Source organism: Pseudomonas sp. NPDC089534, assembly GCF_044749305.1.
GTDB lineage: Bacteria > Pseudomonadota > Gammaproteobacteria > Pseudomonadales > Pseudomonadaceae > Aquipseudomonas > Aquipseudomonas ekonensis.
Genome location: NZ_JBIVHR010000004.1, coordinates 54,682 through 112,352, shown reverse-complemented (window position 1 = coordinate 112,352; position 57,671 = coordinate 54,682). Strand labels below are relative to the sequence as shown.

The 57,671-nt window shown below is 65.5% G+C and carries 49 protein-coding genes (2 of these 49 only partly in view); 28 read left to right on the top strand and 21 right to left on the bottom strand.

Annotated features, from left to right (window positions below; all coding sequences use genetic code 11):
* From ACIP0B_RS02415 to ACIP0B_RS02400, 4 genes are all read right to left on the bottom strand, one after another.
* Positions 1–762: the 5' portion of an amino acid ABC transporter ATP-binding protein gene (locus tag ACIP0B_RS02415; RefSeq protein ID WP_085578814.1), read on the bottom strand. 3 nt of this gene lie to the left of the window's left edge; only the first 762 of its 765 coding nucleotides appear in the window; it begins with the start codon at positions 760–762; its stop codon lies off the left edge, out of view.
* Between the two features lie 13 nt (positions 763–775).
* Positions 776–1,873 (bottom strand): amino acid ABC transporter permease, encoded by a 1,098-nt coding sequence (locus ACIP0B_RS02410; RefSeq protein WP_400829538.1) that lies wholly within the window; start codon positions 1,871–1,873, stop codon positions 776–778.
* Between the two features lie 10 nt (positions 1,874–1,883).
* Positions 1,884–3,065 carry an amino acid ABC transporter permease gene (locus tag ACIP0B_RS02405; RefSeq protein ID WP_400829536.1) on the bottom strand — a complete coding sequence of 394 codons (1,182 nt, stop codon included), beginning with the start codon at positions 3,063–3,065 and terminating at the stop codon, positions 1,884–1,886.
* A gap of 66 nt (positions 3,066–3,131) precedes the next feature.
* On the bottom strand, positions 3,132–4,163 hold the full coding sequence (locus tag ACIP0B_RS02400) for an amino acid ABC transporter substrate-binding protein (RefSeq protein ID WP_400829534.1): 1,032 nt from the start codon (positions 4,161–4,163) through the stop codon (positions 3,132–3,134).
* Positions 4,164–4,631: 468 nt separating this feature from the next.
* On the opposite strand from ACIP0B_RS02400, the gene ACIP0B_RS02395 reads away from it, so the two are divergent.
* From ACIP0B_RS02395 to ACIP0B_RS02375, 5 genes are all read left to right on the top strand, one after another.
* Positions 4,632–5,288: an alpha/beta hydrolase gene (locus tag ACIP0B_RS02395; protein WP_400829532.1), complete on the top strand. Its 657-nt coding sequence runs from the start codon at positions 4,632–4,634 to the stop codon at positions 5,286–5,288.
* 110 nt (positions 5,289–5,398) lie between these two features.
* Entirely contained in the window at positions 5,399–6,877 is a 1,479-nt protein-coding gene (rhlB, locus tag ACIP0B_RS02390) for an ATP-dependent RNA helicase RhlB (RefSeq protein WP_400829530.1), read from the top strand.
* A 123-nt stretch (positions 6,878–7,000) separates the two neighbouring features.
* Positions 7,001–7,945 carry an ornithine cyclodeaminase family protein gene (locus ACIP0B_RS02385; RefSeq protein ID WP_400829528.1) on the top strand — a complete coding sequence of 315 codons (945 nt, stop codon included), beginning with the start codon at positions 7,001–7,003 and terminating at the stop codon, positions 7,943–7,945.
* Positions 7,946–8,054: 109 nt separating this feature from the next.
* Positions 8,055–9,182: an NAD(P)/FAD-dependent oxidoreductase gene (locus ACIP0B_RS02380; RefSeq protein WP_400829526.1), complete on the top strand. Its 1,128-nt coding sequence runs from the start codon at positions 8,055–8,057 to the stop codon at positions 9,180–9,182.
* A 93-nt stretch (positions 9,183–9,275) separates the two neighbouring features.
* Positions 9,276–9,917 (top strand): transcriptional regulator, encoded by a 642-nt coding sequence (locus ACIP0B_RS02375; RefSeq protein WP_085578800.1) that lies wholly within the window; start codon positions 9,276–9,278, stop codon positions 9,915–9,917.
* Between the two features lie 344 nt (positions 9,918–10,261).
* On the opposite strand, the gene ACIP0B_RS02370 is transcribed toward ACIP0B_RS02375, so the two are convergent.
* The 6 genes from ACIP0B_RS02370 to ACIP0B_RS02345 form a co-directional block, all read right to left on the bottom strand.
* Positions 10,262–11,038, bottom strand: coding sequence for an ABC transporter substrate-binding protein (locus ACIP0B_RS02370; protein ID WP_085578798.1), 777 nt, complete (start codon positions 11,036–11,038; stop codon positions 10,262–10,264).
* 395 nt (positions 11,039–11,433) lie between these two features.
* The gene (gene moaE / locus ACIP0B_RS02365) at positions 11,434–11,886 is read right to left on the bottom strand and encodes a molybdopterin synthase catalytic subunit MoaE (protein ID WP_400829523.1); all 453 of its coding nucleotides are present in this window, start codon (positions 11,884–11,886) and stop codon (positions 11,434–11,436) included.
* A gap of 3 nt (positions 11,887–11,889) precedes the next feature.
* Positions 11,890–12,132 (bottom strand): MoaD/ThiS family protein, encoded by a 243-nt coding sequence (locus ACIP0B_RS02360; RefSeq protein WP_400829521.1) that lies wholly within the window; start codon positions 12,130–12,132, stop codon positions 11,890–11,892.
* Positions 12,129–12,602, bottom strand: coding sequence for a cyclic pyranopterin monophosphate synthase MoaC (gene moaC, locus ACIP0B_RS02355; protein WP_217893565.1), 474 nt, complete (start codon positions 12,600–12,602; stop codon positions 12,129–12,131). The genes ACIP0B_RS02360 and moaC overlap by 4 nt, the downstream gene beginning before the upstream one ends.
* 271 nt (positions 12,603–12,873) lie before the next feature.
* Positions 12,874–14,268, bottom strand: a complete 1,395-nt coding sequence (locus tag ACIP0B_RS02350; protein ID WP_400829519.1) for a PhoH family protein — start codon at positions 14,266–14,268, stop codon at positions 12,874–12,876.
* 349 nt (positions 14,269–14,617) lie between these two features.
* Positions 14,618–15,742, bottom strand: coding sequence for a polysaccharide deacetylase family protein (locus ACIP0B_RS02345; RefSeq protein ID WP_400829517.1), 1,125 nt, complete (start codon positions 15,740–15,742; stop codon positions 14,618–14,620).
* A 262-nt stretch (positions 15,743–16,004) separates the two neighbouring features.
* Here ACIP0B_RS02345 and yaaA point away from each other — a divergent pair, with 262 nt between their 5' ends.
* From yaaA to ACIP0B_RS02270, 15 genes are all read left to right on the top strand, one after another.
* Entirely contained in the window at positions 16,005–16,784 is a 780-nt protein-coding gene (yaaA, locus tag ACIP0B_RS02340; RefSeq protein ID WP_400829515.1) for a peroxide stress protein YaaA, read from the top strand.
* Between the two features lie 810 nt (positions 16,785–17,594).
* Positions 17,595–18,911 carry a nucleotide sugar dehydrogenase gene (locus ACIP0B_RS02335; RefSeq protein ID WP_400829513.1) on the top strand — a complete coding sequence of 439 codons (1,317 nt, stop codon included), beginning with the start codon at positions 17,595–17,597 and terminating at the stop codon, positions 18,909–18,911.
* Between the two features lie 88 nt (positions 18,912–18,999).
* Entirely contained in the window at positions 19,000–20,481 is a 1,482-nt protein-coding gene (alg8, locus tag ACIP0B_RS02330) for a mannuronan synthase (protein ID WP_400829512.1), read from the top strand.
* Between the two features lie 35 nt (positions 20,482–20,516).
* Positions 20,517–21,686, top strand: coding sequence for a PilZ domain-containing protein (locus tag ACIP0B_RS02325; RefSeq protein ID WP_400829510.1), 1,170 nt, complete (start codon positions 20,517–20,519; stop codon positions 21,684–21,686).
* 15 nt (positions 21,687–21,701) lie between these two features.
* Positions 21,702–23,207, top strand: a complete 1,506-nt coding sequence (gene algK / locus ACIP0B_RS02320) for an alginate biosynthesis TPR repeat lipoprotein AlgK (RefSeq protein ID WP_400829508.1) — start codon at positions 21,702–21,704, stop codon at positions 23,205–23,207.
* Positions 23,204–24,685: an alginate export family protein gene (locus ACIP0B_RS02315; RefSeq protein WP_400829506.1), complete on the top strand. Its 1,482-nt coding sequence runs from the start codon at positions 23,204–23,206 to the stop codon at positions 24,683–24,685. Before algK ends, ACIP0B_RS02315 begins: the two co-directional genes overlap by 4 nt.
* A gap of 26 nt (positions 24,686–24,711) precedes the next feature.
* Positions 24,712–26,283 carry a mannuronan 5-epimerase AlgG gene (algG, locus tag ACIP0B_RS02310; RefSeq protein WP_400829504.1) on the top strand — a complete coding sequence of 524 codons (1,572 nt, stop codon included), beginning with the start codon at positions 24,712–24,714 and terminating at the stop codon, positions 26,281–26,283.
* A gap of 10 nt (positions 26,284–26,293) precedes the next feature.
* The gene (locus ACIP0B_RS02305; RefSeq protein ID WP_400829502.1) at positions 26,294–27,742 is read left to right on the top strand and encodes an alginate O-acetyltransferase; all 1,449 of its coding nucleotides are present in this window, start codon (positions 26,294–26,296) and stop codon (positions 27,740–27,742) included.
* Between the two features lie 8 nt (positions 27,743–27,750).
* Complete coding sequence (locus tag ACIP0B_RS02300) at positions 27,751–28,875, top strand: mannuronate-specific alginate lyase (RefSeq protein ID WP_400829500.1); 1,125 nt, start codon at positions 27,751–27,753, stop codon at positions 28,873–28,875.
* 210 nt (positions 28,876–29,085) lie between these two features.
* Complete coding sequence (locus tag ACIP0B_RS02295; protein WP_400829498.1) at positions 29,086–30,651, top strand: MBOAT family O-acyltransferase; 1,566 nt, start codon at positions 29,086–29,088, stop codon at positions 30,649–30,651.
* A 10-nt stretch (positions 30,652–30,661) separates the two neighbouring features.
* Complete coding sequence (locus ACIP0B_RS02290) at positions 30,662–31,837, top strand: alginate O-acetyltransferase (protein WP_400829496.1); 1,176 nt, start codon at positions 30,662–30,664, stop codon at positions 31,835–31,837.
* A 14-nt stretch (positions 31,838–31,851) separates the two neighbouring features.
* Positions 31,852–32,508, top strand: coding sequence for an alginate O-acetyltransferase AlgF (locus ACIP0B_RS02285; protein ID WP_400829494.1), 657 nt, complete (start codon positions 31,852–31,854; stop codon positions 32,506–32,508).
* A 133-nt stretch (positions 32,509–32,641) separates the two neighbouring features.
* The gene (locus tag ACIP0B_RS02280) at positions 32,642–34,093 is read left to right on the top strand and encodes a mannose-1-phosphate guanylyltransferase/mannose-6-phosphate isomerase (protein ID WP_400829492.1); all 1,452 of its coding nucleotides are present in this window, start codon (positions 32,642–32,644) and stop codon (positions 34,091–34,093) included.
* Between the two features lie 197 nt (positions 34,094–34,290).
* Positions 34,291–34,755, top strand: a complete 465-nt coding sequence (locus ACIP0B_RS02275) for a multidrug transporter (protein WP_400829490.1) — start codon at positions 34,291–34,293, stop codon at positions 34,753–34,755.
* Between the two features lie 45 nt (positions 34,756–34,800).
* Positions 34,801–35,625 carry an SDR family oxidoreductase gene (locus ACIP0B_RS02270; protein ID WP_400829488.1) on the top strand — a complete coding sequence of 275 codons (825 nt, stop codon included), beginning with the start codon at positions 34,801–34,803 and terminating at the stop codon, positions 35,623–35,625.
* 179 nt (positions 35,626–35,804) lie between these two features.
* Here the strand turns inward: ACIP0B_RS02270 and ACIP0B_RS02265 are convergent, their stop codons facing one another.
* The 4 genes from ACIP0B_RS02265 to ACIP0B_RS02250 all read right to left on the bottom strand — a co-directional run bounded on the left by ACIP0B_RS02265 (position 35,805) and on the right by ACIP0B_RS02250 (position 40,783).
* Positions 35,805–36,668, bottom strand: coding sequence for an efflux RND transporter periplasmic adaptor subunit (locus ACIP0B_RS02265; RefSeq protein ID WP_400829486.1), 864 nt, complete (start codon positions 36,666–36,668; stop codon positions 35,805–35,807).
* A gap of 25 nt (positions 36,669–36,693) precedes the next feature.
* A complete protein-coding gene (locus ACIP0B_RS02260; protein ID WP_015096751.1) occupies positions 36,694–36,894 on the bottom strand; it encodes a DUF1656 domain-containing protein in 201 nt (66 codons plus the stop codon).
* Positions 36,884–39,076, bottom strand: coding sequence for an FUSC family protein (locus ACIP0B_RS02255; protein ID WP_400829483.1), 2,193 nt, complete (start codon positions 39,074–39,076; stop codon positions 36,884–36,886). Before ACIP0B_RS02255 ends, ACIP0B_RS02260 begins: the two co-directional genes overlap by 11 nt.
* Positions 39,077–39,283: 207 nt before the next feature.
* A complete protein-coding gene (locus ACIP0B_RS02250) occupies positions 39,284–40,783 on the bottom strand; it encodes an efflux transporter outer membrane subunit (protein ID WP_400829481.1) in 1,500 nt (499 codons plus the stop codon).
* 284 nt (positions 40,784–41,067) lie between these two features.
* On the opposite strand from ACIP0B_RS02250, the gene ACIP0B_RS02245 reads away from it, so the two are divergent.
* The 4 genes from ACIP0B_RS02245 to ACIP0B_RS02230 all read left to right on the top strand — a co-directional run bounded on the left by ACIP0B_RS02245 (position 41,068) and on the right by ACIP0B_RS02230 (position 45,090).
* Positions 41,068–42,036, top strand: coding sequence for a LysR family transcriptional regulator (locus ACIP0B_RS02245; RefSeq protein WP_085578749.1), 969 nt, complete (start codon positions 41,068–41,070; stop codon positions 42,034–42,036).
* Positions 42,037–42,352: 316 nt separating this feature from the next.
* Positions 42,353–42,715, top strand: a complete 363-nt coding sequence (locus ACIP0B_RS02240) for a DUF6124 family protein (RefSeq protein WP_400829479.1) — start codon at positions 42,353–42,355, stop codon at positions 42,713–42,715.
* Between the two features lie 701 nt (positions 42,716–43,416).
* Entirely contained in the window at positions 43,417–44,391 is a 975-nt protein-coding gene (locus ACIP0B_RS02235) for a 2-hydroxyacid dehydrogenase (RefSeq protein WP_400829477.1), read from the top strand.
* Between the two features lie 195 nt (positions 44,392–44,586).
* Positions 44,587–45,090, top strand: coding sequence for a DUF2165 family protein (locus ACIP0B_RS02230; RefSeq protein WP_400829475.1), 504 nt, complete (start codon positions 44,587–44,589; stop codon positions 45,088–45,090).
* A gap of 10 nt (positions 45,091–45,100) precedes the next feature.
* On the opposite strand, the gene ACIP0B_RS02225 is transcribed toward ACIP0B_RS02230, so the two are convergent.
* Positions 45,101–46,003 carry a DMT family transporter gene (locus ACIP0B_RS02225; RefSeq protein WP_400829473.1) on the bottom strand — a complete coding sequence of 301 codons (903 nt, stop codon included), beginning with the start codon at positions 46,001–46,003 and terminating at the stop codon, positions 45,101–45,103.
* Between the two features lie 214 nt (positions 46,004–46,217).
* Here ACIP0B_RS02225 and ACIP0B_RS02220 point away from each other — a divergent pair, with 214 nt between their 5' ends.
* Complete coding sequence (locus ACIP0B_RS02220) at positions 46,218–47,093, top strand: AraC family transcriptional regulator (RefSeq protein WP_085578739.1); 876 nt, start codon at positions 46,218–46,220, stop codon at positions 47,091–47,093.
* A gap of 172 nt (positions 47,094–47,265) precedes the next feature.
* On the opposite strand, the gene ACIP0B_RS02215 is transcribed toward ACIP0B_RS02220, so the two are convergent.
* The 6 genes from ACIP0B_RS02215 to ACIP0B_RS02190 form a co-directional block, all read right to left on the bottom strand.
* The gene (locus ACIP0B_RS02215; RefSeq protein ID WP_400829471.1) at positions 47,266–49,695 is read right to left on the bottom strand and encodes a TonB-dependent siderophore receptor; all 2,430 of its coding nucleotides are present in this window, start codon (positions 49,693–49,695) and stop codon (positions 47,266–47,268) included.
* A gap of 238 nt (positions 49,696–49,933) precedes the next feature.
* Complete coding sequence (locus ACIP0B_RS02210; RefSeq protein WP_400829469.1) at positions 49,934–50,923, bottom strand: FecR family protein; 990 nt, start codon at positions 50,921–50,923, stop codon at positions 49,934–49,936.
* On the bottom strand, positions 50,920–51,486 hold the full coding sequence (locus ACIP0B_RS02205; RefSeq protein WP_400829467.1) for an RNA polymerase sigma factor: 567 nt from the start codon (positions 51,484–51,486) through the stop codon (positions 50,920–50,922). Before ACIP0B_RS02205 ends, ACIP0B_RS02210 begins: the two co-directional genes overlap by 4 nt.
* Position 51,487: 1 nt before the next feature.
* On the bottom strand, positions 51,488–51,814 hold the full coding sequence (locus ACIP0B_RS02200; protein WP_400829465.1) for a DUF3325 domain-containing protein: 327 nt from the start codon (positions 51,812–51,814) through the stop codon (positions 51,488–51,490).
* The gene (locus tag ACIP0B_RS02195) at positions 51,815–53,404 is read right to left on the bottom strand and encodes a PepSY-associated TM helix domain-containing protein (protein WP_400829463.1); all 1,590 of its coding nucleotides are present in this window, start codon (positions 53,402–53,404) and stop codon (positions 51,815–51,817) included. It abuts the gene before it with no gap.
* Entirely contained in the window at positions 53,401–53,706 is a 306-nt protein-coding gene (locus tag ACIP0B_RS02190; RefSeq protein WP_400829461.1) for a DUF3649 domain-containing protein, read from the bottom strand. The genes ACIP0B_RS02195 and ACIP0B_RS02190 overlap by 4 nt, the downstream gene beginning before the upstream one ends.
* Positions 53,707–53,883: 177 nt before the next feature.
* On the opposite strand from ACIP0B_RS02190, the gene ACIP0B_RS02185 reads away from it, so the two are divergent.
* The 3 genes from ACIP0B_RS02185 to fecA form a co-directional block, all read left to right on the top strand.
* Complete coding sequence (locus tag ACIP0B_RS02185) at positions 53,884–54,372, top strand: sigma-70 family RNA polymerase sigma factor (RefSeq protein WP_400829544.1); 489 nt, start codon at positions 53,884–53,886, stop codon at positions 54,370–54,372.
* Positions 54,369–55,307, top strand: a complete 939-nt coding sequence (locus ACIP0B_RS02180) for a FecR domain-containing protein (protein ID WP_400829459.1) — start codon at positions 54,369–54,371, stop codon at positions 55,305–55,307. The genes ACIP0B_RS02185 and ACIP0B_RS02180 overlap by 4 nt, the downstream gene beginning before the upstream one ends.
* A gap of 113 nt (positions 55,308–55,420) precedes the next feature.
* A protein-coding gene (gene fecA / locus ACIP0B_RS02175; RefSeq protein WP_400829457.1) for a TonB-dependent Fe(3+) dicitrate receptor FecA crosses the window boundary here: on the top strand, positions 55,421–57,671 show its 5' portion. It continues 83 nt past the right edge of the window; 2,251 of the gene's 2,334 nt are visible here — the first part of the coding sequence; it begins with the start codon at positions 55,421–55,423; its stop codon lies beyond the right edge, outside the window.

Sequence of the window (57,671 nt, the reverse complement as noted above, 5' to 3'; positions counted from 1 at the left end):
GTGCAGGATCTGGCTGAGGAACAGCTTGGTGCGGTCGTTCTGCGGGTTGTCGAAGAAGTCGTTCGGCGCGGCCTGTTCGACGATTTCGCCCTTGTCCATGAAGATCACGCGGTTGGCCACGGTGCGGGCGAAGCCCATTTCGTGGGTCACGCAGAGCATGGTCATGCCGTCTTCGGCCAGGCCGATCATGGTGTCGAGCACTTCCTTCACCATTTCCGGGTCGAGGGCCGAGGTCGGCTCGTCGAACAGCATGATCTTCGGTTTCATGCACAGCGCGCGGGCGATCGCCACACGCTGCTGCTGGCCGCCGGACAGCTGCCCCGGGTACTTGTTCGCCTGCTCCGGAATGCGCACGCGCTCCAGGTAGTGCATGGCGATTTCCTCGGCCTTGCGCTTGGGCATCTTGCGCACCCACATCGGCGCCAGCGTGCAGTTCTGCAGGATGGTCAGGTGCGGGAACAGATTGAAGTGCTGGAACACCATGCCGACTTCGCGGCGGATCGCTTCGATCTGCTTGAGGTCGTTGGTCAGCTCCGTGCCGTCGACCACGATGCGGCCCTGCTGGTGCTCTTCCAGTCGGTTGAGGCAGCGGATGGTGGTGGACTTGCCCGAACCGGACGGGCCGCACAGCACGATGCGCTCGCCCTGCCGCACGTTGAGGTTGATGTCCTTGAGCACGTGGAACTGGCCGTACCACTTGTTCACGCCCTGCATCTGGATGATGCCTTCGGCGCCCGCAGGCTTCTTGATTGCTTCGCTCATTTACAGAGAACTCCTAACGCTTGTGGCCGGTGTCGAGCTTGCGTTCCAAATGCATGGAATAGCGCGACATGCCAAAACAGAAAATCCAGAACACCAGGGCGGCGAACACGTAGCCTTCGGTGGCCATGCCCAGCCATTTCGGATCGGCGGCGGCCTGCTTGACGCTGTTGAGCAGGTCAAAGAGGCCGATGATGATCACAAGGCTGGTGTCCTTGAACAAAGCGATGAAGGTGTTGACGATGCCGGGGATCACCAGCTTCAGGGCCTGCGGCAGGATCACCAGGCCCATCGCGCGCCAGTAGCCCAGGCCCATCGCGGCCGCGGCTTCGTACTGGCCCTTGGGGATCGCCTGCAGGCCGCCGCGCACCACCTCGGCCACGTAGGCCGACTGGAACAGGATCACGCCGATCAGCGCCCGCAGCAGCTTGTCGAAGTTCATGCCTTCGGGCAGGAACAGCGGCAGCATCACCGAGGACATGAACAGCACCGTGATCAGCGGCACGCCGCGCCAGAACTCGATGAAGGTCACGCAGACCACGCGGATCGCCGGCAGGTTGGAACGCCGGCCCAGCGCCAGGAGGATCCCCAGCGGCAGCGCGCCGGCGATGCCGACGGTGGCGATCACCAGGGTCAGCATCAGGCCGCCCCACTGGCTGGTGGCGACGGTGGCCAGGCCGAACACGCCGCCGTGCAGCAGGCACCAGGCGATGATCGGGTAGACGACCAGGAAGCTCAGGCCGTAGATCGCCTTGTGCGGGAAGCGCGAGATGAACAGCGGCGCCACGCCGATGACCGCCAGCCACACGGTCAGATCCACGCGCCAGCGCAGTTCGGCCGGGTAGTAGCCGTACATGAACTGGCCGAAGCGCTGCTGGATGAACACCCAGCAGGCGCCTTCCTTGGTGCAGTCGGCGCGGGTGGTGCCGACCCAGTTGGCGTCCAGGATCGCCCAGTTGATCAGCGGCGGCACCACGAGGTAGATCAGGTAGAACGCGAACAGGGTCAGCAGGGTGTTGAGCCAGCTGGAGAACATGTTGGCGCGCATCCACGCCACCACGCCGATGCTGCTGCTCGGCGGGGGCATGTCGGGTTTGAAGGTATGAGTGCTCATGCGCTTTTCCTTACCGCTCGATCAGCGCAATGCGCTTGTTGTACCAGTTCATCAGCAGGGAAATGCTGATGCTGATCGCCAGGTACACGCTCATGGTGATGGCGATCACCTCGATGGCCTGGCCGGTCTGGTTGAGGACGGTGCCGGCGAACAGCGAAACCATTTCCGGGTAGCCGATGCCGGCCGCCAGGGACGAGTTCTTCGCCAGGTTCAGGTATTGGCTGGTCAGCGGCGGGATGATCACCCGCAGCGCCTGGGGAATGATCACCTTGCGCAGGGTCGGGCCGTTGCGCAGGCCCAGCGAACGGGCCGCTTCGGTCTGGCCGTGGCTGACCGACTTGATCCCCGAACGCACGATCTCGGCGATGAACGCCGCGGTGTACACGGTCAGGGCCAGGGTCAGCGCCAGCAGTTCAGGGATGAGCACCCAGCCGCCGACGAAGTTGAAGCCCTTGAGCTGCGGCATCTCCCAGTGCAGCGGCGAGCCGAAGATCAGCGCGCACACGGCCGGGATCACCAGGAACAGGGCCAGGCCGACCCAGAACTTGTGGAACGGCTCGCCGGTCTCCTCGAAGCGCTTGGTGGCCCAGCGGCTCATGAACACGATGGCGACGATGGCCACCACGATGCTGACCGCGAACGGCCAGAAGCCGTCGGCGATCTGCGCCGCCGGCATGTTCAGGCCCCGGCTGCTGATGAAGAAGGTGTCGCCGAAGTTGTGGCTGTTGCGCGGCCCCGGCATGGTCAGGAACACCGCGAAGTACCAGAACAGGATCTGCAGCAGCGGCGGGATGTTGCGGAAGGTTTCCACATACACGGTCGCCAGTTTGCTGATGATCCAGTTCGGCGACAGCCGCGCCACACCGATGATGAAGCCCAGCAGGGTTGCCAGGATCACGCCGATGAAGGTCACCAGCAGGGTGTTGAGCAGGCCGATCACGAACACCCGTGCGTAACTGTCCGCTTCGGTGTAGGAGATCAGGTGCTGAGCGATGCCGAAACCGGCGCTGCGCTCGAGAAAGTCGAAACCGGACGTGATGCCCCGGTGTTGAAGGTTGGTCTGGGTGTTGTCGAACAGGTACCAGCCCATCGAGACCACCGCCACCACGGTGATGATCTGAAACAGCCACGCACGCACTCGTGGATCGCTGAGGCTGAGCCTCTGCTTTGGTGCGCCGATTGAATTTTGCATGAAGTGCCCCGGAAAAAACTGGAACAGAACGTCACCCGGCGGTTGGCCCGCCGGGTGACAGAACCATTAGCGCACCGGTGGTGCGTACTGAATGCCGCCGGCGTTCCACAGCGCATTCAGGCCACGGTCGATTTCCAGCGGGGTGCTCTTGCCGAGGTTTTTCTCGAAGATCTCACCGTAGTTGCCGACCTGGGAAACGATCTTGACGACCCAATCCTTAGGCAGCTTCAGGTCCTTGCCGTACTCGCCGTCGGCGCCCAGCAGGCGGGCGACGTCCGGGTTCTTGGTGGACTTGGCTTCTTCCAGCACGTTTTTCGAGGTGACGCCGGCCTCTTCGGTGTTGAGCAGCGCGTAGCCGACCCAACGCACGATCGCCAGCCACTCGTCGTCGCCGTTGCGCACGACCGGGCCCAGAGGCTCCTTGGAGATGGTTTCCGGCAGCACCACGTAGTCCTTCGGCGAAGCCAGCTTGCTGCGCTGGGCGAACAGCTGGGACTTGTCGGAGGTCAGCACGTCGCAACGGCCGGACTCCAGCGACTTGGCGCTTTCGTCGGAGGTGTCGAAGGTGATCGGGGTGTACTTCAGGCCGTTGGCGCGGAAGTAGTCGGAGACGTTCAGCTCGGTGGTGGTGCCGGCCTGGATGCAGATGGTGGCGCCGTCCAGTTCCTTGGCGCTCTTCACGCCCAGCTTGTTGTTGGCCAGGAAGCCCACGCCGTCGTAGTAGGTGATGAAGCCCGGGAATTTCAGGCCCATGCCCGCGTCACGGGAGCTGGTCATGGTGGTGTTGCGCGACAGGATGTCGATTTCGCCCGACTGCAGCGCAGTGAAGCGTTCCTTGGCGTTCAACTGGCTGAACTTGACCTTGTTCGCATCGCCGAACACGGCAGCGGCCACCGCGCGGCAGACGTCGGCGTCGATGCCGATGATCTTGCCGGTGGAGTCCGGTACGGAGAAGCCCGGCAGGCCGTCGCTCACGCCGCACTGCACGAAGCCCTTCTTCTGCACCGCATCCAGGGTTGCACCCGCCTGAGCGAACCCGCTGACGCCGAGGACTGCCGCAGCAGTCACGACCGCCAGAGTGGTTTTCAACATCTTCATTCAAACCTCCAGTTTTGCTCTTGTTGTGTCGGAGCTTGAGTCTTGTCGCACCCTTTTGAGGCGTTGTTGACCCGTGTTGGCTTTTTATGGGGTCAACCGACGTAGGACCTTAGCTATGAGTCTAGTAGGAGAAAATCCACATAATGGACAACCTCACTTCTCACCAGTCGGCCGAACGGGCTGTAGCCCTTTCACGTTCGCTAAGCCCGTAGCGGCCTCTGGCGAACATCCATCACCGGATTCTTTACTGTCCCGTCCCCGTGCGTTCACTGATAGTGTTACCGCCGGGCGCGAGAACGATTGCACGCCTAGCTCATAGCAAAGCCCGTACCACACCGCCCCTCGAGGCGATGGAGCGACAGGTCAATAGCAAAACTTGTAACCTTGCGACATCTTCTTAACGGATAACCCTGGCGCGCACACGGATCACGCACCCGATGAGCGCGCCCGCACCCAATTGGAGCAGCCATGACCGAGCCCTTGATTCTTCAGCCCGAAAAGACCGCGGACGCCTGCGTGATCTGGCTGCATGGCCTTGGCGCCGACCGCTACGACTTCCTGCCGGTGGCCGAGGCGCTGCAGGAAACCCTGCTGACCACCCGTTTCGTCCTGCCCCAGGCGCCGACCCGCGCCGTGACGATCAATGGCGGATATGCCATGCCCAGCTGGTACGACATCAAGGCGATGACCCCGGCCCGGGCCATCGACCGCGATCAGCTGGAAGCGTCCGCCGAGCATGTCATCGAACTGATCGAATCGCAGAAAGCCTCCGGGATAGACGCCTCGCGGATTTTCCTCGCCGGGTTTTCCCAAGGGGGCGCAGTGGTCTATCACACCGCATTCCTGAAATGGCAGGGGCCGTTGGGCGGCGTGCTGGCGCTTTCGACGTACGCACCGACCTTCAGCGACGAACTGGAGCTGTCCGCCAGCCAGCAGCGCGTTCCCGTGCTGGCACTGCACGGCCAGTTCGACAACGTGGTGCAGAACTCGATGGGACGTACGGCGTACGAGTACCTGAAGGCCCATGGTGTCACCGTGACATGGCAGGAATACCCAATGGAGCACGAAGTGTTACCCGAGGAAATCCGCGACATCGCCGTGTGGCTGGGCGAACGCCTGCGCTGATCGATTCCGCGACTGCCGCCGCACGCCGCCGGCCCTTTGATCGTCCCACTACGCCGCGCCCGATTCTTGCATTACACTGGCCGGCGTACATTCCTTAACCAATTGATGAGATGACCGTGCTCAAAGCACTCAAGAAAATGTTCGGCAAAAGCGAGGCTGAGCAGCTCGCGCCCGCCGCCGGCGCACCGGCGCCCGCTTCCGGCCCCCGCGGCGACGTCCGCCAGGCCGACCGCCCCGCTCCCGCCGCGGCCGCCACCCCCGAACCGACGCCGGCTCCCGCAGCCGCCAAGGCCAGCGAGCCGGCCCGCAGCGAAACCCCGAAACCGGCCCGGCCCCGCCGCGAACCCAAGCCCAAGGCCCCGGTGATCCCCTGGAAACTCGAGGACTTCGTCGTCGAACCCCAGGAAGGCAAGACCCGCTTCCACGACTTCCGGCTCGCCCCGGAACTGATGCACGCCATCCAGGACCTGGGCTTCCCTTATTGCACGCCGATCCAGGCCCAGGTGCTGGGTTACACCCTCGCCGGCAAGGACGCCATCGGCCGTGCCCAGACCGGCACCGGCAAGACCGCCGCATTCCTGATCTCGACCATCACCCAACTGCTCCAGACCCCGCCGCCGAAAGAGCGCTACATGGGCGAGCCGCGGGCGCTGATCATCGCCCCGACCCGCGAACTGGTGGTGCAGATCGCCAAGGACGCGCAGGACCTGACCAAGTACACCGGCCTGAACGTGATGAGCTTCGTCGGCGGCATGGACTTCGACAAGCAGCTCAAGCAGCTCGAAGCCCGCCACTGCGACATCCTGGTCGCCACGCCGGGCCGCCTGCTGGACTTCAACCAGCGCGGCGACGTGCACCTGGACATGGTCGAGGTGCTGGTGCTGGACGAGGCCGACCGCATGCTAGACATGGGCTTCATCCCGCAGGTGCGGCAGATCATCCGCCAGACCCCGCCCAAGAGCGAACGCCAGACCCTGCTGTTCTCCGCCACCTTCACCGACGACGTGATGAACCTGGCCAAGCAGTGGACCACCGATCCGGCCATCGTCGAGATCGAGGCCGAGAACGTGGCCAACGCCAACGTCGAACAGCACATCTATGCGGTCGCCAGCGCCGACAAGTACAAGCTGCTGTACAACCTGGTCAACGACAACGGCTGGGAGCGGGTGATGGTGTTCGCCAACCGCAAGGACGAAGTGCGGCGCATCGAGGAACGCCTGGTGCGCGACGGCGTCAACGCCGCGCAGCTGTCCGGCGACGTGCCGCAGCACAAGCGCATCAAGACCCTGGAAGGCTTTCGCGAAGGCAAGATCCGCGTGCTGGTGGCCACCGACGTGGCCGGTCGCGGCATCCACATCGACGGCATCAGCCACGTGATCAACTTCACCCTGCCGGAAGTGCCGGACGACTACGTGCACCGCATCGGCCGCACCGGCCGGGCCGGCGCCGACGGCGTGTCGATCAGCTTCGCCGGCGAGGACGACTCCTACCAGCTACCGTCCATCGAGGCGCTGCTGGGCCGCAAGATCAGCTGCGAAATGCCGCCGACCCACCTGCTGCGGGCGGTCGAGCGCAAGCGGCCGCACTGAGCGACCCCATGAGAAAGGCGCAGCCGGCGACGGACTGCGCCTTTTTTTTCGCCCGGAGATTGCCGACAAGATATAAAAGTCCATAATAGACAAATTAGTTTAACAACAATCCCGGAGCCCGACATGACCTGCACGCCCCATGTGATCGACCAAACCCAGGCCCGCGCGCTGCTGGCCCGGCTCGACGTGCCGCAGATCATGCGCAAGCTGTTCCGTGACCTCGCCGCCGGGCAGGCGGTGCAACCGGCGCAGCAACTGGTGGAGTTTCCCCAGGGCGCCGGGGATTTCATCAACTACCTGGGCGTGCTGGCCGAGGACGGCGTGTACGGGGTCAAGACCTCGCCGTACATCGTCCGCGAACAGGGCCCGCTGGTGACCGCCTGGACGCTGCTGATGTCGATGCAGACCGGCCAGCCGCTGCTGCTGTGCGACGCCGGCGAACTGACCACCGCCCGCACCGCCGCCACCACCGCCGTGGCGGTCGATGCCCTGGCCCCGGCGCACGTCCGGCGCCTGGCGATCATCGGCAGCGGCAAGGTCGCCCAGGCCCATCTGGAATACGTCAAGGCGCTGCGCGACTGGCAGCACATCAGCCTGTACGCGCCGAGCCTCGCCGATGAGCCGGCGACCGTCGCCCGCTTCAAGGCCCTCGACCCGCGCCTGACCGTGGCCGACAGCCGCGAAGCCGCCGTCGCCGGGGCGGACGTGATCCTGCTCTGCACTTCATCTGCGGGACCTGTGATCGATCCGGCCAGCCTGGGCAAGCCGGCGCTGATCACCTCGATCAGCACCAACGCGCCCCGCGCCCATGAGGTGCCGCCGCACAGCCTCAACGACATGCAGGTGTTCTGCGACTATCGCCAGACCACTCCGGGCTCGGCGGGCGAAATGCTGATCGCCGCCGAACGGCACGGCTGGGACCGCACCGAGATCGTCGGCGACCTGGCCGACCTGCTCAGCGGCCAGGTGCAGCGTCCCGACTACGGGCGCCATGTGTTCTTCCGTTCCATCGGCCTGGGGCTGGAGGACATCGCCCTGGCCAATGCGGTCTATCGCCTGCAACCCTGACACCGCAATCCCTGTGCTTCGGTGCGGCGGTTGCGCCGTCATCGCCAGCAGGCTGGCTCCCACAGGGTTCTCGGCATCCTTCAAAATTGCGTCAACACTGGAGACCTTCATGAGCCAGGCAGATTTCATCATCATCGGCGGCGGCATCGCCGGCGCGTCCACCGGTTTCTGGCTGTCGCCCCACGGCAAGGTGGTCGTGCTGGAGCGCGAGTCGCACCCGGCCTACCACTCCACCGGCCGCTCCGCCGCCCTGTTCACCGCCGCCTACGGCACCCCGCAGGTGCGGGCGCTGACCCAGGCCAGCCGTGACTTCTTCGATGCCCCGCCGAGCGGCTTCTGCGAGCACCCGCTGCTGACCCCGCGCGGCGAAATGACCGTGGACTTCACCGGCGACCCCGCCGAACTGAACAACCAATACCTCGGCGCCAAGGCCACGGTGCCGCAGATGCAACTGCTCAGCGCCGACGAGGCCTGCACGCGGCTGCCGATCCTGCGCCGGGAGAAAGTCCACGGCGCGATCTACGACCCCACCGCCAGCGACATCGACACCGACGCCCTGCACCAGGGCTACCTGCGCGGCATCCGCCGCAACAACGGCCAGGTGCACACCGACTGCGAAGTGCTGGGCCTGACCCGCGACGCCGACGGCCTGTGGCAGGTGCAGACCAACGGCCAGACCTTCAGCGCCCCCGTGGTGATCAACGCCGCCGGGGCCTGGGCCGACAAGGTCGGCACGCTCGCCGGCGCCGCGCCGCTGGGCCTGCAGCCCAAACGCCGGGCCGCGTTCATCTTCGCCGGCCCCGAAGGCGTGGACATCCATCACTGGCCGATGCTGGTCAGCCTCGACGAGTCGTTCTACATGAAGCCCGACGCCGGCATGTTCCTCGGTTCGCCGGCCAACGCCGACCCCGTCGAACCCCACGACGTGCAGCCCGAAGAGCTGGACATCGCCATGGGCATCTACCAGATCGAGGAAGCCACCACCCTGACCATCCGCCGCCCGACCCGCACCTGGGCCGGCCTGCGCAGCTTCGTGGCCGACGGCGACCTGCTGGCCGGCTTCGACCCGCAGGTGCCGGGGCTGTTCTGGGTCGCGGCCCAGGGCGGCTACGGCATCCAGACCTCGCCGGCCATGGGCCAGGCCAGCGCGGCGCTGGTGCGCGGCCTGCCGTTGCCCGAACAGCTGGGCCGGTTCGGCCTGACCGCCGCCATGCTGTCCCCCGCCCGCCTCGCCTGAGCGGCCGTGCGGATGACGCGCCCGACGGATTGCGGCACACTCGCAGCGCCCCCTGCCCACGGGGGCGTTGACGTTGCCTGGAGCTCCACTGACATGACCGCCCCCGAACCTTCACCTGTGCCGAACGACGCCGCGATGGACAACTACCGCGCCATCGCCGACGCCATCGCCACGCTGTTCTTCCCCCACGCCGAAGTGGTGCTGCACGACCTGCGCACGCAGAAGGTCGACTACATCGCCAACAACCTGTCGAAACGGGACATCGGCGACGACTCGGCGCTGGAGGACATGCTCGGCGACGACGCCGGCGAGCGGAACATCGGCCCGTACGAGAAGCTCAACTGGGACGGCCAGAAGATCCGCAGCCTGAGCACGGTGCTGCGCGACGGCCAGGGACAGCCGCTGGCGGTGCTGTGCATCAACCTGAACATTTCCCTGTTCGAGAACGCCAAGGCGGCGCTGGATCTGTTCCTGTCGCCGAGCAAACTGATCCCGCAGCCGGACTCGCTGTTCCGCGACGACTGGCAAGAGCGGATCAACACCTTCCTGCACAGCTGGCTGCGCGAGCGGCAACTGAGCCTGAACGTGCTGACCCGCGACCACAAGCGCGAGCTGGTGCTGGCCCTGCACGCCGAGGGCGCCTTCAAGGGCAAGAGCGCCTCGAACTACGTGGCCAATGTGCTGAACATGGGGCGGGCGACGGTGTACAAGCACCTGAAGGAACTGAAGGGCTGAAGATTGGCGCAGGCTGCTCCGGCCTCATCGCTGGCAGGCCAGCTCCCACAGAGTCCGCGCCGTACACAAAACAGGTGATCGCCGCTGAACCTGTGGGAGACCGGCGCAGGCTGCTCCGGCCTCATCGCTGGCAAGCCAGCTCCCACAGGTTCAGCGGCGATCACATAGTCTGTGTACGGCGCGGACACTGTGGGAGCCAGCCTGCTGGCGATGACGTCAGTAAGGCCGCCGTAGATGTCAGACTTGAAAAAATCTCGGAAATATCCCACAGGTTCAGCGGCGGTCACATGGTTTGTGTACGGCGCGAACACTGTGGGAGCCAGCCTGCTGGCGATGGCGGACGGTCAGTCGCCGTAGATGTCGGACTTGAAGTACTTCTCGGAGATCTTCTGGTACTCGCCGCTGGCGCGGATCCCGTCGATGGCGCTGTTCAGCTGGCTGACCAGCTCGGCGTTGCCCTTGCGCACCGCGATCCCCGCGCCCTCGCCCACGTACTTCGGATCCTTGAGCTCCGGCCCGACGAACGCATAGCCCTTGCCGCGCGGCATCGACAGGAAGTCGGTCAGCGGGATGGTGTCGGCGAAGATCGCATCGAGGCGTCCGGCCGCCAGGTCCATGTAGATCTCTTCGTTGTTGCCGTAGCGCTTGACAGTGATGCCCTTTGGCTCGAACACCTCGGTGGCGTAGCGGTCGGTGGTGGTCGCGCGCTGCACGCCGACGGTCTTGCCCTTGAGGCTGGCGTACTGGTCATCGACGACCGCGCCTTCCTTCATCACCAGCCGCGAGGAGGTGAAGTAGTACTTGTGGGTGAAGTCCACCGACTTCTTGCGGTCTTCATTGATGGTCATGGACGACAGCGCCATGTCGATCTTCTTCACTTTCAGCGAAGGGATCAGGCCGTCGAATTCACCCTCGACCCACACGCACTTGACCTGCATCTGCGCGCACAGGGCATTGCCGATGTCGTAGTCGAAACCGACGATCTCGCCCTTGTCGGTCTTGGAGGCGAACGGCGGGTAGGCCGCCTCGATGCCGATGCGCAAGGTCTTCTCGGCGGCGAAGGCGCTGGTGCACGCCAACAGGCTCAGCGCCAGACCGGTGATGAGGGGGAGTTTCTTCATGTTCGTTCTCTCGCGGTTGTTGTTGGTTTGGCAAGACAGGAGAAAGAGCTGAAACGGGGGGAACGCCTTTTTTGTACTTATGAATCCATACTGGACTTTTATGTACACAGCGTCAATCGGGCAGAAGGGGTCGCATCCGGCCGGTGGTCGGGTGGTGAATCAGGGGTGATGGCGGTGCTGCAGAGGGCGCCATCGCCAGCAGGCTGGCTCTCGCAAACAACTTACGACTGCTTCGCAGCCGAGCGCGAGCAAGCTCGCTCGCCACAATGCACATCACTTCCGTGGCGAGGGAGCTTGCTCCCGCTGGGCTGCGCAGCGGCCCCAAAACACCTGCCGCGATCCTCTACGACTGCTTCGCAGCCGAGCGCGAGCAAGCTCGCTCGCCACAACCGGAGCTACTTTTTCCAGCGCTCGGCCGCCGCATGGTCGCTGGCGCGCCCTTCGACCCAGCGCGGGCCTTCGGCGGTGTTTTCTTTTTTCCAGAACGGGGCGCGGGTCTTGAGGTAGTCCATGACGAAGGCGCAGGCGTCGAACGCGGCCTGGCGATGGGCGCTGGCGGCGCCGACGAACACGATCGGCTCGCCCGGCTCCAGCGCGCCGATACGGTGCAGCACCTCAAGCTTGAGCAGCGGCCAGCGCTGCGCGGCCTCGTCGGCGATCTTGGCCAGGGCCTTTTCGGTCATGCCCGGATAGTGCTCCAGGAACATCCCGGCCACGTCGAGCCCGTCGTTGAAGTCGCGCACGTAGCCGACGAAGCTCACCACCGCGCCGACGCCGACGTTGGCCGCGTGCATCGCGTTGACTTCGGCGCCCGGGTCGAACGGTTCGGGCTGAACACGGATGCCCATGGCTCAGCCTCCGGTCACGGTGGGGAAGAACGCCACTTCGTCGCCCTCGGCCACGGGCTCGTCGAGCTGGCAGAGGTCTTCGTTGCGCGCGCACATCAGGTTCTGTTCGCCCAGCACCTCGAAGCCGTCGCGTTGGGCGAGCAATGCGCGCACGTCATCGACGGTGCCGAAGTCGCCCTCGACCTTGATCGAGTCCTCGCCGACCGCTTCGCGGTAGCGGGCAAAAAACTTCACGGTCAGGTTCATGGCTGCTCCGCCTGGTAGTGCCCGCTCTTGCCGCCGAGCTTTTCCAGCAGGCGCACGCTTTCGATGGTCATGCCGCGGTCCACGGCCTTGCACATGTCGTAGATGGTCAGGGCGGCGACGCTGGCGGCGGTCAGCGCCTCCATCTCGACGCCGGTCTGGCCCGACAGCTTGCAGCGGGCTTCGATGCGCACCGTGTCGTCGCCTTCCGCGCTGAGCTCGACCTTCACGCCGGTCAGCATCAGCGGGTGGCACAGCGGGATCAGATCGCTGGTCTTCTTTGCCGCCTGAATGCCGGCGATGCGCGCCACGGCGAACACGTCGCCCTTGGGATGGCCGCCGCTGACGATCATCCGCAGCGTGTCGGGCAGCATGCGCACCAGCGCTTGGGCCGTCGCCTCGCGGAACGTCACGGCCTTGTCGGTGACGTCGACCATGTTGGCGCGGCCTTGGGAATCGAGATGGGTCAGCACGGGAATACTCCTGATCAGGAGCGTCGATTGTAAACCTGAGGGTCAATTTTCCGCGAGCGCGATGACAGCCCCCGCACAAATCCCTGCGGGGCTCTGAGCCTCTGTCCTGCGGTGCCTTGAATGGCGCCTTCGCGGGCAAGCCCGCTCCCACAGGGTTCTGCGGTGGTCAACGAGACTGCATTCCACCGGGAAAACACTGTGGGAGCCAGCCTGCTGGCGATGGCGTCCGCAAAGACGCGGGCGGCCCGGAGGCCGCCCGCTGCGGGGAAGGTTACAGGTGCGATTCGGCGTATTCGGCCAGAATCGAGCGAGGCACCCCTTGCAGGGTGATGTGCACGCCGTTGGGGAAGTCCTTGAAGCGTTCGGTCAGGTAGGTCAGCCCGGAGCTGGTCGCGGACAGGTAAGGGGTGTCGATCTGCGCCAGGTTGCCCAGGCACACCACTTTGGAGCCGGCGCCGGCCCGGGTGATGATGGTCTTCATCTGGTGCGGCGTGAGGTTCTGGCATTCGTCGATCAGGATCAGGCTCTGCTGGAAGCTGCGGCCGCGGATGTAGTTGAGCGACTTGAACTGCAGCGGCACCTTGCTGAGGATGTAGTCGACGCTGCCATGGGTGCTTTCGTCATCCATGTGCAAGGCTTCGAGGTTGTCGGTGATGGCGCCCAGCCAAGGCTCCATCTTTTCCGCTTCGGTGCCCGGCAGGAAGCCGATCTCCTGGTCCAGCCCCTGCACGCTGCGGGTGGCGATGATGCGCCGGTAGCGCTTGCTGACCATGGTCTGCTCGATGGCGGCCGCCAGCGCCAGGATGGTCTTGCCGGAACCGGCGGCGCCGGACAGGTTGACCAGGTGGATGTCCGGATCGAGCAACGCGTACAGCGCCAGGCTCTGGTAGATGTCCCGTGGCTTGAGGCCCCAGGCTTCCTGGTGCAGCAGCGGCTCCTGGTGCAGGTCGAGGATCAGCAGCTTGTCCTCGTCGATCTCCTTGATCCAGCCGACGAACCCCTGCTCGTCGATGATGAACTCGTTGACGTGCACCGCCGGCAGGTTGTCGATCAACTGCACCTGATGCCAGGTGCGGCCGTGGTCCTGGCGGGTCTCGACCTTGCTCACCCGGTCCCAGAAGGAGCCGGTCATGTTGTGGTAGCCGTTGGGCAGCAGCGACACGTCATCGACCAGCTGGTCGGTGCTGTAGTCTTCGGCCGCGATCCCGCAGGCCCGCGCCTTGAGGCGCATGTTGATGTCCTTGGTGACCAGCACGACCGGTTTCTTCGGGTCGCGGGTGTGCAGGTCGATCAACTGGTTGATGATTTTGTTGTCGTTCAGGTGCTCCGGCAGAATCAGGTTCGGCTCGGCGTGCCTGCTCATCAGAATCGACAGCAAGCCCTTGGGTCCGCTCTTGCCGCGCTGGATCGGCACTCCCTGTTCAACGTCCTCCGGTGAAGCGTCCCCCAGGGTCTTGTCGATCAGCCGGATGGCCTGACGGCATTCGGCGGCCACGCTGTGATGCCCGCTCTTGAGCTTGTCCAGCTCTTCAAGCACGGTCATCGGGATCGCGACGTGGTGTTCTTCGAAATTCAGGAGGGCGTTTGGATCGTGAATCAATACGTTGGTATCGAGTACATAAAGGATTGGCTGGTTGGAAGAAGGGCTACGTCCGTGATCATCCATACTCGGTCACCTTTGTGGGAGCCATTCGACGCAATACCTGGGCGGTGCTGCGCCTCGAAGTGACTGCCGAACCCGTCCGCGCGCCCCTTGATCGGAAGGCCGGACGAACTGCACACAAATGGGTCTTGGGAGACGCCACCTGTGTCGCAGGTTTCGGCGGTCTGAGTTCGTAATACTCCAAAACCTGTGACAGAAAAAAGCACTTTGACGCTTTTTTGAAGTTTATTTTGCAAAGTGACGAAAAGCCCTTGGCGGACCGCCCTGCCCCCGTTAGAGTCGGAAGTCCGCCTGCTTCAAAATTCCCTCGATTTTTTCCCCGCGCCCAATGTTTCCGGGCTCCTTGCGCTCGTCAGCGAAACGCGTCCTGACAGTCTTCCCAGCCGATGCCGCTTTGCGCGGTCTGGGTGATCAGCCAAGGCAACGCCGTCTTCACCGCCTCCTGCTTCATGTTGAAATTGATCACCCCGTGACGCCACAGCAGCATCAGGGTCAGCACCCGCTGCGCGCTCTGGCTGCCCTTGAGCTTGCCGGCGCCGTCCTGGGCGTCGATGTCCCACAGCGCCACTTGCAGGCCCTGGGCGTTGAAGAACGCCTGCGCGTCGCTGCGGCGCTGGCCGTCCGGCGGACGGAACAGCGGCACGTAGTTCTCCGGCAGCTTGTTCTTGACCAGGTCGGCACTGCGCCGCACCGAATCCTGCCAGTCCTGCCAGTGGCTGTGGGAACGGAACTCCCAGCCCTGCACGCCGACACATTGCTGCGAGAACGTCGCCTGCAGGCTGGCGACCGAACGCTCCCCCAGCCGCGCCTGGACATCCTTGCCCAGCATGAAGAACGTGCCGCTCAGGTTCGACTTGCGCAGGTATTCGGCGAGCCAGTCGGTGTTGTCCGGCTGCAGGTTGGCGGCGCTGTCGAAGCTCAGCAGGAACAGCCGGTCGTGCATGTCGTCGCCGTTGCGCTCGTAGTCGCCGAAACGGTCGATCTCGCTGCCGGTCTGCGGAAACAGCGCGGCCTTGCGCAGCAGTTCGTCCAGGTACTGGGCATGGAAGGCCCGGCTCGGCTCGGCCCACTTGATGTAGTAGCTATCCTCGCCGAGCTGGAACTTGCCCGCCTGCTCGCGCAGGGTCGGCACGTCTTCGACCAGGAAGCAGAACGAAGCGTCCTGGTCGCAGCTTTGCTGAGCATAGTTGTAGCCGTTGAACAAACGTTGCCAGAGCCGCCCGCGCAGGCGGTTGACGGCGTCCATGTTGACCGTGCGCAGCCCCAGGCGCTGGGCCAGCGTGGCTTCGTCCAGCGCTTCGCTGGCCAGCAGGCCCCGGGCGAACGTCAGGATCTCCGCCCGCGAAGCCACGTCGAACAGGGTCGGATTCTTCAGTTGCTCCGGCCAGGTGCTGCGATCCAGCGTCGCCGGATCGCCGGGGGCCGCCAGGGCCCCGACGCTCAACAGCCACGCCGAAAGGAATAGAACGATACGCAAGGGGACGTCTCCATAACAAAACCCGCGCGGCACTATAGCCGATAAGCCCCTCATCCCTCCTGGGGAATGACGCATTGCGTGGCGAGGGCGCGCAGCGCTCGCCGGGCCTGCTGCGCAGCCCGACGGGAGCAAGCTCCCTCGCCACAAAGGCACAGACCGGCAGCAGGCGTTGCCGGCGCCGCCGATCACCTATCGGACTCATAGCTGGAGTCAACCCGGCCAACCCCCTAGAATCGCCGCCACGATCAAAGGAGACGACTGCATGCTGATGGTGATTTCCCCCGCCAAGACCCTCGACTACGAAACGCCGCCGGCGACCTCGCGCTTCACCCAGCCGCAATACCTCGACCATTCCCAGGCGCTGATCCAGCAACTGCGCGAACTGAGCCCGGCGCAGATCAGCGAACTGATGCACGTGTCCGACAAGATCGGCGGCCTCAACGCCGCGCGCTTCGGCAGCTGGACGCCGGCCTTCACCCCAGAGAACGCCAAGCAGGCGCTGCTGGCGTTCAAGGGTGACGTCTACACCGGGCTCGACGCCCAGACCTTCGGCGAAGCCGACTTCGACTTTGCGCAACGGCACCTGCGCATGCTGTCCGGCCTTTACGGCCTGCTGCGCCCGCTCGACCTGATGCAGCCGTACCGGCTGGAGATGGGCACCAAGCTGGCCAACGCCCGGGGCAAGGATCTGTACGCCTTCTGGGGCACGCGCATCAGCGAATGGCTCAACGAGGCGCTGGCCGACCAGGGCGACGACGTGCTGCTCAACCTGGCGTCCAACGAGTACTTCTCGGCCGTGAAACGCTCGGCCCTGAACGCGCGGATCATCAACACCGAGTTCAAGGACCTGAAGAACGGCCAGTACAAGATCATCAGCTTCTACGCGAAAAAGGCCCGCGGCCTGATGAGCCGCTTCGTGATCCAGGAACGCATCAACGATCCCGCCGCCTTGAAGCAGTTCGATGTCCAGGGCTACCGCTACAGCGCCGAACAGTCGAAACCGGACAATCTGGTGTTCCTGCGCGACCACGCCCCCGAATAAGGCATGCCCGATGCACGACTCTTCAAGGAAAGAGTCGTGCACCTCGCACGACGTCAAAAATCCCCCGCCGATTTTCGCCATTTCGTTGGCGCCATAAAAACATCACCCTTCCTCCTAACGTTTGTTTCACTCGACAGGCGTCATTTTTTTCAGTAGTGGCACGCACTTTTTTTCAAGGTAATGGCATAAAACCATCCCGCTCGATTATCCGCCTATATATAAAGGGCGAAGTCGAAAGTGCTATCAATATGAAAGCAGTGCCATCTTTTTCAATATTTCAAGAAATTTCAGATTTCGGGATGAACGGGCCGGAACTTCGTCTTGATGCGTAGTTCATACCACCGGTAACGATTCTCGCCGACGCTGTACGAGATAACTTACGCAGAGAAGTAAACCCTGTAACCAAGTTGCCACAGTAACTTCCACAGTAGGTTCACTTGTTTGGACAAAGATCAAAGACCGGGAGATACGCACCCTGAATTTCCCCTGCAAGGCCAAGGCTGCGCCCCTGCAACCGCGCTCGCCAGAGCGCCTGACCGCCTGATCTGCGGGCGTTTCGCCTGACATCGGGCCGGCAGGCCGAGCGGGCGGCGACCCTTCTGACAAGGGTTCTGCCGCCTCTCGGGGCAAGCGAAAACAACAAGGCCTAGTTGCGCACAACTTGAGTGCACTTATTTAGCCACTCGAAACTTACATTGCCGGAACACGGCACTGTCGCGCCTGTAAGACGCACTTTCGAGTGCACCATGACCGCTGGACACCATTAACTCCGGCCATCTAATGGCTTGATAAAACACAGAGGTAATTGCGATGCGCATCAGCATTTTTGGTTTGGGTTACGTCGGCGCGGTGTGTGCCGGTTGCCTGTCTGCACGGGGCCACGACGTGGTGGGTGTCGATGTCGCCAAGGACAAGATCGACATGATCAACGCCGGCAAATCCCCCATCGTCGAACCGGGCCTGGGTGAACTGCTGGCGCAGGGCATCCAGACCGGCCGCCTGCGCGGCACCACAAACTTCGCCGAGGCGATCCGCGACACCGACCTGTCGATGATCTGCGTCGGCACGCCGAGCAAGAAGAACGGCGACCTGGAACTGAACTACATCGAGGCGGTGTGCCGCGAGATCGGTTTCGTGCTGCGCGAGAAGTCCACCCGCCACACCATCGTGGTGCGCAGCACCGTGCTGCCGGGCACCGTCGCCAACGTGGTGATCCCGATCCTCGAAGACTGCTCCGGCAAGAAGGCCGGCGTCGACTTCGGCGTGGCGGTCAACCCTGAGTTCCTGCGCGAAAGCACCGCGATCAAGGACTACGACTTCCCGCCGATGACCGTCATCGGCGAATTCGACACCGCCTCCGGCGACGTCCTGCAATCGCTGTACGAAGAACTCGACGCCCCGGTCATCCGCAAGGACATCGCCGTCGCCGAGATGATCAAGTACACCTGCAACGTCTGGCACGCCACCAAGGTGACCTTCGCCAACGAGATCGGCAACATCGCCAAGGCCGTCGGCGTCGACGGCCGCGAGGTGATGGACGTGGTCTGCCAGGACAAGACCCTCAACCTGTCCCAGTACTACATGCGTCCGGGCTTCGCCTTCGGCGGTTCGTGCCTGCCCAAGGACGTGCGCGCCCTGACCTACCGCGCCGGCTCCCTGGACGTGGAGGCGCCGCTGCTCAACTCGCTGATGCGCAGCAACGAGTCCCAGGTGCAGAACGCCTTCGACATCGTCGAAAGCCACGACAAGCGCAAGGTCGCCCTGCTCGGCCTGAGCTTCAAGGCCGGCACCGACGACCTGCGCGAAAGCCCGCTGGTGGAGCTGGCCGAGATGCTGATCGGCAAGGGCTACGACCTGAGCATCTACGACAGCAACGTCGAGTACGCCCGCGTCCACGGCGCGAACAAGGACTACATCGAGTCGAAGATCCCCCACGTGTCGTCCCTGCTCAACGCCGACTTCGACTCGGTGATCGACAACTCCGACGTGATCATCCTGGGCAACCGCGACGAGAAGTTCCGCGCCCTGGCCCAAGAGGTGCCGGACGGCAAGCAGGTGATCGACCTGGTCGGCTTCATGGCCAAGGCCACCAGCGCCGGCAGCCGCACCGAAGGCATCTGCTGGTAACGCAGCGCCAAGCGACGAGCTTCAGGCTGCAAGCACTTGCAGCCTGAGGCTTGCAGCTCGAAGCCTCCCTTACCCTCGGAAGACGGTCATGTCCAAGCTCAATCATTTTTTTCTGCAAGCGGCCGGCTGGCTTTTGTTTCTGGGCCTGTTGATGGGCCTGGCCCTGATGCTGCCCGTGTCCACGTTCGACGCCGAGTCGAAGGACTTCATTTTCCTGATCGGCGCCGTGGGCATCTGGCGCTACTCGATGGGGGCCACCCACTTCGTGCGCGGCATGATCTTCCTGTACATCGTCTACCCGCACCTGCGGCGCAAGGTGCGCAAGCTGGGCGCGGCGGCCGCCCCGTCCCACGTGTTCCTGATGGTCACCAGTTTCCGCATCGACGCGCTGACCACCGCCCAGGTCTACGGCTCGGTGATCCGCGAGGCCATCGACTGCGGCCTGCCGACCACCGTGGTCTGCTCCATCGTCGAGATGTCCGATGAACTGCTGGTCAAGAGCCTGTGGGCGCGGATGAACCCGCCGGACCGGGTCAAGCTCGACTTCGTGCGCATCCCCGGCACCGGCAAGCGCGACGGCCTGGCCTACGGCTTCCGGGCGATCTCCCGCCACCTGCCGGACGACCGCGCCGTGGTGGCCGTGATCGACGGCGACACCGTGCTGGGCGAAGGCGTGGTGCGCAAGACCGTGCCGTGGTTCCAGCTGTTCGGCAACGTCGGCGGCCTGACCACCAACGAATTCTGCGAAGTGCGCGGCGGCTACATCATGAGCGAATGGCACAAGCTGCGCTTCGCCCAACGCCACATCAACATGTGCTCGATGGCCCTGTCCAAGCGCGTGCTGACCATGACCGGGCGCATGTCGGTGTTCCGCGCCACCGTGGTCACCAACCCGGAGTTCATCGCCGACGTCGAGAGCGACTCGCTGCAGCACTGGCGCCTGGGCCGCTTCAAGTTCCTCACCGGCGACGACAAGTCGAGCTGGTTCAGCCTGATGCGCCTGGGCTACGACACCTTCTACGTGCCGGACGCGGCGATCAACACCGTCGAGCACCCGCCGGAGAAGAGCTTCATCAAGGCCAGCCGCAAGCTGATGTTCCGCTGGTACGGCAACAACCTGCGGCAGAACTCCCGCGCCCTCGGCCTGGGCATCCGCCGCCTCGGGCTCTTCACCTCGGTGGTGCTGTTCGACCAGCGCGTGTCGATGTGGACGTCCCTGCTGGGCCTGACCGTGGCGATCATCGCCAGCGTCAAGTACGGCACCGCGTTCATCCTCGTGTACCTGCTGTGGATCGGCATCACCCGCCTGATCCTGACCCTGCTGCTGTCGTGCTCCGGCCACCGGATCGGCCCGGCCTACCCCGCGATCCTCTATTACAACCAGATCGTCGGCGCGCTGGTGAAGATCTACGTGTTCTTCCGCCTCGACCAGCAGTCCTGGACCCGCCAACCCACTTCGCTGTCCCGTGACCTCGCCAGCTTTCAACGTTGGTTCAACACCTGGTCGTCTCGGACCATGACCTTCTCCGCCGGCAGCCTCTTCGTCGCCGCGCTGCTGATGATGGTCTGACCCGCCTCTCTTGGATTAACAAGGAAACCGCTCCCATGAATACCGCCGTCAACGTCAACGTAGTCCATGAATCCGAAGCCCAGCGCCAACATGCGCGGGTGAAGATCCCGGCCAAGCTGCGCTTCTTCGGCCCCGACCGCACACCGGTCGAGGCGCGGGTCATCGACCTGTCGGCCGGCGGCCTGGCGTTCAACGCCGGTCAGTTGCCGCTCAAGGTCGGCGACGTGCACAAGGCACGCCTGCAGTTCGTCATCGACAACCTCGGCCTGGCGATGGACGTCGAGATGCAGATCCGCTCCCACGACCGCCAGACCGGCCGCACCGGCTGCCAGTTCCAGAACCTGGAGCCACGCGACATCGCCACCCTGCGCCACCTGATCACCTCGCACCTGGCCGGCGACATCGTCAGCATCGGCGAAGTGCTGGCGACCCTGCAGCGCGACAACTTCACCAAGGCGCGCAAGAACAAGGACGGCGGCCACGGCATGACCTCGTTCGGGCGCCTGAAGGCCGTGACCTTCAGCCTCGGCGTGTTCGTCGCCGGCCTGGCCGCGTTCGGCTTCATCGCCAAGTCGGTGTACGGCATGTACTTCGTCAGCCACGCCCAGGCCGGCCTGGTCAGCGTGCCGGCCATGAACATCACCATGCCCCGCGACGGCACCGTGCAGAGCCTGGTGAAGTCCGACGGCGTCGCCGCCAAGGGCGCGCCGCTGGCGACCTTCAGCACCAGCATGCTCGACGTGCTCAAGGGCCACCTGGACGAAGACCAGCTGCAGCCGGCCAAGGTGGAAGAACTGTTCGGCAAGCAGATGACCGGCACCCTCACCTCGCCGTGCGACTGCACCGTGGCCCGTCAGCTGGTGGCCGACGGTCAGTACGCCAGCAAAGGCGACGTGATCTTCGAGCTGGTGCCGCGCAACACCCAGGCCACCGTCGATGCGCGCTTCTCCTACCGCCAGTTCGGCGACGTGCGTCCGGGCACCCCGGTGAGCTTCCGGATCGCCGGCGACGACCAACTGCGCACCGGCAAGATCGTGCGCAGCGCCAGCCTCAAGAGCGAAGACCTGTCCTCGGACATCCGCGTGCAGATCCAGCCGGACGAGCCGCTGGACAGCACCTTCGCCGGCCGCCCGGTGGAAGTGAACAGCGACCGCGGCCCGAACCTGAACTGGCTGATCGACAAAGCCATGGCCCACGGCCTTTAAGTCGAGGACACGCCTGTGACCATTCCAACTCTCTCACGCACGCCGCAGTCCCTGTGGGAGCTGGCTTGCCAGCGATTGCATCAACTCGGTCTGCCTGATGCACCGAGCCGCCCGCATCGCCAGCAGGCTGGCTCCCACAAGGGCCTGATGGTGTGCTCGCTGGCGCTGGCGGTCTCCCTGGCCGGTTGCGCAGGCCTGCCCGACCAGCGCCTGGCCAACGAAGCCCTCAAGCGCGGCGACACCGCGACCGCCGCGCAGAACTACCGGGCGCTGGCGGACCTGGGCTACAGCGAGGCGCAAGTGGGCCTTGCCGACATTCAGGTCGACAGCCGCGACCCCGAGCAGATGAAACAGGCCGAAGCCACCTACCGCGCCGCGGCCAGCGTGTCGCCGCGGGCCCAGGCGCGCCTGGGCCGCTTGCTGGTGGCCAAGCCCGGCGCCACCGAAGCCGAACACCAAGAGGCCGAAGGCCTGCTGAAGAAAGCCGCCGCCCAGGGCGAAGGCAATACGTTGATCCCGCTGGCGATGCTGTATCTGCAATACCCGCACAGCTTCCCGAACATCGACGCCCAGCAGCAGATCGATCAGTGGCGCAAGTCCGGCTACCCGGAGGCCGGCCTGGCCCAGGTGCTGCTGTACCGCACCCGGGGCACCTACGACCAGCATCTGGATGACGTGGAAAAGATCTGCAAGGCCGCGCTCAACACCACCGACATCTGCTACGTCGAACTGGCCACGGTCTATCAGAAACGTGCGCAGCCGGAGCAACAGGCCGAGCTGATCAAACAGCTGCAGGCCGGCCACGGCCGCGGCACCGTCAGCGCGCAACGGGTCGACTCCGTCGCCCGCGTGCTGGCCGATCCGACCCTGGGCAAGACCGACGAAAAGACCGCGCAGGCGCTGCTCGAACCCATCGCCCCGGGCTATCCGGCGTCGTGGGTGACCCTGGCGCAGCTGCTCTACGACTTCCCGGAACTGGGCGACACCGACCAGATGATGAAGTACCTGGACAACGGCCGCGCCGCCGACCAACCCCGCGCCGAACTGCTGCTGGGCAAGCTCTACTACGAAGGCAAACTGGTGCCGGCCGACGCGAAGGTCGCCGAGCAGCACTTCGAGAAGGCCGTCGGCCGCGAGGTGGCCGCCGACTACTACCTCGGCCAGATCTACCGCCGCGGCTACCTGGGCAAGGTCTATCCGCAGAAGGCCCTCGACCACCTGCTGACCGCTGCGCGCAACGGCCAGAACAGCGCCGACTTCGCCATCGCGCAACTGTTCTCCCAGGGCAAGGGCACCCGGCCCGACCCGGTCAACGCCTACGTGTTCAGTCAGTTGGCCAAGGCCCAGAACACCCCGCAGGCCGATGAGCTGGCGACCACCCTCGCCGCGCAGTTGCCCCCCGAACGCCTGGCCCAGGCCCAGCGCCTGCTGCAACAGGAACAGGCCAGCCGCGGCGCCCTGAACCGCAACGCGCTGCCGCTGCATGCCCTGCCAGAAGAAGAAGGCGAGGAATCCCTATGAAGTTGAATCCATTCGTGAAGGCCGGCATCGGCCTGTCCTTCGCCCTGATCTGGTCCTGCCCGACGCTGGCCGCGATCACCGAAACCAAGAACTTCGGCCTGGAAGTGAAGATCACCGGCCAATCCGAGGACGACCGCGACCTGGGCACCGCCAGCGGCGGCGACGTCAACGGCGTGGGCCTCGACCTGCGCCCCTGGGTCTACGGCGAGAGCGGCGCGTGGAGCGCCTACGCCATGGGCCAGGCCGTGACCTCCACCGACATCATCGAGACCGACACCCTGCAGCAGTCCGACGGCGCCCAGGTCACCGACAGCGGCGACCGCCAGACCAAGAAGAACTACCTGGCCATGCGCGAGTTCTGGGTCGGCTACAGCGGCTTCACGCCCTACCCCGGCGAGATCCTCAAGTTCGGCCGCCAGCGCCTGCGCAACGACGATGGCCAATGGCGCGACACCAACATCGAGGCGCTGAACTGGACCTTCGACACCACCCTGCTGCGGGCCAACGCCGGCGTCGCCGAGCGCTTCAGCGAATACCGCACCGACCTCAAGGAACTGGCGCCCAAGGACAAGGACCGCCTGCACGCCTACGCCGACGCCGCCTACCAGTGGACGCCGGGCCAGTGGGTCGGCATCCGCGGCCACCACACCCACGACAACGGCAAGCTCGACTACGCCGAACCGGGCGTGCCCCGCGACACCCTCGACAAGACCGAGAACGGCGACATCAGCTGGCTCGGCCTGACCGCCGACAGCGACGCCTACAACTGGCGCAACACCAACACGGTCAACTACTGGGGCAGCATCACCGGCATGAGCGGCGACCGCGACAAGGTCAACCCGCTCAACGCCGACGGCAGCCGCCCGGCCGAGGCCAAGCGCAGCGACAGCGTCAACGGCTGGGCCACGGACCTGGGCGTGCGCCTGCGCCTCGACCCGCAGTGGCAGGTCGGTGCGGCGTATGCCCGCGCCAGCGCCGACTACGAACAGAACGGCCTGGAAAGCAACCGCTCGAACTTCACCGGCACCCGCTCGCGGGTGCACCGCTTCGGCGAAGCGTTCCGCGGCGAAATGAACAACCTGCAGACCGCCACCCTGTTCGGTTCCTGGATGCTCAACGACCAGTACGACGCCAGCCTGATCTACCACAAGTTCTGGCGCGTGGACGGCAACAAGCCGGTGGGCAGCAACGGCATCAACGCCGTCGAGAACGACACCGACGACGTGACCGGCGCGATCCTGTCCAGCACCTCCCTGCCGCTGGACGACGGCAAGAAGGACATGGGCCAGGAGATGGATCTGGTGGTCACCAAGTACTTCAAGCAAGGCCTGCTGCCGGCGGCGCTGAGCCAGTCCATCGACGAGCCGTCGGCGCTGGTGCGCTTTCGCGGCGGCGTGTTCAAGCCCGGCGACGCCTACGGCAGCCAGGTCGACTCGTACATGCACCGCGCGTTCATCGACGTGATCTGGCGCTTCTGATGCGGACCGCGAAGGGAGTGCCCGACATGAACAACCCAAGGAAAGGCCCGCTCGGCCTGTTGGCCGGCGCCCTGCTGCTGGCCAGCGCCGGCGCCTTCGCCACGGCCGAGCCGGCGAAGCCGGTGACCGTGGCCAAAGGGCTGCAGCAGGCCAAGACCTACACCGTCAGCAGCGCGCCGACCGAGGCGCTGGAGCTGGCCGAACCGAAGCTGCCCGACCTCTCCGGCCACACCGCCGAGGCCGCCGCCGCGAAGATCGTGCGCAGCAAGCCGGGCAAGGTCAGCGTGCGCCGGATGATGCAGGAAGACGCCCTGAAGGACTTCATCGGCGGCGACAACAAGATGGCCGAATGGGTGGTGCGCCAGCACGGCATCCCCCAGGCGATCTTCGTCGACGACGGCTACATGAACCTCAAGGAGCTGGCGCAGAAGCTGCCCAAGCAGTACTTGAGCGAAACCGCGCCGGGCGTGTACCTGGCCAAGCTGCCGATCGTCGTCGGCCGCAAAGGCATCCTCGAGATCGACGGCCAGACCCAGGAGCTGCGCCTGTCCCAGGAGGCCGGCTCGTTCCTGGTCAACGACGGCCAGCTGTTCGTGCGCGACACCAAAGTCACCGGCTGGCGCGAGAAGGACAACGGCCCGGCGACCTTCCGCTCGCCCAAGGAATTCCGTCCGTTCCTGCTCGCCTGGGGCGGCACCGAGACCTACATCGTCAACAGCAAGATGGCCAGCTTCGGCTACGCCAACAGCAAGTCCTACGGCGTGTCCATTTCCCAGTACACGCCCAACATGGCCAAGGTGCTCAAGCGCCCCGAGCCGACCGGCTGGATCGTCGGCTCCGAGTTCTCTGACATGTGGTACGGCTTCTACTGCTACGAGACCCGCGACTTCGTGGTCAAGGGCAACACCTACCGGGACAACATCGTCTACGGCATCGACCCCCACGACCGTTCCCACGGTCTGGTCATCGCCGAGAACACCGTCTACGGCACGAAGAAGAAGCACGGGATCATCATCTCCCGCGAGGTGAACGACAGCTTCATCTTCAACAACAAGAGCTACGACAACCACCTCTCGGGGCTGGTGATCGACCGCAACAGCGTGAACAACGTGATCGCCCACAACGAGATCTACAGGAACCACACCGACGGCATCACCCTCTACGAGTCCGCCGACAACCTGCTGTGGGGCAACAAGGTCATCAGCAACAAGCGCCACGGCATCCGCATCCGCAACAGCGTGAACATCCGCCTGTACGAGAACGTCGCCATGGCCAACGGCCTGACCGGCGTCTACGGCCACATCAAGGACCTGACCGACACCGACCGCGACATCAAGCTCGACCCGTTCGACGCCCAGGTCTCGCTGATCGTGGTCGGCGGCGAACTGGCGGCCAACGGCAGCGGCCCGATGGCCATCGACTCGCCGCTGAGCGTCGAGCTGTACCGCGTGTCGATGCTGGCGCCGACCAAATCCAGCGGCATCAGCTTCAACGGCATCCTCGGCGAGCGCCAGGATGAAATTCTCGACCTGCTGGTGCGCCAGCAGAAAGCCGTGCTGATCGACCCCGTCGAACGCCAGACCGAAATGCGGGACTGAGGACCTCTTTATGCACCCACACCTGATCAAACTGCTCAGCCTGTCGGCCCTGACCGTGGGCATCCTGGCGGCCAGCGACGGCGCCGGCGCGGACGAGGCCAAGGCGCCTGCGTTCACCGCCGAGCCGTGCTGCAGCCTGTGCCCCGCCGCCCACGACCCGAAGAACTACACCACCCGCTACCAGCAGAACTTCACCACCCTGGTGCAGGCCCAGGGCGACTGGCTGTTCCGCACCCAGGAAGACCTGCGCACCGAATTCGACACCACCCCCGCCGGCTACCGGCGCCTGCAACAGCTGCACGATGCGTTCAAGAGCAAGGGCGTGGAACTGGTGATCGTCTACCAGCCGACCCGTGGCTTGGTGAACCGCAACAAGCTCAACCCGCAGGAGAAGGCCGCCTTCGACTACGAGAAGGCGCTGGGCAACTACAAGACCATGCTCGGCCGCTTCGCCAAGATGGGTTATGTGGTGCCGGACCTGTCGCCGCTCACCAACGAGTCGCTGCCCGAGACCCTGCCCGCCCACGACTTCTACTTCCGCGGCGACCAGCACTGGACGCCTTACGGCGCCCAGCGCACGGCGAAGATCGTCGCCGAGCAGGTCAAGCGGATCCCGGCCTTCGCCGACATCCCCAAGCGCGAGTTCGAGACCAAGCGCTCCGGGCGCATGGGCAAGACCGGCACCCTGCACAACATGGCCGGGCAACTGTGCGGCACCAGCTACGCGATCCAGTACATGGACCAGTTCACCACCGAGCCCAAGGGCGAGGCCGGCGACGGCGACCTGTTCGGCGACAGCGGCAACCCGCAGATCACCCTGGTGGGCACCTCCCACAGCGGCAAGAACTACAACTTCGCAGGCTTCCTCGAAGAGGCCATCGGCGCCGACATCCTCAACGTGGCGTTCCCCGGCGGCGGCCTGGAAGGTTCGATGCTGCAGTACCTGGGCAGCGACGAGTTCCAGAAGTCGCCGCCCAAGATCCTCATCTGGGAGTTCTCGCCGCTGTACCGCCTCGACCAGGAAACCATCTACCGCCAGATGATGGCGCTGCTGGACAACGGCTGCGAGGGCAAGGACGCGCAGATGAGCGCCAGCGCGACGCTCAAGCCGGGCAAGAACGAACTGCTGGTCAACAGCAAGAACCTGAACCTGCAGAACAGCGGCCACCAGGTCGACATCCGCTTCGCCGACACCTCGGTGAAGACCCTGCAGGCCACCCTCTGGTACATGAACGGCCGCCACGAGGACATCAAGATCGAAAAGCCGGAAACCTCCGACACCGACGGGCGTTTCGCCTTCGAGCTGCGCACGGATGAGGACTGGGCCACGCAGAACCTGCTGGCCGTCGAAGTCCAGGGCCCGGAAGCGGGCACCGCGCCGCAGAAGGTCGAAGCGAAAATCTGCAAACGCAACGTATTCCCGGGCGCGGGGCCGCAAACCGCCCAGCTCGGGCAATGAGGTCTGCCATGCGAAACCGAACGATCAAACACCTGCTTGCGCCGTCCCTGCTGACCCTGGCGATGTTCGCCGGGGCCGTCCAGGCCGCCGCGCCGCTGCGTCCGCCCCAGGGTTACTTCGCGCCTGTGGACAAGTTCAAGACCGGCGACAAGCGCGAAGGCTGCGACGCCATGCCGGCGCCCTACACCGGCCCGCTGCAGTTTCGCAGCAAGTACGAAGGCTCGGACAAGGCCCGCGCCACCCTCAACGTGCAGTCGGAGAAAGCCTTCCGCGACAGCACCGCCGACATCACCAAACTTGAGCGCGGCACGGCCAAGCGGGTGATGCAGTTCATGCGCGACGGCCGCCCGGAGCAGCTCGACTGCACGCTCGACTGGCTGACCGCCTGGGCCCGGGCCGATGCGCTGATGTCGAAAGACTTCAACCACACCGGCAAGTCGATGCGCAAATGGGCGCTGGGCAGCATGGCGTCCTCGTACATCCGCCTGAAGTTCTCCGACTCGCACCCGCTGGCCCAGCATCAGCAGGAGGCCCGGGAGATCGAGGCGTGGTTCGGCAAACTGGCCGACCAGGTGGTGAGCGACTGGGACAACCTGCCGCTGGCGCAGACCAACAACCACTCGTACTGGGCCGCGTGGTCGGTGATGGCGACGGCCATCGCCACCGACCGCCGCGACCTGTTCGACTGGGCGGTGAAGGAATACAAGGTCGGCGCCGGCCAGATCGACGCCGACGGCTACCTGCCCAACGAACTCAAGCGCCAGCAGCGCGCCCTGGCCTACCACAACTACGCCCTGCCGCCGCTGGCGATGATCGCCAGCTTCGCCCAGGTCAACGGCGTGGACCTGCGCCAGGAGAACAACGGCGCCCTCAAGCGCCTGGGCGACCGGGTGCTGGCCGGCGTGAAGGATCCGGACGCCTTCGAAGCGAAGAACGGCAAGAAGCAGGACATGACCGACCTGAAGGAGGACATGAAATTCGCCTGGCTCGAACCGTTCTGCAGCCTCTACGCCTGTGCGCCGGATGTGCTGGAGAAGAAGCACGGCATGCAGCCGTTCAAGACCTTCCGCCTGGGCGGCGACCTGACCAAGGTCTACGACCCGTCGCACGAGAAGGGCAACAAGGGCTCGTAAGGCAGAACACGAACCCCTGTGGGAGCTGGCTTGCCAGCGATTGCAATCTGACATTCAACACTGATGTCGACTGACCCGACGCTATCGCTGGCAAGCCAGCTCCCACAAGGGTTGCGGTGAATCTGGATGCAATACATCCCCCGGACTTTTCGTGGGGGGTTTTGGGGGGCCTTGGCCCTTGACTGTGGCTTCAAACATGGAGAAACCGGGATGGTCTTTTCATCCAACGTGTTCCTGTTCCTGTTCTTGCCGATCTTCCTCGGCCTGTACTACCTGAGCGGGCAACGCTACCGCAACCTGCTGCTGCTGATCGCCAGCTACGTGTTCTACGCCTGGTGGCGGGTGGACTTCCTGGCGCTGTTCGCCGGCGTCACCCTGTGGAACTACTGGATCGGCCTGAAGGTCGGCGCCGCCGGCGTGAGGAGCAAACCGGCCCAGCGCTGGCTGCTGCTCGGCGTGGCGGTGGACCTGTGCATCCTGGGCTATTTCAAGTACGCCAACTTCGGCGTCGACAGCCTCAACGCGATCATGACCTCGTTCGGCCTGGAGCCGTTCATCCTCACCCATGTGCTGTTGCCGATCGGCATCTCGTTCTACATCTTCGAGTCCATCAGCTACATCATCGACGTGTACCGCGGCGACACCCCGGCCACCCGCAACCTGATCGACTTCGCGGCGTTCGTGGCGATCTTCCCGCACCTGATCGCAGGTCCCGTGCTGCGCTTCCGTGACCTGGCCGACCAGTTCAACCACCGCACCCACACCCTCGACAAGTTCTCCGAGGGCTGCACCCGCTTCATGCAGGGCTTCATCAAGAAAGTGTTCATCGCCGACACCCTGGCGGTGGTCGCCGACCATTGCTTCGCCCTGCAGCACCCGACCACCGGCGATGCCTGGCTCGGCGCGCTGGCCTACACCGCGCAGCTGTACTTCGACTTCTCCGGCTACAGCGACATGGCCATCGGCCTGGGCCTGATGATGGGCTTCCGCTTCATGGAGAACTTCAAGCAGCCCTACGTCAGCCAGTCGATCACCGAGTTCTGGCGGCGCTGGCACATCAGCCTGTCCACCTGGCTGCGCGACTACCTGTACATCACCCTGGGCGGCAACCGCCGGGGCACGCTGACGACCTACCGCAACCTGTTCCTGACCATGCTGCTGGGCGGCCTGTGGCACGGCGCGAACATCACCTACATCGTCTGGGGCGCCTGGCACGGCATGTGGCTGGCGATCGAGAAGATGCTCGGCATCAACACCTCGCCGCGCCGCCTCAACCCGGTCCGCTGGGCCCTGACCTTCCTGCTCGTGGTCATGGGCTGGGTGATCTTCCGCGCCGAGAACCTGCACGTGGCCGGGCGCATGTACGGCGCGATGTTCAGCTTCGGCGACTGGTCGCTGTCGGAACTCAACCGCGCCAGCCTCACCGGCCTGCAAGTGGCGACCTTGGTTGTCGCTTACGTGACCCTGGCGTTCTTCGGCCTGCGCGACCTGTACACCAGCCCCGCCCCGGTCAAGGCCAAGCCTGCCGACGACGCCGGGCAAGACGGCCCGGCCGGCGCGCAACCCGGCCTGATCAAGGCCGCCCCCGGCGAAAACCCGGCGGCCATCCGCGAGCCCGGCTACACCGTCGGCGCGCCGGCCCAGGTGCAGCCGGCCTACTGGAGCGCCGACTGGCCGCGCTACGCGATGCGCGCCCTGGTGCTGCTGCTGTTCATCGCCTCGATTCTCAAACTCTCGGCGCAGAGCTTCTCGCCGTTCCTTTACTTCCAGTTCTGAGGGATCTGCCATGACCCGCTCATTACGCATGTTCTACATCGCCCTGTTTCTGCTGACCCTGCTGGTGCTCGGCCTGTGGTCGCTGCGCAGCTTCTTCGGCTTCAGCACCAACGCCGACGCCACGGTGCTCAACGGCCGCTGGACCAAGGCTGTGGAAACCCACTACGACGACGAGTTCCCGATCAAGCGCCTGGGCACCAACCTGTGGGCCGCGCTGGATTTCAAGCTGTTCAACGAAGGCCGTCCGGGCGTGGTGCTCGGCCGTGACCAGTGGCTGTACAGCGACGAGGAATTCAACCCGATCGTCAACGAAGAGCTGAACCTGCAAGGCAACTACGCGCTGGTCGAAGGCGTGCGCCAGACCCTCAAGGCCAAAGGCGTGAAACTGGTGATGGCCATCGTGCCGGCCAAGGTGCGCCTGTACCCGGAACACTTGGGCGAGGTGAAGCCGGCGAGCATCCACGCCAATCTGTACCAGGACTTCCACGCCCGCGTGGCGGCGGACAAGATCCTCGCCCCCGACCTGCTCGGCCCGCTGCAAAAGGCCAAGCGGAACGGTCAGCAAGTGTTCCTGCGCACCGACACCCACTGGACCCCGGAAGGCGCGGAAATCGCCGCCGACACCCTGGCCAAGACCATCGCCGACACGTTCCCGCTCAGCGGCGAGCCGCAGCGTTTCGTCACCACGCCGGCCGAGAAGGTCACGCACAAGGGCGACCTGCGCCTGTTCCTGCCGCTGGATCCGCTGTTCGAGAACCTGATGCCGGCCCAGGAGCCGCTGCAGAAGCGCAACACCGTGGCCGCCGACCAGCAGCCGGCCGGCGACGACGCCCTGTTCGCCAGCCGCGAAGTGCCGGTGGCGCTGATCGGCACCAGCTACAGCGCCAACCCCAACTGGAACTTCGTCGGCGCGCTCAAACAGGCGCTCAACAGCGACGTGGTCAGTTACGCCGAAGACGGCCACGGCCCGATCCTGCCGATGCTCAGCTACCTCAAAAGCGACGACTTCAAGAACAGCCCGCCCCAGGTGCTGATCTGGGAGTTCCCTGAACGATATCTGCCTGTGAACAACGAAATCGGCGACGCCGACCCGCAGTGGGTCGCAGAGCTCAAACAAGCCGGCGCGCGCCAACAGAACGTAGCTGTGAACACTTCATCCGAGACGCCCGACCGGGCGCAAAACTGAAAGAGAGGTACACCATGACTTTCACTCCAACTCCGCGTCGTCTCGCCCAACGCCTTGCCCTGGTCGCCGGCCTGAGCGTGCTGTCGGTGCAGGCGTTCGCCGGCGGCGACGCCGCGCTCTACGGCCCGACCGCGCCCAAAGGCTCGACCTTCGTGCGCGTCTACAACGCCAGCAACGCCGAAGTCAGCGCCACCGTCGGCAGCACCAGCCTGAGCGACATCGCCCCGCTGGCCAGCAGCGACTTCAGTTTCATGCCCGGCGGCGACTACAGCGCCAAGGTCGGCAGCCAGACCTTGCCGGTGAAACTGGCCGGCGACCACTACTACACCCTGGTCAACAACGCCTCCGGCGCGCCGCAGCTGATCGAGGAGCCGCCGTTCAAGAACAAGCAGAAATCCCTGGTGCGCGTGCAGAACCTCAGCGACAAGCCGCTGACCCTCAAGACCGCCGACGGCAAGACCGAGGTGGTGCCGAACGTGGCCGCCAAGGGTCGCGGCGAACGGGAGATCAACCCGGTGAAGGTCAGCCTGGCGCTGTTCGAGGGCGACAAGAAAGTCGGCGACGTGAAACCGGTCGCCCTGGAGCGCGGCGAAGCGGCGGTGCTGTACGTCACCGGAAACGGCAGCAGCCTGTCGCCGGTGTGGGTGAAGCGCCCGGTGTCTACCCGCTAAAGCTATTCCCTGTGGGAGCCAGCCTGCTGGCGATGCGGGCAACCCGGTTGTGCAGAAGCACCGAGGTGATGCCATCGCCAGCAGGCCGGCTCCCGCAAAAGCCCAATCAAATTGATTTTATGGAGTAAAGAATATGATTCCGGTGATCTTGTCAGGTGGTAGCGGTTCCCGTCTCTGGCCGCTGTCGCGCAAGCAGTTCCCCAAGCAGTTCCTCGCCCTGACCGGCGAGCACACCCTGTTCCAGCAGACCATCGAACGCCTGGTGTTCGAAGGCATGGACACCCCCATCGTGGTCTGCAACAAGGAGCACCGCTTCATCGTCAACGAGCAGTTGGCCAGCCGCCAGCTGGAGGCCCAGCGCATCCTGATGGAGCCGTTCGGCCGCAACACGGCGCCGGCGGTGGCGCTGACCGCGATGACGCTGGTCAACGAGGGCCGGGACGAACTGATGCTGGTGCTGCCGGCCGACCACGTGCTGGAGGACCAGAAGGCCCTGCAGCGTGCCCTGGCCCTGGCCACCGTGGCGGCGGAGAACGGCGAAATGGTGCTGTTCGGCGTGCCGGCCACCAAGCCGGAGACCGGCTACGGCTACATCAAGTCAGTCAACGATTCGCTGCTGCCCGAAGGCGTCAGCCGCGTCTCGCACTTCGTGGAGAAGCCCGACGTCAAGCGCGCCACCGAATACGTCGAGTCCGGCGGCTACTTCTGGAACAGCGGCATGTTCCTGTTCCGCGCCAGCCGCTTCCTCGAAGAGCTGAAAAAGCACGACCCGGACATCTACGACACCTGCCTGCTGACCCTGGAGCGCAGCGTCCAGGACCCGGACACCATCACCTTCGACGAAGCCACCTTCGCCTGCTGCCCGGACAACTCCATCGACTATTCCGTCATGGAGAAGACCCGGCGCGCCTGCGTGGTGCCGCTGACCGCAGGTTGGAGCGACGTCGGCTGCTGGTCGTCGCTGTGGGAGGTCAACGAGAAGGACGCCAACGGCAACGTCAGCAAGGGCGATGTGGTGATCCAGGACAGCAAGAACTGCATGATCCACGGCAACGGCAAGCTGGTGTCGGTGATCGGCCTGGAGAACATCGTCGTGGTGGAAACCAAGGACGCCATGATGATCGCCCACAAGGACAAGGTCCAGGGCGTCAAGCAGATGGTCAACACCCTCAATGCGCAGGGTCGCAGCGAGACCCAGAACCACTGCGAGGTCTACCGTCCGTGGGGCTCCTACGATTCGGTGGACATGGGCGGCCGGTTCCAGGTCAAGCACATCTCGGTCAAGCCGGGCGCCTGCCTGTCGCTGCAGATGCACCACCACCGCGCCGAGCACTGGATCGTGGTCAGCGGCACCGCCGAGGTCACCTGCGACGAGAACGTGTTCCTGCTCACCGAGAACCAGTCCACCTACATCCCGATCGCCTCGGTGCACCGCCTGCGCAACCCGGGCAAGATCCCGCTGGAGATCATCGAAGTGCAGTCGGGCTCGTACCTGGGCGAAGACGACATCGAGCGCTTCGAAGACATCTACGGCCGCTCCACCCCGGTCGGACGCGGCGTGTCGGTGAAGACCATCGCGCAGTGACCGCCCGGCAGTAACAAAAGCCCCCGCCCGCCCCGCTGCGTCCCCTATCCGCAGCGGGGCAGGCGGGGGCTTTTTTTCTGAGGCGTTCGTTGCCTGCTGGCGATGGCGCCGGAGCGGACACCGCAAACCACTTGCCAATCGCCAACCCCATCTACGCTTAGGTAGGATGGCCTTCCATCCCTGCGAGGTTGCGCGACATGTTCATCGGCGTCCTGCTGGTCATCACCTGGCTGATCCTGCTGCTGCGCTACCCCGCCAAGGCGTTGCCGGTCTCGGCGGCGGCGGCCGTCGGGCTGGCGCTGGTGGCGATGTGGGTGGTGTGGCTGGACAACCGCGAGGTCAAGCAACTGGCGCGCCTTGAGCTGCGCATCGCCTACGCGCCCGAACACTGTCCCGCCGACCGCCCGTTGCTGCTCAAGATGAACAACGGCAACGACGTGCCGCTGACCGAGCTGCGCTGGCGCATCGCCGCGTATGCGCCGGGCGACACGGTCAACCTGGCCGACAACCAGTACACCGCCCCGCGCTACCGCGGCCCCGGCGAACTGCAGGCCGGCGGCAACTGGGAAGACTGCCTGCCGCTGCCGCCGCTGCGCCCCGGTTACCGTCCGCAGACCCTGGAGTTCCGCGCCGAGCGGTTGCAGGGTAGTTTCTCCGACTGATCCCCTTCACTTCTGCACCCTTCACTTCTGCATAAGGAATGCGCCATGCCCGTTGCACTGATCACCGGTTGTTCCAGCGGCATCGGCCGCGCCCTCGCCGACGCCTTCAAGGCCGCCGGCTATGACGTCTGGGCCAGCGCGCGCAAGGCCGAAGACGTCGCCGCGCTGAGCGCCGCCGGCTTCACCGCCGTGCAGCTGGACGTCAACGACGGCGCGGCGCTGGAGCAGTTGAGCGAGCGGCTCAACCACGAGCGCGGCGGCCTCGACGTGCTGATCAACAACGCCGGCTACGGCGCCATGGGCCCGCTGCTCGACGGCGGCGTGCCGGCCATGCAGCGCCAGTTCGAGACCAACGTGTTTTCCATCGTCGGCGTCACCCGTGCGCTGTTCCCGGTGCTGCGCCGGGCCAAGGGCCTGGTGGTGAACGTCGGCAGCGTGTCGGGCGTGCTGGTCACGCCGTTCGCCGGCGCCTACTGCGCCTCGAAGGCGGCGGTGCACGCCTTGAGCGACGCGCTGCGCATGGAGCTGGCGCCGTTCGGCATCCGGGTGACGGAAGTCCAGCCCGGCGCCATCGAATCCAGCTTCGCCAAGAACGCAGGCCATGAGGCCGAGCAACTGATCACCGAGCAGTCGCCGTGGTTTCCGTTGCGCGAAGGGATCCGGGCGCGGGCCAAGGCGTCCCAGGACAAGCCGACCCCGGCCCGGGACTTCGCCGCCGAACTGCTCAAGGCTGTGCAGCAGGCCAACCCGCCCCGGCTGATCCGCATCGGCAACGGCAGCCGGGCGCTGCCGTTGCTGGCGACCTGGCTGCCCAAGGGCCTGCTGGAATCGACGCTGATGAAGCGGTTCGGGTTGCGCGCAAGCCTCTGACGGCGGCGAAATGGCCAAACCGGCCGGTCCAGACCGTCGAGCCGGCCCCGGCGCTCATCAACACATCTTACTGACCCCTGTGGCGAGGGAGCTTGCTCCCGCTGGGCTGCGCAGCAGACCCGTTTTTTTTGGGCCGCTACGCGCCCCAGCGGGAGCTCGCTCCCTCGCCACACAACGGATCATTGGCCGTCGGACTGCTTCACCACCACCGTGCAGGTAATCCCCGCCGCCAGCAGCCCCCCTTCCGGCACCTCGTCGATGTGAATGCGCACCGGCACCCGCTGGGCCAGGCGCACCCAGTTGAACGTCGGGTTGACGTCGGCGATCAGCTCGCGGCTTTCCGGGTTGTCGCGGTCGTAGATGCCGCGGGAAATGCTCTCCACATGGCCCTTGAGGACTTCGCCGCTCATCAGTTGCATGTCGGCCTGGTCGCCCACGCGCACATGGGGCAGCTTGGTCTCTTCGAAGAAGCCGTAGACCCAGAACGAGTTCATGTCGACCACGGCCATCTTCGCCTCGCCGATGCGCGCGTAGTCGCCGCGGTGTACGTTGAGGTTGGTCACGTAGCCGTCCACCGCCGCCCGCACTTCGGTGCGTTTGAGGTTGAGTTCGGCGGCCTCCAGCTGCGCCTGGGCGTGCTGGTAGTCGGCCAGGGCCGAGTCGGCGATGTTGCTGGCGTCGTCGCGGTTTTCCTTGGAGATCACCAGGTTGTCCAGGTCGGCGCGGCGGTGGGCGTTGACCTTGCGCATCTCCCACGTCGCCTTGCGCGAGGCCACCAGCGCCTGCGCCTGCTTGACCGCCAGCCGGTAGTGCTCGGGGTCGATCTGCATCAGCAGGTCGCCCTTCTTCACCAATTGGTTGTCGCGCACCGGCACGTCCACCACTTCGCCGGTGACGTCCGCGGCGACGTTGATGATGTCCGCCCGCACCCGGCCGTCGCGGGTCCACGGCGTGTTCATGTAGTGCTCCCACAGGGTGCGCCCGGTCCACAACGCCAGGGCCAGCACCAGCAGGGTCGCGAGCAGGCTGAAAAACTTTTTCATCAAGACCTTCTTCAGAGTTGGAGAGTCAGCGGTAGACGGTCAGCGCCATCGCGCCGAACAGACAGGTGAACAGGCTCAGGCGCAGCAGCGCCGGATGCCAGAAGAAGCGGTACAGGTCGAACCCCGACAGGAAGCGGTCCAGCGCCCAGGCCAGTGCCGCGGCGATGAAGAACATCAGGGTCATGGTCGGCATGTACACGCCGTGGAAGGCGATTTCACGGGGCATGGGCAAGTCCTTCGGGCTTGGCGGTTGCGTAGGCGGCGAGCGGTGACTGCGGGTCGAGCAGCGAGGTGCGGATGAAGTGCAGGTAGCTTTTCACCCGGCGCAGCGCCGAGGTGTCGAAGTGCGGCGCGAACGGCTCGTCGGTGGCGGCGACACGGCCGATCGCGTGGTCGACCGCCACCAGCGCCCGCTCCAGGTTGCTGGCGTTGGGTTGCAGGAACAGCCGCACCAGCGCCCGCCCCATCACGCGGATCGCCTGGCGCCACGGCTGGGATTCGGCGTAGGCCGGGTGCACCGGCAGGATCGTCTGCTCCTTGCGCAGCTCGATGACCGCGTGGCCGACCTCCAGCACCACGAACATCCAGCGCAGCAGGTTTTTCTGCACCTGCGGCTGGCCGGTCGCCAGGCCGTAGGCCTGGTGCATCAGGTCGCGGGTGCGGCTTTCGAACCCTGAGGCCAGGCCCTTGAGCTTGCCGCTGATGGCGTACACCACCTGGCCGCGCAGGTCCTGCTCCAGCCGCTTCCACAGCCAGCGGCTGTTGGGCGGCAGGATGATCGCCCCGGCGGCGGCGCACACCAGCATGCCCATGACCATGGCGATGTAGTCGTTGATGAAGGTGTACGGGTTGTAGATCGTCAGGTTGTCCGGCACCGAACCGGTGCTGAAAAAGATCAGCAGCCCGAGGCCGACCCCGGCGTACTGCGGGCGCGAGGTCAGGAACGAGCCGAGCACGATCACCGGCGCCAGCATCACGCACAAGAGCGGGAAGCCGTCGATCCACGGGAAGATGAAGAACATCTCGACGAAGCCGATCAGCGCGCCGAGGAACGTGCCGCACGCCATCTGGAACGCCATGCGCTTGGGGTTCGGCGTGGCGGCGGACAGGCCCACGGTGGCGGCGGCGATCAGGGTCATGGTCGCGCCGCTCGGCCACGCGGTGGCCACCCAGTAGCTGCCCAGCACGATCAGGATGAACGAGGCGCGGATCCCCGAAGCGGCCGCCGCCCACCAACTGGTCTGCGGGGTGAACGGCTCGTCCCAGCGTTCGCGCTCGTGACGGTGGTCGGCCAGGGACGCGTGGGTCTGCGCATAACTGTGCAGGTCATCGACGAAGCGGTAGAGCAACTCGTAAGCGGTGTGGAAATCCAGCAGCTCGGCCTCGCTCGGGCCGGTCTCCTGGAACGCCCCCCGCAGGCTGCGCACCCGCGCCGGCAGGCCTTCCTTGTAGGCCGTAAGTGCCGTCACCAGGCGCGCCGCATCGGGGCTGGTCAGGGCCCTGCCGCTGAAGCCGTCGAGCACTTCGGCCAGGTCCTGCAGGCCCGGCCTGATCGCCGCCACCACGTGTTCCTCATCGTTGCCGCGCAAGCGTTCGAGCAACTGGTGCAGGGCGTTGAAGCGGGTGGTGATGCCCATGAACTCGCTGTTCAGGCGGCTCAGCCGGCCGTTGCGCCGACGCATGTGCGGGTCTTCGAACACGGTCACGCTGCGCAGGCCTTCCAGGCCCACCGCTTCGGCGATGAAGCGCACGTTGCTGGCCTCGAACGCCTCAGGCTTGCTGCGCCCGCGCAAGCCGTCGGTGACGAACAGGGCGAACACGCCGAAGCGCTGGTACAAGGCGTTGCGCATGGCGGCGCTGGCGGTCTGCGGCAGGATCGCGGCGCTGACCAGGGTGGAGCAGAGAATCCCCAGGGAGATCTCCAGCACCCGCCACACCGCCGCCATGAACGCGCCGTCCGGGTGCGCCAGCGCCGGCAGGCCGACCATCGCCGCCGTGTACCCGGCCAGCACGAAACCGTAGGCGCGGAAGTTGCGGCAGCGGGCGGCGCCGGCCGAGCAGATGCCGACCCAGATCGCCAGGGAACCCAGGAACAGTTCGGTGTTCTGGGCGAACAGCGCGATCAGCGTGACCATCATCGCCGACCCGGCCAGGGTGCCCAGGAACCGGTAGAAACTCTTGGCGAACACCTGGCCGCTCTGCGGCTGCATGACGATGAACACGGTGATCATCGCCGTGCGCGGCTGCGGCAGCTCCAGGCGCATCGCCAGCCACAGGGTGAGGAACGCGGCGATCAGCACCTTGAAGATGTAGACCCAGGTCACGCCGTCGCTGCGTGCCCAGTCGAAAAAACCCCGGCGCCATTCCAGGGAGTGCAGCCAGCGCAGGGGGGCGGGCATGGGAGTCATGGAGTCTTGCTCAAAAGTCGTAGGCCGGAAGAGGGTCTGTGGCAGTTCTCACTGTGGCGAGGGAGCTTGTCGGATCGCCGCACCGTCCCGCCCGAGTGCGCAGCGTTCGCCAGGGCCCACGGGAACTCCGTCGTCTTGGGGCCGCTGCGCAGCCCAGCGGGAGCAAGCTCCCTCGCCACAGAAACCGGGTGGCCGCAGTGCAGAGTTTCACCGCAGCAACGCCGGGGTTTTCGGAACCTGGGTCTGCTCAGCCGTCGGCACATCGTTGCCCGCGCCGAGCCCGCCGCCCAGCGCCGTCACCAGCTCCGCATGGGCGCTCAACCGCGCCGCCTGCACCTGCTGCTGCACCTGCTGCTGCCTGAACAGCAGGGTCTGGGCGTTGAGCACGTTGAGGTAGTCGGTGAGCCCCCGCCGATAGGCGACCATCGCGATGTCGTAGGTCTTCTGCGCGGCGGCCACGGACTCGGCGGCGAAGGTCTGCTGCTTGTCCATCGACTCGCGGCGGATCAGTTGGTCGGAGAGGTTTTTCAGCGCATTGACCAGGGTCTGGTTGTAGTGCGCCACGGCGATGTCGTAGCCGGCGGACGCTTCACCCAGCTCCGCCCGCAGCCGCCCGCCGTCGAAGATCGGCAGCGAGATCGCCGGCCCCACGGTGTAGTTGAGCTTCTTGCCGGTCAGGAACTCCAGCGCCCCGCCGCCGGTGGCCATGTAGCCGAGGCTGCCGACCAGGTCGACGTTGGGGTAGAACCCGGCGTGGGCCACGTCGATGCCACGGGCCTGCGCCGCCACCTGCCAGCGGCTGGCGACCACGTCCGGACGCTGGCCGAGCAGTTCGGCGGGCAGCGCCGACGGCAGTTTCAGCGCCGTGCCCAGGGACAGGGTCGGCCGCCGCAACTGCGCGCCCTCCCCCGGCCCTTTGCCGGCCAGTGCGGCGATCTGGTTGCGGCTCAGGGCGATTTCTTCGTCCAGCGCATCCAGTTGCCGGTGGGTTTCCGGCAACGGCGTTTCGGCCTGGCTGACTTCGAAATGGGTGCCGATCCCGCCGTCCAGGCGTTTTTGCGCCAGGTCCAGAATCTGCTGTTGCTGCGCCAGCGTCGCGGCGACGATGTCGCGCTGGGCGTAATGCAGCGACAGCTCGATGTAGGCGCGCACGAGGTTGTTCTGCAGTTCGAGCCGGGCCTGCTGCGCCTCGGCCGCCGTCATGTGCGCCAGGTCCACCGCCCGCTCGGTGCTGTTGCGGTCCCGGCCCCAGAGGTCCAGGTCGTAACTGAAGCCCAGCGCGGCGTTGTTGTCCCAGGTGGTGGTGTTGGCCAGGTCGCCCGGGCCGTAGAACGGATCGGTCGGCCAATTGTGGCGCTTGAGCGTGGACTGGCCGTTGACCTGCAGCGACTCGGCGGCTTCGGCCGCGCCGGCCATGGCCTTGGCCTGGCGCACCCGCGCGGCGGCCATGGCCAGGCTCGGGCTGCCTTGCACGGCCTGGTCGATCCAGCGGTTCAGTTGCGGGTCGCCAAAGGCTTGCCACCATTGCGCGGCGGGCCAGTTTGCGTCACGGGCGGCGTGGGCGATGGCCTCGTCGGTGGCCAGTGCATTGGCCTCCAGCGCCTTGCCCTGCGGGGCGATCCCGCCGGTTCCGATGCAGCCGCCAAGACCCAGGGTAAAAGCCAGAACACTGAGCGGCAAAAGCGCTCTGTTGATGCGACGCGGCACTGCTGCGAATTCCTGAAAGAGGGGAAAAGCGGGGAACCTGTGGGAGCGGCGACGGAGCGGTTGCCTGCCGGCGCGGTATCACACCCGGGCACCGGATCCGTTGACCTGGCGCATGCGCAAGCACACCCCATTCCCACTTCGGCGCAATTCTATGAGGGCGCCCGGACCGCGATAAGCTGGGATTCCTGTGAATCTTTGTTACCGTTAACGAGATAATCCCTAAGTCGGGGGTCTCGCCTTTGAAACTTCATGTCACAATTTGCCATCTCCCTTGAGAGCACCCCATGGACACATTGCAAAACATGCGTGCCTTCAGTTGCGTGGCCGAGGCCGGCAGTTTCACCGCCGCCGCCGTGCAGCTCGACACCACCACGGCCAACGTCTCGCGCGCGGTCTCCAACCTTGAGGCCCACCTGCAAACCCGCCTGCTCAACCGCACCACCCGGCGCATCGCCCTGACCGAGGCCGGCAAGCGCTACCTGCTGCGCTGCGAGCAGATCCTGGCCTACGTGGAAGAGGCGGAAGCCGAGGCCAGCGACGCCCACTCGCGCCCGGCCGGGCAGCTCAAGGTCCACACCATGACCGGCATCGGCCAGCACTTCGTCATCGACGCCATCGCCCGCTACCGCAAGACCCACCCGGACGTGACCTTCGACCTGACCCTGGCCAACCGCGTGCCGGACCTGCTCGACGAGGGCTACGACGTGTCCCTGGTGCTGGCCAGCGAACTGCCGGACTCCGGTTTCGTCTCCCAGCGCCTGGGCATCACCTACAGCATCGTCTGCGCCTCGCCCGCCTACGTGAAGGCCAACGGCTGCCCGCAGAAGCCCAGCGACCTGCTCAACCACGCCTGCCTGCGCCTGGTGAGCCCGGTCATCCCCCTGGAGAAATGGGCCTTCGACGGCCCGGAAGGCCAGGAGATGGTGACCATCAACAGCTCGCCGTTCCTGGTGAACTCCGCCGATGCGATGAAGACCGCGATCATCAGCGGCATGGGCATCGGCGTGCTGCCGGTGTACGCCGCCATCGAAGCGTTGCGCAACGGCTCGCTGGTGCGGGTGATGCCCAACTACCGCTCCCAGGAGCTGAATCTGTACGCCATCTACCCGTCGCGCCAGTACCTGGACGCGAAGATCAAGACCTGGGTCGAGTACCTGCGCGGCTCGCTGCCGGAGATCCTCTCGGCGCACCAGGCGGAACTGGCGGCCTACGAAATGAGCGGCAGCCTGGGCGGCGTGCGGCTGGCGAACTGAGTTCGGCGTCCTACAGACGGGGTGGTTTGCGCGGATGTTTCCGACAGGTTTTGACGGTTGTCGGTCGGAAATGCGCTGGATAGGCTTTGGGGGTCGCTGACAGATTCAGTGACCGGGCCTGGAAAACCCGAAGTTCAGGATCGAACCACATGACATAATGCGGCGCTTTTCGGCTTCGTTATGGCAGCTGTACGTGGGAGACCTTCGGGTCTGCCGGGTTTGATCCTTTCCGGTTTTTCCAGTCCGCGTACAGCTGCCACCCTTTCGCCTGGAAAACGGGAGATGGCAGCTCCACCCCCTCCTAAGGATCTTTGCCATGTTCAAACCAACACCGAACCCACCCGCCGCCGACAGCACCTCCCCTTACGAATCCACCGATTCGCGAAAACTCCACGACGCCGCCGAACGTGCGCTCGACCACTACCTCAACCCCTCCCAGCCTTCCGCCCGCCGTCCGGGCCGCATGTTCATGGTCGACCCGGCCATGGACGACGAAAGCCTGCTGGTGCACGCCAGCGCCTCCTTGGCCTCGGCGGGCACCCTGACCAGCCAACTGGCCCAGCAACTGGGCACGGAGCAGCGCGACACGATCCTGGCGATCCAGCAGGTGATCATGCTGGCGGGGCTGTCGGTGAACCGGGTGCTGGACAATGTGAAGGTTCAGCCGGGGCACAGTTGATTCCCCTTTGTGGGAGCGGGCTGAGCACATCAGTTAGGGATGGGTTGGCTGGCAGGCCGCCATCGCCAGCAGGCTGGCTCCCACAAGTATCCCGGTGCCCACAAAATCCAGGCACACCACAAAAACCTGTGGGAGCCGGCTTGCCGGCGATGGCGGTGGGTCAGTCACCACAGATGTCGGCAGTGCCGGCCCCATCGCTGGCAAGCCAGCTCCCACAAGGAATTGGGTTGGACCGTCAGAAATGGGTCGGCTGTCAGGCCGCCGTGGCGTGCGTCTCAAAAGGCCGAGTGTCAGCTCGCCTCGCTTTTGATCTTGATCTGCCGGCCCCTTCGGAAGGCTGAGCGGAGGGGTTCATCCGGGGACAGGCGCGCAGCGCCGTTTGGCGCAGCCAAACACATCGGAAGGAGGTGCAGCGAAGCAAACCGTAGCCGATGCCCCCGGATGAATCCCGGAGCGAAGGAACCCCGAGCCTTAGCGAGGGGCCGTACGCCGGGGCCAGCGTTTTTGGTTACTTTTGGCTGGGCCGGCATTCCGGGCGTTTGCCAAAAGTGACCCGCCGTAAGGGCGGAACCGCCAGCGGCAACACCCGCAGAAACGGATATTCACCCAAACCCAAAACCCCAACCCCCAGAGCCCTCCAAGACAACCCAAAACAGAAATGTTAGCGTGCTCAGCAATCCCGCCCCGCCGAGCCCAAAGCAATGAAAAAAACCGTCCTGGCCTTCAGCCGCATCACCCCGCCCATGATCGAACGCCTGCAACAGGACTTCGACGTCATCGTGCCCAACCCGAAGAACGGCGACATCGGCGCCCAGTTCAACGAAGCCCTGCCCCACGCCCACGGCCTGATCGGCGTCGGCCGCAAGCTCGGCAAGGCCCAGCTGGAACACGCGGCGAAGCTGGAAGTGGTCTCCAGCGTGTCGGTCGGCTACGACAACTACGACCTGGCCTACTTCAACGAACGCGGGATCATGCTCACCAACACCCCGGACGTGCTCACCGAAAGCACCGCCGACCTGGCCTTCGCCCTGATCATGGCCAGCGCCCGCCGCGTCGCCGAACTGGACGCCTGGACCAAGGCCGGCCAGTGGCAGGCCAGCGTCGGCGCCCCGCTGTTCGGCTGCGACGTGCACGGCAAGACCCTGGGCATCGTCGGCATGGGCAACATCGGCGCCGCCGTGGCCCGGCGCGGACGGCTGGGTTTCAACATGCCGATCCTCTACAGCGGCAACAGCCGCAAGACCGCGCTTGAGCAAGAGCTGGGCGCGCAGTTCCGCAGCCTGGATCAACTGCTCGCCGAAGCGGACTTCGTGTGCCTGGTGGTGCCGCTCAGCGACCAGACCCGCCACTTGATCAGCCACCGCGAACTGGCGCTGATGAAGCCGGGCGCGATTCTGGTCAACATTTCCCGAGGTCCGGTGGTGGACGAGCCGGCGCTGATCCAAGCGCTGCAGAACAACCGCATCCGCGGTGCCGGCCTGGACGTCTACGAAAAGGAACCGCTGGCCGAATCCCCGCTGTTCCAGCTGAAAAACGCCGTGACACTGCCGCACATCGGCTCGGCCACCCACGAAACCCGCGAAGCGATGGCCAACCGGGCGCTGGCCAACCTGCGCAGCGCGCTGCTGGGCGAACGACCGCAGGATCTGGTGAATCCGCAGGTCTGGAGAGGCTGATCCCCACCGCCAGGGCTTGCGCAAAACCGCCAGGCCCTGGTGCCGCCGGTTCAATCGAAGTCTGTATCGTTAATTGAGCCGAGCAATTAATCACACAACTTGAAAACCACTCTTTCCCCGTTATCTTTCCTGCCTCTATAGACTTCCGCCTATCGCCCCATTCAATGGAATGGCGCCATATACGGAGAATAAAAAGTGGGAACGCTCACAACCGCTCAAATCATCAGAAGAAGCAAGATCGCCATTGTCTTAATGGTCGGAGTATTTGGCGTGCTGATTGTCTTCAGCAACTTGACCGACTATCAGTCGAACTACATATACCTTGGCCACATCCTCAGCATGGACACCACCAACAGCCATCTGCAGTACCGGGCCATCACCTCGGAGATGATGCACCACCGGATCTACTGGATGATCATGACCCTGGAAACCATCTTCACTTCATCTTGCCTGCTCGGCTGCTATCAACTTTACAAACAACTGGACGCATCGCCTGAGCAATTTCACGAAGCCAAGAAATATGCCGTACTTGGTTTCCTGGTGGGACTGTTCGTTTATTACTTCTGCCTTCAGGTCATAGGCAACGAATGGTTCGACATGGATCAGTCCGAAGACTGGAACGCCATGAAGTGGGCGCAGAGCATTGTCGACTTCCTGATACCGGCGTTGATCTATCTGGTATTGAAAGTCGACAACTGAGGCGGTTGTTTCAATGCGCAGGCTTGGCGAACGCGACGGTCGCAGGCTTGGGTTTGCGGAACACCAGCACGTTGCCCAGCATCACCAGCACCAGGCCGGCCAGCGCCGGTGCCGTCCACTGATAGCCCTCGGCAAACGCCGAGACGTTCAGCGCCACCACCGGGAACAGCACCGTGCAATAGGCGGCGCGTTCCGGGCCCATGCGCCCGACCAGCGTCAGGTAGGCGGTGAAGCCGATCACCGAGCCCGGGATCACCAGGTACAGCAGCGCGCCGATGTAGCGCGGCGTCCATTCCATGCCGAACGGGATGCCCTTGACCAGGCACCACAGCGACAGCATCGCCGCGCCATAGGCCATGCCCCAGGCGTTGGTGGTCAGCGGCTTGAGGCCGGCCTTCTGCTGCAGGCTCGACAGCATGTTGCCCGCCGAGAAGCACAAGGTGCCGCACAGGGCCAGCCCCAGGCCGAGCAAGGTCTGCGGGCTGGCGTGGTGGCCGGCCAGCTCCGGCCAGAACAGCAGCCCCAGCCCGAGCAGGCCGAGCCCGCCGCCCGTCAGCACGTTGCGGGCGATCCGCTGGCCGAAGAACACCCGGGCGTTGAGCGCGTTCCACAAGGTCGCGGTGGAGAAGACCACGGCGACCAGGCCGCTGGGGATCCATTGGCTGGCCGTCAGAAAGCACATGAAATTGACGCAGAACAGGCACAGCCCCTGCGCCACACAGATCAAATGCCCGCGCCGGTTCATCGGTTGAAGACGGCGGCTGAGCAGCAACAGGGCGAACAGCACCAGCGCCGCCAGGCCGAAGCGATAGACGATCGACACCGGGATCTCCACCACGCCCAATTGCCATTTCAAGGCGATCCAGGTGGTGCCCCAGATCAGCACGGTCAGCAGGTACAGCGAAAGGTTCATGGCGGACTCTCCTGATGTGGCGAGCGAGCTTGCTCGCGCTGGGGCGCGAAGCCGCCCCCGACGGATCGCAGCCCCACAGGGTCTGCGCAACGCAGGAGCTCAGCGTGCGGCATCCGTTGCGGGGCCGCTTGCATAAACTTGCGCTTTTGTCCGGCGACGGGCTGGCAGCGCCGGCGCCACGGAGTAGGATGCAAGGCGTTGGAGAGAACCGAACATGGCCGCACTCGATACCCTGCAAGTCTTCAAAGCCCTCAGCCGCTCGCCGAACGCTCGCCTGGAGCACAGCGCCGAGCTCGGGGACGGCTTGTCCGCCGCGCTGTGGAGCAATCACCACGACGCCCAGGAGTACGAGGCGCCCAGCCACCACACCCTGTCCTGCTACATCGCCGGCGGCACCGGCACCTTCCGCCGCGGCCAGCCCGGCAACAAGGGCGCACCGGACAAGCTGTGCATCCTGCCGGCCGACCACGAGTCCGGCTGGGTGATCAACGGCGACATCCGCCTGGCCCACCTGTATTTCAGCGCCGAGCAGTTCGCGCTCGGTTGCGTCACCCTGCTCGACCGCGAGCCACGGGAGATGCAGTTGCGCGAGCAGACCTTCCTGGACGATCCGCAGCAAGCCTTGCGCTTTCGGCAATTGCTCACCCTCGACTGGGACGAGCCCGGCGAGCGCCTGCTGACCAGCAGCCTGGCCCACGAACTGATCAGCCACACCTTGCTCAGCCAGGTCGGCGCGCGTTCGGGGCTGCGCCTCAAGGGCGGGCTGGCGCCGCATCAGCGGCGGCTGCTGGTGGGCTTCATCGACAGCCACCTGGGCGATCCCATCAGCCTCGGGCAACTGGCGGGGCTGTGCGCCTTGTCCGAATACCACTTTGCGCGGATGTTCCGGACAAGCTTCGGCCTGCCGCCGCACCAGTACGTGCTGGCGCGGCGCCTGGGCCGGGCGCGGGAGCTGCTGCGGGGGACGGGGTTGCCGCTGGGCGAGATCGCGCTGGCGTGCGGCTTCGCCAGCGCCAGCCACTTCACCAACCGGTTCCGCCAGGTGATCGGCGCAACGCCCGGTGAGTATCGTCAGGCGTTCCTGCGTTAGGCGGTGGATCGCTGTTGCTTGAGCGGGCCTCATCGCGAGCAGGCTCGCTCCCACATTGGTCCGCGGCGGTCGCAAACACGTGCGTCCAGCCAGTCCCCTGTGAAGGCATCCCTGCCCAGCCGATCCCTGCGGGAGCGAGCCTGTCCGCGATGAACGATGACGCGGCCGCGGGTCAGAACTCCAGGGTGCTCGACAGCGAGATCTGCCGCGAATCCCCCATCGACACAAAGAACCGGCTCGCCGCCGAGGTGTAGTAGGTGCGGTCGAACAGGTTCTTCACGTTAAGCTGGAACTTGACCTTCTGCCCGTCCAGTTTCGTGTCGTAGGTGGCGAAGGCATCCGCCACGGTGTAGCTCGGCAGTTCGAAGTCGTTCACCGCGTTGCCCGCCCGCTCCCCGACGTACCGCGCACCGGCGCCGACCCGCAGCTGATCGCCGCCGATCACGCTGCCGAAGTCGTACACCGCCGACAGCGACCCCGTGTTCTTCGCCACGTTCTGCAGGCGGTTGCCTTGGTAGTCCGGGTCCTTGGTGACCTCGGCGTCGGTGTAGGCATAGCTGCCGATCAGGCTCCAGCGGTCGTTCAACTGGCCGGTCAGATCCACTTCAAGCCCCCTTGAGCGCACTTCGCCGGCGGCGCTGTAGATCGTGGTCGGGCCTTCGGCGTTGGCCACCAGCACGTTGCGTTTCTTGATGTCGAACAGCGCGACGTTGCCGGTGATGCGGCCCGGCATGTCGAGGCGCGCCCCCAGCTCCCAGGACTTGGCCTCTTCCGGCGCGATGCTGCCGTCGAGCACGGTGCTGCTGCCGCTCAGCGGGGCGATGGTCGAGTTGGGCTTGAACGATTCGGTGTAGCTGCCGTAGAACGACAGCGCGTCGGTGTAGCGGTAGACCAGCCCGGCGCGCGGCACCCATTTCTGGCCGTTGCTGTCGGTGTTGGCCTTGAACGGCACGCCTTTGCCGGCGTACTGGTCGTAGGTCTGGAAGCGCCCGCCGGCCACCAGGATCCACTGGTCGTCGAGGTGGATCGAGTCCTGCACGAACACCGAATCGCTGCGCAGCAGGTCGGTCTGGGCCGAGTCCGCCGGGCTGACGGTGGTGCCCGCGACCTCGCGGCCGTACACCGGGTTGACGTAGCTGAAGGTGCTCAGGCTTTTCTGGCGGATCAGGTCTTCGCGGTAGATCTTGCGGTACTCGTCGTCGACGCCGAACACCAGGTCGTGCTGCATGCCCAGCACGTTGACCTTGCCTTCGAGGCTGGCGGTGGCGAAGCGGTCGGTGCTGATCGCGTTCTGGGTGCCGTCCATGCTGCGGGTCAGCGTGCCCTTCTTGGTGTCGATGGCGGTCACCCGCACTTGGCTGGCGTCGTAGGTCTCGCGGTTCCAGCTGTAGCCGAAGTGGGCTTTCCAGTCGTCGTTGAGTTCGTGGTCGGCCTCGAAATGGTAGAGGTCGGAGCGGCCTTCCATGTTGTTGAACGGCTCGTCCAGCCGCTCGTTGCGCGAGATGTCCAGCGGGTGGTTGGTGCGCGGGTCGATCAGCGTGCCGCGGTCGAACGGGGTGAGGAATTCCCGGTGCTCGTAGGCGAACAGCAGTTTGGTGCGCTCGCCGAACCAGGCCAGCGACGGCGCGACCAGGGTTTCGCGATGGGTGCCGAAGTTGCGCCAGTAGTCTTCGTCCTCATGGTCCAGCACCATGCGGTAGGCCAGGCCCGACTCGCCCAGCGCGCCGGTGCTGTCGAAGCCGCCGCCGCTGCCGTTCTTGCCGTCGCCGTAGGTGGAGCCGCGCAGCGTCAGGGCGTTGTACGGCGTGAGCTCCGGCTTCTTGCTGACCAGGTTGACCACCCCGCCCGGATCCTGAATCCCGTACAGCAAAGAGGCCGGCCCCTTGAGCACTTCGACCCGGTCCACCGTGGCGTTCATGCCACGGCCCTGCACCAGCGGCATGCCGTCGCGCATGATCGAGCCGTTGCGGTTGTCGCCGAAGCCGCGGGTCATCACCGAATCCTGGGTGCTGCCCAGGGTGTTGCCCTGGGTGATGCCGCTGACGTTGGCCAGCGCGTCGTCGAGGTTGCGCGGCGCCTGATCGCGGATGACCTGGGCCGGGATCACGTTGACGGTCTGGGGAATCTCCTGCAGCGAAGCGGACGAGCGCATCACCGAACTGGTGGCCGGCGGCTGGTAGCTCATGGGCGCGTCCGCCACCGAGGTGATGGTGGTGGCGCCGAGGTTCAGCGCGCCTTCGGTGGGTGCCGGCTCCAGCGCCAGGGTGTGGCTGTCGGTGCGGCGGAAGGTCATGCCGGAGCCGCTGAGCAGGCGTTGCAGGGCCTGTTCGGCGCTCATCCGGCCGTTGACCGCCGGCGCGGTGAGGCCGTAGGGCGCCTCATCGGTGTAGACCACGCTCTGCCCGGTCAGGCGGCTGAAGTCGCTCAAGGCCTGGGGCAGCGGCTTGGCCGCCAGGTTGAAACTGAACGACGGCAGCAACTGGCTGCCGACGGCGTCGGCGGCCAGCGCCACGCCCGAAGGCAGCAAGGCCAATGCCGAAAAACTCAATGCAGACGCGCTGAACCACTGTTTGACCGAACCCGACTTTGCCCTGGACTTCATTGCTCATGACCTGTGTAGAACCGCTACGGATGCGAATGACTCGCAGTTTCTGTCACTACACGGTTGGCGTTCGGATCTACCTCACCGGTTTTCTGAAAATATTTTCGGGGGATGCGTTGGCCGCACGGACGCCATCGCCAGCAGGCTGGCTCCCACAAGGGATCCCGGGTGTCCGCAGGATCCCCGTGCACCGTAGAACCCTGTAGGAGCTTGCCTGCAAGCGATGAGGCCGGCAGCCTCAGCGCAGGATGATCAGTTGCCCAAGGATCCGATGCTGCTCGAACCCCAACACCCCTTGCAGGGAATCGAGCACCGCCTGCGGATCCCTGCTCGGGAAACTGCCGCTGACCTTGCGCGCGGCCAGCCCGTCATCGAGCAACAGGATCCGACCGGGGTAGTAGCGCCGCAGATCCTGCACCACATCAGCCAGGCTCGCCTTGTAGTAGTTGAGCCAGCCCTGGCGCCAGGCCAACTGCGCTTCGCTGTCCACCGCCCGCAGGGGCTGGGCGGTGCCGTTGGCGTAGGCCGTTTGCTGGCCGGCGGTGAGAATCTGCTGCGGTGCCTCCCGGCCCGCCGTCACGCCGACCCGCCCGGACAGCACCGTGACCTGCGCACCGTGCGGTTGCAGGCGCACTTCGAACTGGGTGCCGAGCACCCGCGCCTGCCCCTGTTCGGCATCGACCACGAACGGCTCGCCGGTGTGGGTCACGCTGAAGAACCCGGCGCCCCGACGCACTCGCACATGCCGCTCGCCACCGCTGAAGTCCACGGCGATGGCGCTGTCGGCGTCCAGGGTCACTTGCGATCGGTCGGCCAGCGTCACCGTGCGGATCTCACCGGGGGCCGAGACATAGTCCGCGCCCAGGTCATCGACCCAGCGCTGCGGCTGCCAGCCGCCGCCCAGGCCGATCATCAGCACCAGGCACGCGGCCATCGCCAGCGCCCCGGCCCATCGCCGCAACGGTGCGCGGCGCGGGCGGTCCATGGCGTCGAGATAGCCCTGCAACGCCAGCGCCTCTTCGTCGGCCAGCGTACGCGCCGGCCCTTCGCTCATTTCCCAGACCACCTGCGCCTGGGCATAGGCCTCGGCGTGTGCGGGGTCGGCATGCAGCCACCGGCTGAACGTGAGTTGGTCGCCGGTGCTGGGGCGGTCGTGCAGCAGGCTCAGCCAGGCGAGGGCCTCCTGTTCCTGGGCGGGCGTCGGCGCGACGCGGTCGGTGGTGTTCACGGTGCTTTCCCTGGCGTGCGTGGCGCGGGTTCGCGCAGGCTGGCCTTGCAGGCCTCGAGGGCGCGCATCATATGTTTTTCCACGGCGCTTTGGGACAGGCCCATGGCTTTGGCGATCTCGGCGTACTTGCGCCCATGGATGCGGTTGAGCAAGAAGATCTGCCGGGTGCGCTCGGGCAAGGCGCGCAAGGCCGCCTCGACATGGCGCAGATCGTTGCCCGCCTCCAGCGCCGCCTGGGGCTCGCTGCCGCTGCCGGCCGCCTCGTCCGGTTGCCAGCCTTCGCTGTGCCGCAGCCGCGCGCCTTCGCTGCGCAGATGGTCGATGGCGATGTTGCCGGCGCACCGCAACAGGTAGGTGCTCAGCTCTTCGACCTGCACCAGCGGCCGGCGCCAGAACCGCAGGAACAGATCCTGCACCAGATCCGCCGCCGTCGCCCGGCAGCCGACGCGCCGGTTCACCAGGGCCTCCATCTGCGACCGCTGGGACAGGAACACCTGGAGAAAATGCGCCCGTGCCCCGCGCGGTTCGTCGTCGCGGGCGTCCGGCGGAAGGCCGATCAGCATGTCAGTTCAAGGCCCAGGCGGCGAACGGACTGGCGAACAGGCCCAGCCCGGACAGCGCCAATGCCAGGCGCGGGCGGTACGGCAACAGAAACACCAGCGCCAGCGCACTGGCCATCAGCACGGCGAACCAGTCCACCAGGCCGAAACCCCAGCCCTTGCCGGCCACCGCCGACCACAGCGACAGGCCCAGCAGCCCCCACCCGGCCAGTTTCAGGCCCTGGCGGCGACGCGAGGAGGGCTTGCCGCCGAGCAGATCGTCATGGTGACGCGCCATCGACAGGCACAGGGCCGTGAAGCCGCCGTAGCACAGCAGGAAGGTCGCCAGCATTCAGTTCGTCCCCTGTTCGAGCGCAGGCGGACGGGCCGCTTCGCGACGGGGCCTGACGGCACTGGCGGCGAGCCCGGTACGCTGCATCTTCCGCGCCGCCCAGCCCAGGAAGAGACCGGCGGCCAGGCACGTCAGGTCGAACCCGGCCAGCGTCCAGTCGCCCTGTTCCAGCGCAGCGCCCAGATAACGGCCTGCCGTGGCCCAATCGAGCAGCGGCAGCGTCGCAAACAGCACGGCGGCCAGGCTCAGTTGCTCGACCCAGGCCTTGCGCCCGGAGCGCAGCGCAGCATGCACCACGCTCAGCCCCCAGGCGATGAAGAAGGCGTTCACTTCCCAGCCCGCCCTTGCGGACAGGTCCAGCGGCAGCGCCCGGTTGGCCCAGAAGAACACCGCCACCGCCGTCACCAGGCCGGCCATGCTGGCGATGTTCAGCACCCGCACCAGCCGCAGCTCGAACGGCACCGCACCGCGTTTGGCGTGCTGGAGCTGGCGCTTGCCGAGCCAGATCACCAGTCCGGTGCCGATCATCGCCGTGCCCGCCAACCCGCAGACGAAATACAGCCAGCGCAGCAACGGCGTAGCGAACTGGCCCATGTGCAGACCGTAGAAGCCGCCGGCGACCGCCATCGGCAGCGGCGTGTCCGGGGTCTTGCCGAGCCGTTGCCCGGTCACGGCGTTGAAGGTCAGGTCATTGCCGTAGTCGTACACCACCTGATCGGCGGTGGCCCGCGACAGCACCGCCGCCGCGTTGGCATCGCCGGGATGGCTGACCGTCACCCGCGCCACGTGGCCGCCCGGCCAATGCTCGGCGGCGCGCTGCAGCAGCGGCGCCAGCGCCGGCAGAGCCGCCGGCTGGCCGGAACGCGCGGGGAGCGGCGTTTCCGGCATGACCTCCTCGTAGAAGGCGCTGAGGTTGCTGCCGTACGTCACCAGAATGCTGGCCGGCATCACCATCGACATGAAGATCACCAGGCTGCTGTAGGTGATCATCAGATGGAACGGCAGCACCAGCACGCCCACCGCGTTGTGGCCGTCGAGCCACGAGCGCTGGCCCTTGCGCGGGCGGAAGGTGAAGAAGTCCTTGAAGATTTTCTTGTGGGTGACGATTCCGCTGATCAAGGCGATGAACATCACCATGGCGGCGGCGGTCGCCAGCCAGCGGCCCCAGGGGTACGGCATCTGCAGCTGAAAGTGGAAGCGGTAGAAGAACTCGCCGCCCGCGCTCTCCCGGGGCTGTACGGCGGCACCGGTCTGCGCGTCCAGGGTCGCCCGGTTGAAACGGCCGCGCTCGCCGGGAGCGGCCGGCGCCTGTTGCCAGCGCACATTCAGGCCGGGATCCCGGGCGTCGGGCAGATCGATCACCCAGCGCGAAGCGTCGGCGGCATGGTGTTGCAGATAGTCCTGGGCCAAGGCCAGGCTCGCGGGGGTGTCCAGCGCGCGCACCGGGATCTCCGGCTGCATCCAGCGGCTGGTCTCGTCCTTGAAGTAGGCCAGGGTGCCGGTCAGGAAAATCGCGAACAGCAGCCAGCCGAACAGCAGTCCGCTCCAGGTGTGAAGCCAGGCCATCGACTGCCGGAAACCTTCCTTCATACGTAGCCCAGTCCACGGGCGACACCGGAGACCGTCGCCAGAATCACACTCGGCGCCAGCAGCCCCACCCACGCCGACCACGCGGTGCGGCAGGCGAAGCACCAGAGCACGGCCACCAGGTACACGAGGAAGGAAACGGTCATGCCGGTCACCACGGCTTCGCCACGGTTCAGCGGCAGCCACAACGTCAGCGTGACGCTGGCCAGCGCCGCGACCAGATAGCCGCCAAACACCGCCGCCAGCACCCTTGAGGTGACGGCCAAGCGATAGGACATGGGAAGTGCGGCGAGTTTGCTTTTCATGTTTCGACCCTGAAACGAAAAACGTCCGGCCGAAATGCCGGATCAACTGGCGAACAATATTAATGATAAATATTCTCATGTGCAAAAGAGGTTGATTGCCGTATGCAGTCAACCCCTCATACAATGCGAACCATTCTTGTTTCCTGATACGCGCACAGTGCGTCCGGAGTGATGCCGTTGTCGTCCGCCCATCCCGTCGAATCGCTCTACCAGGCCCACCACGGCTGGCTCACCGGCTGGCTGCGGCGCCGGCTCGGCTGCCCGGACAGTGCCGCCGACCTGGCCCAGGACACCTTCATCCGGGTGCTGACCGCCCGCGAGCAGCCGGTGATCGTCGAGCCACGGGCCTTTCTCACCACGCTGGCCAAACGCGTGCTGTTCAATCACTACCGCCGCCAGGACATCGAGCGCGCCTACCGCGAAACCCTCGCGCAGATGCCTGAGGTTCTCGCGCCTTCGGAAGAAGAGAAAGCCGTCATCCTGCAGACCCTGGAAGAACTGGACCGGTTGCTCGACGGCCTGCCGCGTGCGGTCAAACGTGCCTTTCTGCTGGCCCAGGTCGATGGCCTGACCTACCCGCAGATCGCCGCCGAACTCGGGATTTCCGTGGCGACGGTCAAGCGTCACCTGAACAAGGCGGCCCTGCGCTGCTATTTCGCCCTATGAACCCGCCGACGGATTTCTCTTCGCAGGTCGCCGAACAGGCCGTCCACTGGCTGCTGGAAATGCAGCAAGGCCCGCTCGATCCGCGCCGGCAACAGGCCTGGCAGCAATGGTTCGAGGCCCACAGCGAACACCGCCGCGCCTGGGAGCACATCCAGCGGGTCAATGCCCGCCTGCGCGGGCTGTCCTCGCCGCTGGCCCACGCTGCCTTGAACGCACCGCGCTCCGCCGGGCGACGTCAGGCGCTCAAGTTGCTGCTGTTGCTGGGGGCCGGCTCCGCCCTCACCTGGGGCATGCGCGAGCACAATCCCCTGCCGTCGCTGCTGGCCGACTACCGCACCCCGGTCGGCGCACGACGCCGGATCGCCCTGCCGTCCGGCGGCCAGTTGCAGCTCAACACCGCCAGCGCCGTCGATGTCCGGGCCAACGGCCCGCAACCACGCATCCGCCTGCTGGAAGGCGAAATGCTGCTGACCGCCGCCCGCGCCATTGAAGTGCAGACCGCCCACGGCCTGCTGACGGCCAGGGACGCGCGGCTCAACGTGCGCCAGTTCGCCGACCGCACGCAGGTGGCGTTGTTCGAAGGCCAGGTCGAACTGACCGCCGCCGGTCGTGCGCCGGTGCCGCTGCCGGTCGCCCGACAGCTGAGCTTCGGCGACGCCTCGGTCGGCGCAGCGCAACCGCTGGACGCCAACAGCGGCGCCTGGGCCGACGGCATGCTGGTGGCGGCGCACATGCGCCTGGGCGATTTCCTCGATGAACTGGGCCGCTACCGGCGCGGCCAGTTGCATTGCGACAGCAAGGTCGCCGACCTGCTGATCTCCGGCACCTATCCGCTGGACGACAGCGAACGGATCCTCGACCTGCTGCAGATCAGCCTGCCGGTGAAAGTGAGGCGCTTCACCCGCTATTGGGTCAGCGTCGAAGCCAAGGCCTGAACGCCCTCGCCGCACAGGCAGAAAAAATTTCGAAAAGACATGAGCCGTTTTTCGGATCTGGCGTGACAGAGAAGGAAAGCCCCCTCGATTCACCCTTCTCAGGACCGTCATCCATGCACCCCACCCGCCTCACGCCTTTGGCCCGCACCCTGCGCAACCTCGTACTGGGCGCCAGCCTGAGCCTGGGCGGCCTGCCCCTCGCGCAGGCCGCCGACGCCAAGGCCTACCACATCGCGCCGTCGTCGCTGGAGAACGCCCTCAACCAGTTCGGCCGTGAGGCCGGAGTGCTGATTTCGTTCGGTTCGCAAGTCACCAGCGGCGTGCAAAGCCGTGGCCTGGAAGGCAGCTACACGCCCGAACAAGGCCTGAACGCCCTGCTCGAAGGCACCGGCCTGCAAGCCCGCGCCGAAGGCGGCAACGCCTTCAGCCTGCAACCGTCGAGCGATGCGGCGCTGGAGCTGGACACCTCCAAGGTGGTCGGCGACTGGCTGGGCGACGCGGCGCAGGTCAACGTGTTCGAGCACCCCGGCGCCCGCGACGTGATCCGCCGCGAAGCGTTCGAACGCCAGGGCGCGACCCAGGCCCGCGACGTGCTCAACCGCATCCCCGGCGTCAACGCGCCGGAGAACAACGGCACCGGCAGCCACGACATGGCGCTGAACTTCGGCATCCGCGGCCTCAACCCGCGCCTGGCGGCGCGCTCGACGGTGCTGATGGACGGGATCCCGGTGCCCTTCGCCCCTTACGGCCAGCCGCAGCTGTCGTTCGCCCCGGTGAGCATGGGCAACATGGACGCCGTGGACGTGGTGCGCGGCGGCGGCGCGGTGCGCTACGGCCCGCAGAACGTCGGCGGCGTGGTCAACTTCGTCACCCGGGCGATTCCGGACGCGCCGACGGTCAAGGGCGGTTTCCAGACCGAGACCAGCCCGTCGTCCAGCCATGACGGCTTCAAGACCAGCGCCAACCTCCTGGCCGGCGGCACGAATGAAAACGGCCTCGGCGGCGCGCTGCTGTACTCCGGCACCCGCGGCGGCGACTGGCGCGAACACAGCGACACCGAGATCGACGACCTGATCCTCAAGGGCAAGTACCAGCTCGACGAGGCCAACAGCTTCAACGCCATGGCCCAGTACTACGAGGGCAAGGCCGACATGCCCGGCGGCCTCAACGTCGCCGACTACGATGCCGACCCTTATCAGTCGACCCGCCCGAAGGATCAATTCTGGGGCCGGCGCACGATGTTCAACTTCGGTTACCGCTATCAGGAAGACCGCCGCGAGTTCACCGCCAACACCTTCTTCACCAAGACCCTGCGCAGCGGCTACCTGGATCAGGGCACGTTCCTCTCGCTGTCGCCGCGCGAATACTGGGTGCGGGGGCTGGAGACCCGTTTCGCCCAGGGCTTCGACCTGGGGCCTACCAGCCATGAGGTCGGCGTCGGCTACCGCTACATCAACGAGGCCGGCCACGAGCTGCGCTACCGCACGCCGATCGCCAGCAACCAGTACCCGACCACCGACAGCCGCAACGACCGCGACACCCGCGGCGGCACCGAAGCCCATGCGTTCTTCGTCGACGACCGCATCGACATCGGCAAATGGACCATCACGCCGGGCGTGCGCTACGAGATGATCGACTCGCAGCAGACCAACAACCTGACCGACGTCAAATACAAGGGCGACTACAACACCGCGCTGCCGGCGCTGAACGTGCTGTATCACCTGACCGACACCTGGAACCTGTACGCCAACACCGAAGGCTCGTTCGGCAGCGTGCAGTACAGCCAAATGCCCAACCGCGTAAGCAGCGGCGAGGTGAAACCGGAAAAGGCCCGCACCTGGGAACTGGGCACCCGCTACGACAACGGCGCGCTGCGGGCGGAAATCGGTGCGTTCCTGATCAACTTCGACAACCAGTACGAAAGCAACCAGACCAACGATTCGGTGATCGCCCGGGGCGAGACCCGCCATCAGGGCATCGAGACCAGCGTCAACTACGCCCTCGACGCCCTGAGCCCGGCGCTGGCCGGTTTCGACGTCTACGCCACCTACGCCTTCGTCGACGCGACCATCCGCGAAGACGGGCCGAACAAGGGCAACCGCGTGCCGTTCTCGTCCCGGCACAAGGGCACCCTCGGCATCGGCTACACCGAAGGGCCGTGGAAGCTCAACCTCGACAGCAGCTTCCAGAGCGACCAGTTCGCCGACAACGCCAACACCTCGAAGGAGAGCGCCGACGGCAGCACCGGCAAGATCCCCGGCTACATGCTGTTCAGCAGCCGCGCCGGCTACGACTTCGGCCCGCAGCTGTCGGACCTCAACGTGGCGGTGGGCGTGAAGAACCTCTTCAACACCCAGTACTTCA

Bases quoted from the DNA above. Each gene is read 5' to 3' on its own strand.
- ACIP0B_RS02410 (WP_400829538.1), bottom strand. From the start codon at position 1,873: ATGAGCACTCATACCTTCAAACCCGACATGCCCCCGCCGAGCAGCAGC.
- ACIP0B_RS02405 (WP_400829536.1), bottom strand. From the start codon at position 3,065: ATGCAAAATTCAATCGGCGCACCAAAGCAGAGGCTCAGCCTCAGCGAT.
- ACIP0B_RS02400 (WP_400829534.1), bottom strand. From the start codon at position 4,163: ATGAAGATGTTGAAAACCACTCTGGCGGTCGTGACTGCTGCGGCAGTC.
- ACIP0B_RS02395 (WP_400829532.1), top strand. From the start codon at position 4,632: ATGACCGAGCCCTTGATTCTTCAGCCCGAAAAGACCGCGGACGCCTGC.
- rhlB (WP_400829530.1), top strand. From the start codon at position 5,399: ATGACCGTGCTCAAAGCACTCAAGAAAATGTTCGGCAAAAGCGAGGCT.
- ACIP0B_RS02385 (WP_400829528.1), top strand. From the start codon at position 7,001: ATGACCTGCACGCCCCATGTGATCGACCAAACCCAGGCCCGCGCGCTG.
- ACIP0B_RS02380 (WP_400829526.1), top strand. From the start codon at position 8,055: ATGAGCCAGGCAGATTTCATCATCATCGGCGGCGGCATCGCCGGCGCG.
- ACIP0B_RS02375 (WP_085578800.1), top strand. From the start codon at position 9,276: ATGACCGCCCCCGAACCTTCACCTGTGCCGAACGACGCCGCGATGGAC.
- ACIP0B_RS02370 (WP_085578798.1), bottom strand. From the start codon at position 11,038: ATGAAGAAACTCCCCCTCATCACCGGTCTGGCGCTGAGCCTGTTGGCG.
- moaE (WP_400829523.1), bottom strand. From the start codon at position 11,886: ATGGGCATCCGTGTTCAGCCCGAACCGTTCGACCCGGGCGCCGAAGTC.
- ACIP0B_RS02360 (WP_400829521.1), bottom strand. From the start codon at position 12,132: ATGAACCTGACCGTGAAGTTTTTTGCCCGCTACCGCGAAGCGGTCGGC.
- ACIP0B_RS02350 (WP_400829519.1), bottom strand. From the start codon at position 14,268: ATGGATGATCACGGACGTAGCCCTTCTTCCAACCAGCCAATCCTTTAT.
- yaaA (WP_400829515.1), top strand. From the start codon at position 16,005: ATGCTGATGGTGATTTCCCCCGCCAAGACCCTCGACTACGAAACGCCG.
- ACIP0B_RS02335 (WP_400829513.1), top strand. From the start codon at position 17,595: ATGCGCATCAGCATTTTTGGTTTGGGTTACGTCGGCGCGGTGTGTGCC.
- alg8 (WP_400829512.1), top strand. From the start codon at position 19,000: ATGTCCAAGCTCAATCATTTTTTTCTGCAAGCGGCCGGCTGGCTTTTG.
- ACIP0B_RS02325 (WP_400829510.1), top strand. From the start codon at position 20,517: ATGAATACCGCCGTCAACGTCAACGTAGTCCATGAATCCGAAGCCCAG.
- ACIP0B_RS02315 (WP_400829506.1), top strand. From the start codon at position 23,204: ATGAAGTTGAATCCATTCGTGAAGGCCGGCATCGGCCTGTCCTTCGCC.
- algG (WP_400829504.1), top strand. From the start codon at position 24,712: ATGAACAACCCAAGGAAAGGCCCGCTCGGCCTGTTGGCCGGCGCCCTG.
- ACIP0B_RS02305 (WP_400829502.1), top strand. From the start codon at position 26,294: ATGCACCCACACCTGATCAAACTGCTCAGCCTGTCGGCCCTGACCGTG.
- ACIP0B_RS02300 (WP_400829500.1), top strand. From the start codon at position 27,751: ATGCGAAACCGAACGATCAAACACCTGCTTGCGCCGTCCCTGCTGACC.
- ACIP0B_RS02295 (WP_400829498.1), top strand. From the start codon at position 29,086: ATGGTCTTTTCATCCAACGTGTTCCTGTTCCTGTTCTTGCCGATCTTC.
- ACIP0B_RS02290 (WP_400829496.1), top strand. From the start codon at position 30,662: ATGACCCGCTCATTACGCATGTTCTACATCGCCCTGTTTCTGCTGACC.
- ACIP0B_RS02285 (WP_400829494.1), top strand. From the start codon at position 31,852: ATGACTTTCACTCCAACTCCGCGTCGTCTCGCCCAACGCCTTGCCCTG.
- ACIP0B_RS02280 (WP_400829492.1), top strand. From the start codon at position 32,642: ATGATTCCGGTGATCTTGTCAGGTGGTAGCGGTTCCCGTCTCTGGCCG.
- ACIP0B_RS02275 (WP_400829490.1), top strand. From the start codon at position 34,291: ATGTTCATCGGCGTCCTGCTGGTCATCACCTGGCTGATCCTGCTGCTG.
- ACIP0B_RS02270 (WP_400829488.1), top strand. From the start codon at position 34,801: ATGCCCGTTGCACTGATCACCGGTTGTTCCAGCGGCATCGGCCGCGCC.
- ACIP0B_RS02265 (WP_400829486.1), bottom strand. From the start codon at position 36,668: ATGAAAAAGTTTTTCAGCCTGCTCGCGACCCTGCTGGTGCTGGCCCTG.
- ACIP0B_RS02260 (WP_015096751.1), bottom strand. From the start codon at position 36,894: ATGCCCCGTGAAATCGCCTTCCACGGCGTGTACATGCCGACCATGACC.
- ACIP0B_RS02255 (WP_400829483.1), bottom strand. From the start codon at position 39,076: ATGACTCCCATGCCCGCCCCCCTGCGCTGGCTGCACTCCCTGGAATGG.
- ACIP0B_RS02245 (WP_085578749.1), top strand. From the start codon at position 41,068: ATGGACACATTGCAAAACATGCGTGCCTTCAGTTGCGTGGCCGAGGCC.
- ACIP0B_RS02240 (WP_400829479.1), top strand. From the start codon at position 42,353: ATGTTCAAACCAACACCGAACCCACCCGCCGCCGACAGCACCTCCCCT.
- ACIP0B_RS02235 (WP_400829477.1), top strand. From the start codon at position 43,417: ATGAAAAAAACCGTCCTGGCCTTCAGCCGCATCACCCCGCCCATGATC.
- ACIP0B_RS02225 (WP_400829473.1), bottom strand. From the start codon at position 46,003: ATGAACCTTTCGCTGTACCTGCTGACCGTGCTGATCTGGGGCACCACC.
- ACIP0B_RS02220 (WP_085578739.1), top strand. From the start codon at position 46,218: ATGGCCGCACTCGATACCCTGCAAGTCTTCAAAGCCCTCAGCCGCTCG.
- ACIP0B_RS02215 (WP_400829471.1), bottom strand. From the start codon at position 49,695: ATGAAGTCCAGGGCAAAGTCGGGTTCGGTCAAACAGTGGTTCAGCGCG.
- ACIP0B_RS02205 (WP_400829467.1), bottom strand. From the start codon at position 51,486: ATGCTGATCGGCCTTCCGCCGGACGCCCGCGACGACGAACCGCGCGGG.
- ACIP0B_RS02200 (WP_400829465.1), bottom strand. From the start codon at position 51,814: ATGCTGGCGACCTTCCTGCTGTGCTACGGCGGCTTCACGGCCCTGTGC.
- ACIP0B_RS02195 (WP_400829463.1), bottom strand. From the start codon at position 53,404: ATGAAGGAAGGTTTCCGGCAGTCGATGGCCTGGCTTCACACCTGGAGC.
- ACIP0B_RS02190 (WP_400829461.1), bottom strand. From the start codon at position 53,706: ATGAAAAGCAAACTCGCCGCACTTCCCATGTCCTATCGCTTGGCCGTC.
- ACIP0B_RS02180 (WP_400829459.1), top strand. From the start codon at position 54,369: ATGAACCCGCCGACGGATTTCTCTTCGCAGGTCGCCGAACAGGCCGTC.